At 71.3% G+C, this 54654-nt stretch carries 55 protein-coding genes and 1 tRNA gene (2 of these 56 running past the window's edge); 24 read left to right on the top strand and 32 right to left on the bottom strand.

Translation table 11 applies throughout. The features are described from left to right. On the top strand, nucleotides 1–83 hold the final stretch of the coding sequence (locus tag ACW9J6_RS23560; protein WP_457118953.1) for an LOG family protein. It extends 511 nt beyond the left edge of the window; 83 of the gene's 594 nt are visible here — the last part of the coding sequence; the start codon falls outside the window, past its left edge; its stop codon occupies nucleotides 81–83. A 383-nt stretch (nucleotides 84–466) separates the two neighbouring features. Here the strand turns inward: ACW9J6_RS23560 and cysS are convergent, their stop codons facing one another. Continuing rightward, nucleotides 467–1849 carry a cysteine--tRNA ligase gene (gene cysS / locus ACW9J6_RS23555; RefSeq protein WP_457118952.1) on the bottom strand — a complete coding sequence of 461 codons (1383 nt, stop codon included), beginning with the start codon at nucleotides 1847–1849 and terminating at the stop codon, nucleotides 467–469. A 347-nt stretch (nucleotides 1850–2196) separates the two neighbouring features. Here cysS and ACW9J6_RS23550 point away from each other — a divergent pair, with 347 nt between their 5' ends. After that, entirely contained in the window at nucleotides 2197–2532 is a 336-nt protein-coding gene (locus ACW9J6_RS23550) for a hypothetical protein (protein WP_457118951.1), read from the top strand. Between the two features lie 10 nt (nucleotides 2533–2542). Here the strand turns inward: ACW9J6_RS23550 and ACW9J6_RS23545 are convergent, their stop codons facing one another. Continuing rightward, the gene (locus ACW9J6_RS23545) at nucleotides 2543–3064 is read right to left on the bottom strand and encodes a CreA family protein (RefSeq protein ID WP_457118950.1); all 522 of its coding nucleotides are present in this window, start codon (nucleotides 3062–3064) and stop codon (nucleotides 2543–2545) included. Nucleotides 3065–3217: 153 nt separating this feature from the next. Here ACW9J6_RS23545 and ACW9J6_RS23540 point away from each other — a divergent pair, with 153 nt between their 5' ends. Together ACW9J6_RS23540 and ACW9J6_RS23535 are read left to right on the top strand one after the other, a co-directional pair. Continuing rightward, a complete protein-coding gene (locus ACW9J6_RS23540; RefSeq protein WP_457118949.1) occupies nucleotides 3218–4246 on the top strand; it encodes a DUF2865 domain-containing protein in 1029 nt (342 codons plus the stop codon). Nucleotides 4247–4358: 112 nt separating this feature from the next. Continuing rightward, nucleotides 4359–5561 (top strand): diguanylate cyclase, encoded by a 1203-nt coding sequence (locus tag ACW9J6_RS23535; protein ID WP_457118948.1) that lies wholly within the window; start codon nucleotides 4359–4361, stop codon nucleotides 5559–5561. Between the two features lie 104 nt (nucleotides 5562–5665). Here the strand turns inward: ACW9J6_RS23535 and ACW9J6_RS23530 are convergent, their stop codons facing one another. The 7 genes from ACW9J6_RS23530 to ACW9J6_RS23500 form a co-directional block, all read right to left on the bottom strand. Next, complete coding sequence (locus ACW9J6_RS23530) at nucleotides 5666–5914, bottom strand: hypothetical protein (protein WP_457118947.1); 249 nt, start codon at nucleotides 5912–5914, stop codon at nucleotides 5666–5668. 13 nt (nucleotides 5915–5927) lie between these two features. Beyond that, entirely contained in the window at nucleotides 5928–6131 is a 204-nt protein-coding gene (locus ACW9J6_RS23525) for a hypothetical protein (RefSeq protein ID WP_457118946.1), read from the bottom strand. Nucleotides 6132–6228: 97 nt separating this feature from the next. Continuing rightward, nucleotides 6229–8181, bottom strand: coding sequence for an SDR family NAD(P)-dependent oxidoreductase (locus tag ACW9J6_RS23520; protein ID WP_457118945.1), 1953 nt, complete (start codon nucleotides 8179–8181; stop codon nucleotides 6229–6231). Between the two features lie 40 nt (nucleotides 8182–8221). Further along, nucleotides 8222–9613, bottom strand: a complete 1392-nt coding sequence (locus ACW9J6_RS23515; RefSeq protein WP_457118944.1) for an amidase — start codon at nucleotides 9611–9613, stop codon at nucleotides 8222–8224. A 19-nt stretch (nucleotides 9614–9632) separates the two neighbouring features. After that, the gene (locus ACW9J6_RS23510; protein WP_457118943.1) at nucleotides 9633–9974 is read right to left on the bottom strand and encodes a hypothetical protein; all 342 of its coding nucleotides are present in this window, start codon (nucleotides 9972–9974) and stop codon (nucleotides 9633–9635) included. A gap of 14 nt (nucleotides 9975–9988) precedes the next feature. After that, entirely contained in the window at nucleotides 9989–10555 is a 567-nt protein-coding gene (locus ACW9J6_RS23505) for a Uma2 family endonuclease (RefSeq protein ID WP_457118942.1), read from the bottom strand. 122 nt (nucleotides 10556–10677) lie between these two features. Then, complete coding sequence (locus tag ACW9J6_RS23500; protein ID WP_457118941.1) at nucleotides 10678–12111, bottom strand: homospermidine synthase; 1434 nt, start codon at nucleotides 12109–12111, stop codon at nucleotides 10678–10680. A gap of 254 nt (nucleotides 12112–12365) precedes the next feature. Between ACW9J6_RS23500 and ACW9J6_RS23495 the strand changes: the two genes are divergently transcribed. Further along, the gene (locus ACW9J6_RS23495) at nucleotides 12366–12578 is read left to right on the top strand and encodes a hypothetical protein (RefSeq protein WP_457118940.1); all 213 of its coding nucleotides are present in this window, start codon (nucleotides 12366–12368) and stop codon (nucleotides 12576–12578) included. 78 nt (nucleotides 12579–12656) lie between these two features. Here the strand turns inward: ACW9J6_RS23495 and ACW9J6_RS23490 are convergent, their stop codons facing one another. Both ACW9J6_RS23490 and ACW9J6_RS23485 read right to left on the bottom strand, forming a co-directional pair. Further along, on the bottom strand, nucleotides 12657–13220 hold the full coding sequence (locus tag ACW9J6_RS23490; RefSeq protein ID WP_457118939.1) for a GNAT family N-acetyltransferase: 564 nt from the start codon (nucleotides 13218–13220) through the stop codon (nucleotides 12657–12659). Nucleotides 13221–13397: 177 nt separating this feature from the next. Further along, nucleotides 13398–14564 carry a type III PLP-dependent enzyme gene (locus tag ACW9J6_RS23485; protein ID WP_457118938.1) on the bottom strand — a complete coding sequence of 389 codons (1167 nt, stop codon included), beginning with the start codon at nucleotides 14562–14564 and terminating at the stop codon, nucleotides 13398–13400. 690 nt (nucleotides 14565–15254) lie between these two features. Here ACW9J6_RS23485 and ACW9J6_RS23480 point away from each other — a divergent pair. The 3 genes from ACW9J6_RS23480 to ACW9J6_RS23470 are packed head-to-tail and all read left to right on the top strand — an operon-like array spanning nucleotide 15255 to nucleotide 18354. Next, nucleotides 15255–16862 (top strand): glucan biosynthesis protein, encoded by a 1608-nt coding sequence (locus ACW9J6_RS23480; RefSeq protein ID WP_457118937.1) that lies wholly within the window; start codon nucleotides 15255–15257, stop codon nucleotides 16860–16862. Next, nucleotides 16835–17317 carry an N-acetyltransferase family protein gene (locus ACW9J6_RS23475; protein ID WP_457118990.1) on the top strand — a complete coding sequence of 161 codons (483 nt, stop codon included), beginning with the start codon at nucleotides 16835–16837 and terminating at the stop codon, nucleotides 17315–17317. The genes ACW9J6_RS23480 and ACW9J6_RS23475 overlap by 28 nt, the downstream gene beginning before the upstream one ends. 59 nt (nucleotides 17318–17376) lie before the next feature. Beyond that, on the top strand, nucleotides 17377–18354 hold the full coding sequence (locus ACW9J6_RS23470) for an NAD-dependent epimerase/dehydratase family protein (protein WP_457118936.1): 978 nt from the start codon (nucleotides 17377–17379) through the stop codon (nucleotides 18352–18354). A gap of 9 nt (nucleotides 18355–18363) precedes the next feature. On the opposite strand, the gene ACW9J6_RS23465 is transcribed toward ACW9J6_RS23470, so the two are convergent. From ACW9J6_RS23465 to ACW9J6_RS23445, 5 genes are all read right to left on the bottom strand, one after another. Further along, nucleotides 18364–18558 carry a hypothetical protein gene (locus tag ACW9J6_RS23465; protein ID WP_457118935.1) on the bottom strand — a complete coding sequence of 65 codons (195 nt, stop codon included), beginning with the start codon at nucleotides 18556–18558 and terminating at the stop codon, nucleotides 18364–18366. 11 nt (nucleotides 18559–18569) lie between these two features. Continuing rightward, entirely contained in the window at nucleotides 18570–19271 is a 702-nt protein-coding gene (locus tag ACW9J6_RS23460; protein WP_457118934.1) for a glutathione binding-like protein, read from the bottom strand. Nucleotides 19272–19377: 106 nt separating this feature from the next. After that, complete coding sequence (locus ACW9J6_RS23455; RefSeq protein ID WP_457118933.1) at nucleotides 19378–20016, bottom strand: acyl-homoserine-lactone synthase; 639 nt, start codon at nucleotides 20014–20016, stop codon at nucleotides 19378–19380. A 75-nt stretch (nucleotides 20017–20091) separates the two neighbouring features. Then, nucleotides 20092–20823, bottom strand: coding sequence for a LuxR family transcriptional regulator (locus ACW9J6_RS23450; protein WP_457118932.1), 732 nt, complete (start codon nucleotides 20821–20823; stop codon nucleotides 20092–20094). Nucleotides 20824–21141: 318 nt separating this feature from the next. Continuing rightward, nucleotides 21142–23625, bottom strand: coding sequence for a hypothetical protein (locus ACW9J6_RS23445; RefSeq protein WP_457118931.1), 2484 nt, complete (start codon nucleotides 23623–23625; stop codon nucleotides 21142–21144). A 340-nt stretch (nucleotides 23626–23965) separates the two neighbouring features. Between ACW9J6_RS23445 and ACW9J6_RS23440 the strand changes: the two genes are divergently transcribed. The 4 genes from ACW9J6_RS23440 (at nucleotide 23966) to ACW9J6_RS23425 (ending at nucleotide 26787) form a co-directional block, all read left to right on the top strand. Next, a complete protein-coding gene (locus ACW9J6_RS23440; RefSeq protein ID WP_457118930.1) occupies nucleotides 23966–25072 on the top strand; it encodes an FkbM family methyltransferase in 1107 nt (368 codons plus the stop codon). A gap of 113 nt (nucleotides 25073–25185) precedes the next feature. Continuing rightward, the gene (locus ACW9J6_RS23435; RefSeq protein WP_457118929.1) at nucleotides 25186–25545 is read left to right on the top strand and encodes a hypothetical protein; all 360 of its coding nucleotides are present in this window, start codon (nucleotides 25186–25188) and stop codon (nucleotides 25543–25545) included. Nucleotides 25546–26374: 829 nt separating this feature from the next. Next, a tRNA-Pro gene (locus ACW9J6_RS23430) sits at nucleotides 26375–26451 on the top strand. 27 nt (nucleotides 26452–26478) lie between these two features. Then, the gene (locus tag ACW9J6_RS23425) at nucleotides 26479–26787 is read left to right on the top strand and encodes an ETC complex I subunit (protein ID WP_457118928.1); all 309 of its coding nucleotides are present in this window, start codon (nucleotides 26479–26481) and stop codon (nucleotides 26785–26787) included. 154 nt (nucleotides 26788–26941) lie between these two features. On the opposite strand, the gene ACW9J6_RS23420 is transcribed toward ACW9J6_RS23425, so the two are convergent. The 4 genes from ACW9J6_RS23420 to ACW9J6_RS23405 form a co-directional block, all read right to left on the bottom strand. Beyond that, nucleotides 26942–28003 (bottom strand): spore photoproduct lyase family protein, encoded by a 1062-nt coding sequence (locus ACW9J6_RS23420; RefSeq protein WP_457118989.1) that lies wholly within the window; start codon nucleotides 28001–28003, stop codon nucleotides 26942–26944. A 70-nt stretch (nucleotides 28004–28073) separates the two neighbouring features. Next, nucleotides 28074–28799 carry an SHOCT domain-containing protein gene (locus ACW9J6_RS23415; protein WP_457118927.1) on the bottom strand — a complete coding sequence of 242 codons (726 nt, stop codon included), beginning with the start codon at nucleotides 28797–28799 and terminating at the stop codon, nucleotides 28074–28076. Nucleotides 28800–28842: 43 nt separating this feature from the next. Beyond that, nucleotides 28843–30072, bottom strand: coding sequence for a capsule biosynthesis protein (locus tag ACW9J6_RS23410; RefSeq protein WP_457118926.1), 1230 nt, complete (start codon nucleotides 30070–30072; stop codon nucleotides 28843–28845). 73 nt (nucleotides 30073–30145) lie between these two features. Beyond that, a complete protein-coding gene (locus ACW9J6_RS23405; protein ID WP_457118925.1) occupies nucleotides 30146–30799 on the bottom strand; it encodes an ABC transporter ATP-binding protein in 654 nt (217 codons plus the stop codon). Between the two features lie 225 nt (nucleotides 30800–31024). Between ACW9J6_RS23405 and efeU the strand changes: the two genes are divergently transcribed. Genes efeU through efeB form a run of 3 tightly spaced genes read left to right on the top strand, consistent with a single transcriptional unit; the run spans nucleotide 31025 to nucleotide 34237 of the window. Further along, nucleotides 31025–31852, top strand: coding sequence for an iron uptake transporter permease EfeU (gene efeU / locus ACW9J6_RS23400; protein WP_457118924.1), 828 nt, complete (start codon nucleotides 31025–31027; stop codon nucleotides 31850–31852). A gap of 20 nt (nucleotides 31853–31872) precedes the next feature. After that, on the top strand, nucleotides 31873–32988 hold the full coding sequence (gene efeO, locus ACW9J6_RS23395; RefSeq protein ID WP_457118923.1) for an iron uptake system protein EfeO: 1116 nt from the start codon (nucleotides 31873–31875) through the stop codon (nucleotides 32986–32988). 7 nt (nucleotides 32989–32995) lie between these two features. After that, complete coding sequence (efeB, locus tag ACW9J6_RS23390; protein WP_457118922.1) at nucleotides 32996–34237, top strand: iron uptake transporter deferrochelatase/peroxidase subunit; 1242 nt, start codon at nucleotides 32996–32998, stop codon at nucleotides 34235–34237. A gap of 503 nt (nucleotides 34238–34740) precedes the next feature. Here the strand turns inward: efeB and ACW9J6_RS23385 are convergent. Continuing rightward, nucleotides 34741–34920 (bottom strand): hypothetical protein, encoded by a 180-nt coding sequence (locus ACW9J6_RS23385; protein ID WP_457118921.1) that lies wholly within the window; start codon nucleotides 34918–34920, stop codon nucleotides 34741–34743. A 114-nt stretch (nucleotides 34921–35034) separates the two neighbouring features. Between ACW9J6_RS23385 and ACW9J6_RS23380 the strand changes: the two genes are divergently transcribed. The 4 genes from ACW9J6_RS23380 (at nucleotide 35035) to ACW9J6_RS23365 (ending at nucleotide 40574) form a co-directional block, all read left to right on the top strand. Beyond that, a complete protein-coding gene (locus ACW9J6_RS23380; RefSeq protein ID WP_457118920.1) occupies nucleotides 35035–35676 on the top strand; it encodes a TetR/AcrR family transcriptional regulator in 642 nt (213 codons plus the stop codon). Beyond that, nucleotides 35676–36887, top strand: a complete 1212-nt coding sequence (locus ACW9J6_RS23375) for an efflux RND transporter periplasmic adaptor subunit (protein WP_457118919.1) — start codon at nucleotides 35676–35678, stop codon at nucleotides 36885–36887. The genes ACW9J6_RS23380 and ACW9J6_RS23375 overlap by 1 nt, the downstream gene beginning before the upstream one ends. 20 nt (nucleotides 36888–36907) lie before the next feature. Then, nucleotides 36908–40030, top strand: coding sequence for an efflux RND transporter permease subunit (locus tag ACW9J6_RS23370; RefSeq protein ID WP_457118918.1), 3123 nt, complete (start codon nucleotides 36908–36910; stop codon nucleotides 40028–40030). A gap of 136 nt (nucleotides 40031–40166) precedes the next feature. Further along, on the top strand, nucleotides 40167–40574 hold the full coding sequence (locus ACW9J6_RS23365; protein WP_457118917.1) for a hypothetical protein: 408 nt from the start codon (nucleotides 40167–40169) through the stop codon (nucleotides 40572–40574). Nucleotides 40575–40779: 205 nt separating this feature from the next. Here the strand turns inward: ACW9J6_RS23365 and ACW9J6_RS23360 are convergent, their stop codons facing one another. From ACW9J6_RS23360 to ACW9J6_RS23350, 3 genes are all read right to left on the bottom strand, one after another. Further along, nucleotides 40780–41286: a GNAT family N-acetyltransferase gene (locus ACW9J6_RS23360; RefSeq protein ID WP_457118916.1), complete on the bottom strand. Its 507-nt coding sequence runs from the start codon at nucleotides 41284–41286 to the stop codon at nucleotides 40780–40782. After that, nucleotides 41283–41570 (bottom strand): type II toxin-antitoxin system TacA family antitoxin, encoded by a 288-nt coding sequence (locus ACW9J6_RS23355; RefSeq protein WP_457118915.1) that lies wholly within the window; start codon nucleotides 41568–41570, stop codon nucleotides 41283–41285. Before ACW9J6_RS23355 ends, ACW9J6_RS23360 begins: the two co-directional genes overlap by 4 nt. A gap of 116 nt (nucleotides 41571–41686) precedes the next feature. Then, nucleotides 41687–42478 (bottom strand): DUF3750 domain-containing protein, encoded by a 792-nt coding sequence (locus ACW9J6_RS23350; RefSeq protein WP_457118988.1) that lies wholly within the window; start codon nucleotides 42476–42478, stop codon nucleotides 41687–41689. A gap of 119 nt (nucleotides 42479–42597) precedes the next feature. Here ACW9J6_RS23350 and ACW9J6_RS23345 point away from each other — a divergent pair, with 119 nt between their 5' ends. Beyond that, on the top strand, nucleotides 42598–43140 hold the full coding sequence (locus ACW9J6_RS23345) for a DUF533 domain-containing protein (protein ID WP_457118914.1): 543 nt from the start codon (nucleotides 42598–42600) through the stop codon (nucleotides 43138–43140). A gap of 233 nt (nucleotides 43141–43373) precedes the next feature. Here ACW9J6_RS23345 and ACW9J6_RS23340 read toward each other — a convergent pair whose 3' ends face one another. After that, the gene (locus ACW9J6_RS23340; protein ID WP_457118913.1) at nucleotides 43374–43922 is read right to left on the bottom strand and encodes a sugar O-acetyltransferase; all 549 of its coding nucleotides are present in this window, start codon (nucleotides 43920–43922) and stop codon (nucleotides 43374–43376) included. Between the two features lie 128 nt (nucleotides 43923–44050). On the opposite strand from ACW9J6_RS23340, the gene purS reads away from it, so the two are divergent. Next, a complete protein-coding gene (gene purS, locus ACW9J6_RS23335; protein ID WP_457118912.1) occupies nucleotides 44051–44293 on the top strand; it encodes a phosphoribosylformylglycinamidine synthase subunit PurS in 243 nt (80 codons plus the stop codon). Then, the gene (purQ, locus tag ACW9J6_RS23330) at nucleotides 44290–44976 is read left to right on the top strand and encodes a phosphoribosylformylglycinamidine synthase subunit PurQ (protein WP_457118911.1); all 687 of its coding nucleotides are present in this window, start codon (nucleotides 44290–44292) and stop codon (nucleotides 44974–44976) included. Before purS ends, purQ begins: the two co-directional genes overlap by 4 nt. Before the next feature lie 291 nt (nucleotides 44977–45267). On the opposite strand, the gene ACW9J6_RS23325 is transcribed toward purQ, so the two are convergent. After that, a complete protein-coding gene (locus ACW9J6_RS23325; protein ID WP_457118910.1) occupies nucleotides 45268–47079 on the bottom strand; it encodes an IlvD/Edd family dehydratase in 1812 nt (603 codons plus the stop codon). A gap of 196 nt (nucleotides 47080–47275) precedes the next feature. Between ACW9J6_RS23325 and ACW9J6_RS23320 the strand changes: the two genes are divergently transcribed. Both ACW9J6_RS23320 and ACW9J6_RS23315 read left to right on the top strand, forming a co-directional pair. Continuing rightward, nucleotides 47276–47482 (top strand): hypothetical protein, encoded by a 207-nt coding sequence (locus ACW9J6_RS23320; RefSeq protein ID WP_457118909.1) that lies wholly within the window; start codon nucleotides 47276–47278, stop codon nucleotides 47480–47482. 11 nt (nucleotides 47483–47493) lie between these two features. Further along, nucleotides 47494–48672: a pyridoxal phosphate-dependent aminotransferase gene (locus ACW9J6_RS23315; protein WP_457118908.1), complete on the top strand. Its 1179-nt coding sequence runs from the start codon at nucleotides 47494–47496 to the stop codon at nucleotides 48670–48672. A gap of 241 nt (nucleotides 48673–48913) precedes the next feature. On the opposite strand, the gene ACW9J6_RS23310 is transcribed toward ACW9J6_RS23315, so the two are convergent. From ACW9J6_RS23310 to ACW9J6_RS23285, 6 genes are all read right to left on the bottom strand, one after another. Further along, nucleotides 48914–50053 carry an aminotransferase class I/II-fold pyridoxal phosphate-dependent enzyme gene (locus tag ACW9J6_RS23310; protein ID WP_457118907.1) on the bottom strand — a complete coding sequence of 380 codons (1140 nt, stop codon included), beginning with the start codon at nucleotides 50051–50053 and terminating at the stop codon, nucleotides 48914–48916. Then, nucleotides 50050–50739 (bottom strand): glycosyltransferase family 2 protein, encoded by a 690-nt coding sequence (locus tag ACW9J6_RS23305; protein ID WP_457118906.1) that lies wholly within the window; start codon nucleotides 50737–50739, stop codon nucleotides 50050–50052. The genes ACW9J6_RS23310 and ACW9J6_RS23305 overlap by 4 nt, the downstream gene beginning before the upstream one ends. Continuing rightward, the gene (locus tag ACW9J6_RS23300; RefSeq protein WP_457118905.1) at nucleotides 50736–51791 is read right to left on the bottom strand and encodes a radical SAM/SPASM domain-containing protein; all 1056 of its coding nucleotides are present in this window, start codon (nucleotides 51789–51791) and stop codon (nucleotides 50736–50738) included. Before ACW9J6_RS23300 ends, ACW9J6_RS23305 begins: the two co-directional genes overlap by 4 nt. After that, entirely contained in the window at nucleotides 51791–53128 is a 1338-nt protein-coding gene (locus ACW9J6_RS23295; RefSeq protein WP_457118904.1) for a glycosyltransferase 87 family protein, read from the bottom strand. The genes ACW9J6_RS23300 and ACW9J6_RS23295 overlap by 1 nt, the downstream gene beginning before the upstream one ends. Before the next feature lie 240 nt (nucleotides 53129–53368). After that, nucleotides 53369–54106, bottom strand: a complete 738-nt coding sequence (locus tag ACW9J6_RS23290; protein ID WP_457118903.1) for a TIGR04282 family arsenosugar biosynthesis glycosyltransferase — start codon at nucleotides 54104–54106, stop codon at nucleotides 53369–53371. Continuing rightward, a protein-coding gene (locus ACW9J6_RS23285; protein WP_457118902.1) for a molybdopterin-dependent oxidoreductase crosses the window boundary here: on the bottom strand, nucleotides 54103–54654 show its 3' portion. Its footprint extends 174 nt past the window's final position; the window shows 552 of its 726 coding nt (coding positions 175–726); its start codon lies off the right edge, out of view; its stop codon occupies nucleotides 54103–54105. The genes ACW9J6_RS23290 and ACW9J6_RS23285 overlap by 4 nt, the downstream gene beginning before the upstream one ends.

The raw sequence follows: 54654 nt of genomic DNA, 5'->3' as shown, positions 1-54654 counted from the left end.
CGGTGATCCCGATGCTCGAGGACGCGCTCCGGGCGCGGCCGGCCCGGCCGGAGGCGGAGGCGCTGATCGAGGAGCGGTTCTGAGGGGAGCGCGCGCCCGCCACGCTTCCCCGCAAGCGGCAGGGCTGTCCGGGAAAATGCGTGGCACTTCTCCCCTCTCCCGAGTGGGAGAGGGGTCGGGGGTGAGGGTGGCTCGGTCTCAGCAAGAAGACACAACCGTGCCGCTGGTTGCTCGACGGTTCAGTCCACTTGCTGAACCCGAGCCACCCTCACCCCTGCCCCTCTCCCACTCGGGAGAGGGGATCCCGCGTGAGCTGGACTGGCGGTGTCCGTTGTCGAAACATCATTTTTTCGGAGACAAGGCGTATTCGAAGGGGCCTTGGATTTGCCCCGGACAGCCATGGGCACGCCCGAACGTGTGAAGCCGCGAGCCCGCAGAGGGGGGAGGGTTCAGGCGCCCGCCGCCCTCACCCCTCCACCGTCCAGGTCGTCGTCCCGTCCTTGTTGTCCTTGAGCGTGACCCGCATCGCCGCGAGCGCGTCGCGCAGCCGGTCGGATTCCGCCCAGTTGCGCGCCGCGCGGGCGGCCTTGCGCTCGGCGATGAGCTGCTCGACCCGCCCGACATCCACGCCCGCGGCCGCCACCGCCGCCTCCCGCCGCGCCGAGAGGGTCGCCCCGAGCAGGCCCATCAGCCCGGCCCCGGCCTTGAGCGCCGCCGGATCCTGCAGCTGGTGCAGCTCGCCCAGGGCCGCCGGCGTGTTGAGGTCGTCGAGGAGCGCGTCGCGCACGCTCTCCGGCACGTCGGGCGCCGGGGCGACGTCGCCCACCGCCTCGCTCCAGCGCTCCAGGGTCCGGCTCGCCTCCTCCAGGGCGCGCAAAGTCCAGTCGATCGGCTGGCGGTAGTGGCTGCGCAGCATCGCGAGCCGCACCACCTCGCCCGGCCAGTCGGCCAGCACCTCGCGCAGGGTGACGAAGTTGCCGAGCGACTTCGACATCTTGTCGCCCTCGACCTGCAGGAAGCCGTTGTGCAGCCAGACATTGGCCATCACCGGCGTGCCGAAGCAGCAGCGCGACTGCGCCACCTCGTTCTCGTGGTGCGGGAAGACGAGGTCGATGCCGCCCGCGTGGATGTCGAAGGTCTCCCCGAGATGCGTCCACGACATCGCCGAGCACTCGATGTGCCAGCCCGGCCGCCCCGGCGCCGCGATCCCGCAGGGCGAGGGCCAGGACGGCTCGCCGGGCTTCGAGGGCTTCCAGAGCACGAAGTCGAGCGGCGAGCGCTTGTAGGGCGCCACGTCGACCCGCGCGCCGGCCTCCATCTCGTCGAGGGGCCGCTTCGAGAGGGCGCCGTAATCCGGCATCGAGGGCACGTCGAACAGGACGTGGTCCTCGGCCACGTAGGCGTGGCCCGACGCGACGAGCCGCGCGATCATCTCCGCCATCTCGCGGATGTGGTCGGTGGCCCGCGGCTCGACGAAGGCGGGGCGCTCCCCCGGCCGGTTCACGTCCTCGGGCATCAGCACGCCGAGCTTGCGCAGATCCGCGTGGAAGGCCGCGAGCGTGCCGTCCGTGAGCTCCCGGATCGAGATCCCCCGCTCGGCCGCCCGTGCGTTGATCTTGTCGTCCACGTCCGTGACGTTGCGGACGTAGGTGACCGCGCCGGGTCCGTAGAGGTGGCGCAGGAGCCGGAACAGCAGGTCGAAGACGATGATCGGCCGGCCATTGCCGATATGGGCCGCGTCGTAGACCGTCGGCCCGCAGGCGTAGACGCGCACGTTCGCCGGGTCGATCGGCGCGAACGGCTCCTTGGCCCGGGTGAGCGTGTTGTAGAGGCGCAACAACGGGGCCATGAAACACCTGCTCCCTCGGCCGGCGCGGGATTCCGGCCACGCTGTCCGGTCCGGCACGTAACATCTTGAGCCGCCGCGCATCCCGGGGTCCGAACCGCGCCCGGGGCGGGCCGGGGTGTCCGATCCGTTTCCGCGCGCTGTTGCAGCCGCGAGACGCCGCGGGCGGCCGAACCGGGTTAGCCCAATTCCGCGCGGTTTTCGAGCAGCCGGCGAAGGGACGGACCGCAAGCGGTCCAACCCCCTGAACCGGCGCCCGCTCCGGGGCCGCGCCTCGTCCGCGTAAAGGTTTTGTTTACCGACCCCTTCGAGTGTCGGTCCCCAAAGTCTCCGATCCGGAAGGCACCTCCATGCGTCGCTCCCTCGCCGTCCTCGGCCTCATCGGTCTCCTCGCGACCGCCGCCCCCGTCCGGGCGGCCGGAACGGACGGTGCGACGGCGCCCGGTGTGGAGAAGACCTTCCTGATCCCGTCGAGCGACGGCTACGGCGTCGCCGAGTGCCTCAGCGTCGGCAGCGGCGAGTGCGGCCAGGTGGTCGCCGACGCGTGGTGCGAGTCCCAGGGCTTCGCCAAGGCGGGCGGCTTCGGGGTCGCCGCGCAGGACGAGTACACGGGCGCGATCGACGCCCCGGCGGTCCCGGTGACCCGGCCGGCCGAGCGCCCGATCCGCATCACCTGCAAGGATTGAGGCCGCGCCTTCAGCCCTTCAGGAAGTCCCCGCATTTCGGCGGCGGCTCGGTGCCCCAGGGCATCAGCGGCACGGTCGAGGTCGAGTTCTTGGGCGAACCCTCGATCAGCTTGTCGGAATACACCATGTAGACCAGGGTGTTGCGCTTGGCGTCGCAGCCCCGGACGATCTGCATGCTCTTGAAGATCAGCGAGCGGCGCTCGCTGAACACGACCTCGCCCTGCGAGAGCTTGCGCTTGATCTGGACCGGTCCGACCTGCCGGCACGCCAGGGAGATGTCCGAGACCTGCTCGGCGAGGCCGAGCGTTCCCTTGATGCCGCCGCGCTCCGGCAGCGTGTAGTGGCAGGCCACGCCCGCAACGTCCGGATCGTCGATGCCGTAGACGACGAGCTTGTCGTTCGGCGTCAGCGGGCGCCACACCGTCGACTTGTCGAAGATCCGGTCGGGCTCCTGTGCCCGCGCGGCGCTCGCCAGACTTGCGATCGACGCGATCGCCAGGACCGCCAGCCTGAGACCCGGACGCCACACCATTCCTCGATCCCCTCGAAAAGACCGTTCCCGTATGTAGGATGGCTGTCGCCCGGCGGCCAGGGCGGGTAGAACAGCCAAGTCTCGCTGCGTCGGTGCGGGACGCCGCCGGTCCGCCGCCCTGCGGCCCCCCTGTCAGACCCTCGTCGGACCCCCATGACGCTGTCCCGCCTGCTCGCCCGGTGCCTCGCCGGGATCGTTGCCGCGGTCGCCCTCGTTCAGGGCGCCCGGGCCGAGCCGAACGCCGCCGCCTGCCAGCGCTTCCGTGCCGAGCTCGCCAATCTGCAGCGGGATTCCAGCCGCGGGCAGGTGGAGGAGATCCAGCGCCTCGTGGCCTACCGCAACTCGATCGGCTGCGAGGGCGGGCGCTTCCTGTTCTTCGACATGCGGCCCCCGCAATGCGCCCAGGTCGAGCAGCAGATCCGGGCGCTCAACGCCGGCTACGGGGCCGGCAACACCCAGGTGGCCCAGGCCCGCCGCGAGCAGCTCGTCGCCGCCGTGAAGGACGCCTGCACCGGGCTGCAGCAGCCCCAGAGGGTCGCGGACGGCCTCGCCCGCGGCGGCTCGCAGGTGATCTGCGTGCGGCTCTGCGACGGCGGCTACTTCCCGATGCCGAACCTGCCGGATGGTCGCGAGGGCGCCGACGAGATGTGCCACGCCCTCTGCCCCGGGACCGAGGCGGCGGCCTACTCGATGCCCCCGAACGATGCCGGCCTCAAGGACGCGGCCGCGGTCCAGACCCGGCGCGCCTACGCGGCCCTGCCGAACGCCTTCAAGTTCCAGAAGAGCTTCGTGCCGAACTGCTCCTGCCGGGGCGAGAACCAGACCTGGGCGCAGGCGCTGGTGAAGGCCGAGAGCATGCTGGTCCAGCACAAGGGCGACATCTTCGTCACCCCGGCCCAGGCCGAGGCGCTGTCGCGGCCGAAGGTCCGCCTGACGCTGGTCGGCCGCGCCGACCGGGCCGCCGCCACCATCGCGGCCTCCGCGGCGGCCCGCGCCGGCCTGGAGGAGCCGCCCGGCAGCGAGGCGCCCGCGGTGCCCAAGCCGGCCTCCGACGAGAAGCCGGCCGTGCGCGTGATCGCGCCGACGATCATCCCGGTGCCCTTGGCCGCCCGCGGCGAGGGGCTTCAGGCCGCGGCGCCCGCGGGCGGCGGGGCCGGACCGGCGCCCATCGCGACGCCTTAAGGCAAGGCCTCCGTCAATCGCATTTCGGCGACCGTCACATCGTCGAAGAACTGTTATAAAGGAATTTCGGCATAGTTCTGCGACGTGCTGATCACGGTGCGCGACGAGAGCGATGCAGATCGACCTCCACACCCTCTGGTACCTCACGGTCGGGACGCTGCTCGTCTCGGCCGCGCTGGTGCTGTGGGAGCGGCAGGCACATCCCCGGCGCGCGCGGGAACTGGCATGTCTCGGCGGCAGCTTGCTGGTCTTCGCCGCGGGCTGCGTCATCGGCCTGAACCGCGGCCTCTTGCCGGGTGCGAGCGGATCGGCCCTCACCAACCTCGTGATGGTGTCGGGTTACCTCACGGTGCTGCACGGCGCCGCCCGTTTCGACGGCCCGGGACGGCCCGGTTGGTCGGCGGCCGCGGTCGCCGCCCTCGCCCTCACCTGGGCCCTGATCGGCGTGCATTATCCGCAGGCGTTCTGGAACCACGTCGGCTCCCTCCCGATCGCGGTGATCTGCGGGCTTACCGCCCGGACGCTCCGGCGCAGCCCTGCGCTGCGGGGCCTGCGCTCGCTCCCGATCGCGGTCGCGATCTCGGCCGGGCACGGCCTGTTCTACCTGGCGCGCGGGGCGCTGGTGCCGGTGCTTGCCGGTCTGTATGGCGACGACCTCCTCGCCCTCGTCGCGCGGGTCACGATGTACGAGGCCGCGCTCTACGCGGTGGCCATGCCGATGGCGTTCCTGGCCCTGGTCCGGGAGGAGGCACAGGGCGACCTCCTCGCCCTGTCGCGCACCGACCACCTCACCGGCCTCGCCAATCGGCACGGGTTCTTCGCGCAGGCGGAGGCGGCCCTCGCCGCGCCGCAACAGGAGCCGCTGGCGCTCCTCGCCGCCGATCTCGACCACTTCAAGACGATCAACGACCACCACGGCCACGCCGTCGGCGACGCGGTGCTCGCCGCGTTCGCGGAGACAGCGCGGCGGGTTGCCGGGCCGGGGGCGATCGCCGGCCGGCTCGGCGGCGAGGAATTCGCCCTCCTCCTGCCCGGGCACGCGACCCGCGCCGCGCAGGGCGTGGCGGAGGCCCTCGCGCGCGGTTTCGCCGAGGAGGTCGGGCGCGTCGGCGCCGCCGGACTCGCGGCGACGGTCAGCATCGGGGTGGCCGAGCGGGACACCGGCCGGGAGGGCCTTGCGGACCTCCTGGCGCGCGCCGACCGGGCGCTCTACCGGGCGAAGGCACTCGGCCGGAACCGGGTCGAGGTCGCCGAGCCGGGCTTCCTGTGTAGGATCGAGGACGATCGGCCGCGCCTGCGCGAAGCGGGCTGCTGACGCGACCGCGTCGGCGGCGCCCCACTTCGCGCGTTCTCGGTGATCGCATCGTCCTCAGGCGAGCCGGTGACCACCTCGCGCGACGGTGCTCTCGCGTCGCGCGCCTACGGCGAGACGCCGAAGGCCCCGAACGCGGCGAAGTAATCGTCGCCCGCCGCCGTGTCCGGCCGCGGGGCGCCGGCGATCGCCGCCGCCTCCGAGCGAGGCGGGCTGGTCAGCATGGTGGCGACGAAAGCGGCGGCGGCGAGCGCGAAGGCGGCCGCGAACAATGTCAGCTTCGGGATGGTCGTCTCCTGACAGTGAGTGATCGTGACTGCTCTGCCGGCGCGCCGGTGAGCATCACGCAGCGCCACCCGTCCGGGCTCCCTACGGGTGGCAGAAGGCGACGTCGCCCATGGGGGTGGTCGCGCAGCCGCTTCGGAGCGGGAGCGCGCCGCCTTCGTTCGGGTTTCGGAAGATCCGGTTCGAGGCCAACGCGTCCAGCGACCCGGCGAGGGCGAGGGAGAAGACCAGGGCGCACAGGATCACGAGGGCGTCCTGGTCGAGGATCCACCGCGAGAGCGTCGTCATCCCCATCGCCTCCGTGTATGCGACGAACGTCGTACGACGTTGGGCGGATCCTCGGGCCGGCACATCCTCCGTTCGAAGGAGGCGGCGGGCTCCGCGGTCAGGTGCCGACGCGCGAGGGCGCGATCGCGGGCGGGAGGGCCGGCTCCGGCGCTCCCGGTCGGCGCGCGAAATCCGGCACCGCCTCGGCGAAGACCGCTTCGGCCGCCGCGCGGTCGTCCTCTGCCACCGCGGCGCGCAGGCGCGCCAGCCAGTTCTCGAGTTGCGCCCGGTCGGCGAAGATCGGCTTGGCCGCCATCACCCCCTCGATGCCGTCGAGGTTCACCATCGGCTCGTCGCGGGCGAACAGGATCTCGTTGAGGCGCTCGCCGGGCCGCGCGCCGGTCACCGCGACCTCGATGTCGGTCCCGGGCTCGAAGCCGGCGAGGCGGATCATCCGCTCGGCGAGGTCGCGGATGCGCACCGGCTGGCCCATCTTCAGCACGTAGACGGCGGCGCGCTGGTCGCCGGCCTGCGGGTCGCGGCCCTCGCGATCCGCGTGCGAGGCCGCGGTGAGCACGAGGTCGGCGGCTTCGCGCACGGTCATGAAGTAGCGCACCATGTCGGGATGCGTGACCGTCACCGGGCCGCCCCGGGCGATCTGCGCCTTGAACACCGGCACCACCGACCCGACCGAGCCCAGCACGTTGCCGAAGCGCACCGCCACGAGCCGCGCCGTGCCCCCCGCCGCGTCGAGGGCCTGGGCGTACATCTCGGCGAAGCGCTTGGTGACACCGAGCTGCGAGACCGGCTCGATCGCCTTGTCGGTGGAGATCATCACCAGTGCCCGGGCGCCCGCGGCGAGCGCCGCGTCGGCGACGTTCACCGAGCCGAAGACGTTGGTCTTGATCCCCTCGCTCCAGTCGCGCTCCAGGTAGGGCACCTGCTTGAGCGCGGCCGCGTGGAAGACCGCGTCGGGGCGGAAGTCGCGCAGCACCGCGAAGAGCCGCTCGCGGTCGCGGATGTCGGCGATGACCCCCGTCACCGCGGTCTCGCCCTCGGTGAGGGCCGGCCGCGTGAGGACCCCGTGCAGGGCGGGCTCCGAGTTCTCCAGGACGAGGAGCGACGCGGCGCCGAAGGCGACGGCGCGGGCGCAGATCTCCGAGCCGATCGAGCCGCCGCCGCCCGTCACCACGACGCGCTGGCCGGCGAGGAACCGCTCCAGCCGCGGGCGGTCGATCGGGACGGTCGGGCGCAGCAGCAGGTCCTCGATCTCGAGGGGCGCGAGTTCCGCGTCGCGCAAGCCCTCGCCGAGGCTCGCCACCCGGGCCAGCGGCAGGCCGAGCCGGCGGGCGCGGGCGAGGAGCGCGTCCGGATCGGCCTCGGGGACGAGGGCGCTCGGGGTCGCCACGAGGCGCCGCACCGGAACGCCGCGGGCGGCGAGGTCCGCCACCACCCGCTCCAGGTCGGTGAGGGCGCCGAGCACCGGCACGCCGCGCAGCTGCTCGCCCGTCTCCTCGGCCCGGGGCGAGAGGATGCCCTGGGGCGAGAGCTTCTTCACCGTCCCGGCCTCGATGGCGCGCAGCACCACCTCGATGTCGGCGCCGCGCCCGAGGAGCAGGGTCGGCGTCGTGGCGGCGCGGGCATGGCTCTGGCGCGAGCGGCTGTACTTCAGGTAGCGGAAGGCGAGGCGCGGTCCGCCGAGCAGGAAGAGCTGCAGGACGAAGTAGAGCCCGATCGCGATCTTGCCGAAGAAGTAGATCCCGAACAGGGAGGGCGAGACCAGGACGTAGTCGAGGAGCAGCAGCGACAGCGTCAGCACCGCCACCGCCCGGACCATGGCGGCGAGGTCGGGCAGCGAGGCGAAGCGCCACTTGGTGCGGTAGAGGCCGAAGGCGCGGTAGACCAGCCCCGCATAGGCCACGAAGGGCGGCAGCAGCACCGGCACGTGCGCGATCCGCTCCGCCAGCCGCTCCCCGTCGAAGCGGATCAGGAAGGTGAGGGTGACGGCGAGCGCCGTCGCCACGAGGTCGTGGGCGAGGATCGCCGTGCTCTTGAGGGTCGGTCTGCGCATGGGGAAGCCGGCGCGGGTATCGGCCCGGCTTCCCGTGGTGTCAACGCGCGGGGAAGGGCGGCAGGGGCGGGCGCAGCCTCTCGACCACCCGGGCGAGGCGCAGCACGCCGAGATCGTCGAAGCGATGCCCGACGATCTGCAGCCCGACCGGCAATCCCTCCGGCGTCATCCCGGCGGGCACCGAGATCGCCGGCTGCTCGGACATGTTGAAGGCCACCGTGAAGCCGATATGCTCGAAGGGGCGGCTCGGATCGTCCGTCGGAGAGGCGAGCTCCGCCGGGAAGGCCGGGACCGGCGCGACGGGCGCGATCAGGAAGTCGAAGGGGCGGATCGCGGCGAGCGCCGCGTCGCGGATCACCGCCATCTGGGTCAGGCCCGCGAAGACCGCGGCCCCGCTCACTCCTTCGGCGGCCTCCGCCCAGCGCCGGATGAAGGGCAGCACCGCCTCGCGCCGCTCAGGGCTGAGCGCGCCGATGTCGCTCCAGGCGCGCTGGCGCCAGAACGTGTCGAGCCCGTCCAGCATCGCCCGGGTGAGGAAGGGCGCCACCGGCTCGACCACGGCGCCGGCCCCTTCGAGGCGGGCGGCGGCCTCCTCGATCACCGCGCGCGATGCGGGATCGAGGGGCAGGCCGACGCCCGCGTCGAGGAGGAGGCCGAGCCGCAGGCCCTTCGGGTCGAGCCCGTCGAGGGCGAGCCAGTCGAGGGTGGCGGGGGGCAGGGCCGTGCCGTCGCGGTGGTCGGGGCGGCTGAGTTCGCGCATGGCGAGCGCCGCGTCGGCGACGCTGCGGGTCATCGGCCCGGCGCAGCGGCCGAAATAGGGCGGGTCCACCGGCACGCGCCCGTTGCTCGGCTTGAGCCCGACGATGCCGCACCAGCCGGCGGGCAGGCGGATCGAGCCGCCGATATCGGTGCCGAGATGCAGCGGCCCGTAGCCGGCCGCCGCGGCGGCGCCCGCGCCGGCCGAGGAGCCGCCCGGCGTCTTCGTCCGGTCCCAGGGGTTGCGGGACAGCGGGTGGATGCTGGAGAGGCCCGACGACAGCATGCCGTAATCCGGCATGGTGGTGCGGGCGAAGAGGAGCGCCCCGGCCTCGCGCAGGCGGGCGGCGGAGGGCGCGTCCTCGGCACTCGGGGGCGCGTCGCGGCGGGCGGCGGTGCCGAGAGGCATCGGCACGCCGCGGGTGGCGATGTTCTCCTTGATGGTGGCCGGCACGCCGTCGAGGGGGAGCGCCTCGCCGCGACGCCAGCGTTCCTCGGAGGCGCGGGCCGCCGCGCGGGCCTCGTCGTAGGTCGTCAGATAGAAGGCGCGCAGATCCGGCTCGCGCGCCTCCGCGCGCGCAATCACCGCCTCCAGCACCTCGACGGGGGAGAGGTCGCGCGCGGCGTAGAGGGTGAGGAGGTCGGTGGCGGTGAGGTCGGCCAGGGACTCGGTCATCGTGTCTCGCGGTTCGGTGTCATGCGCCCTCCCGGGCCGGCTTGCCGGCGAGCGCCACGTAGAAGCCGAGCCCGTCCTGGGCCGGCAGGGTCTGCAGCCGCTCGACCCAGCCGCGGCGCTTGGCCTCCAGCAGCAGCCGCCCGATCGGCTGGAACAGGGTCTCGCCGCCGCCCGGGACCGGCGCGTCGAGGCGCACCGCCACGGTCTTGCCCTTGGCGAAGCGGCTGCGTTCCAGCATGTCGGTGAGCGAGGCCTCCGCCTTCGCCCGGGCCGAGCCGCGCAGGTCGAGGACCGATTCGGCATCCGTCACGCCGAGGGTGCCGCGCAGCTTGTTGGCGTAGAATTCGTCGAAATGGGGCAAGGGCCGATCCGCGCTCAGGTGAAGATGCCGGCGTAGAGAGCCGCGACCGGCACGCGGCCGCCGAGATCCGGCAGGTCGATGGTGTCGTCGAGCCCGAGCACGCGCGGCGTCCAATCCGGGGCATTGCCGCGCGACCAGACCTCCACCCGCGGCTCGTCCGAATAGACGATCAGGAAGGTCCGCAGCGTCTGGAGCGACTGATAGAACGCGGCCTTGCGGCCGCGGTCGTTGTGCATGGTGGAGGGCGACAGCACCTCCGCCACCACCAGGGGATCGCGGGCGTAGCCGTCCGCCGAGAGCGGCCCGCAGCGCACCACGAGGTCGGGGATCGGCGCGAAGTCGTCCGCGAAATCGTTGCGCAGACCGAGCCCGGGCAGGGCGCGGCAGCCGAGCCGGTCGGCGAGCGGCCCGACCGCCCGGACCAGATTACTCACGATCTGCTGGTGGCGCTCGCTCGGCGGCGCCATCAGCACGGGCTCGCCGTCGAGGAGTTCCCAGCGCTCCGCGTCGGGGCGCGCCCGGATCATGGCGAGGAAGTCGGCGAACCGCATCCGCGGCTCGCGGCGCAGCGCGAGGGACATCGTGGCTCCCGTCCGTGACGCGATGCTAGCACCGGGCGGGGAAGCGCGACAGCCTGCGGCGGCCCTGCGACGATGCGCGAAGATTGGGCGCGGCGCCGCTTCTGGGCGCCGCGCCCCGCCGCTCAGCCGTGCACCAGCACGTTGCGGAACTGCCAGGGATCGCTCTCGTCGATGTCCTCGGGGAAGAGTCCGGGACGGTCGGAGAGCGGCGTCCAGTCCGTGTAGATCCCGACCACGGGGCCGAGATACGGCCTCTGGACCTCCAGGCAGCGGCGGAAATCGACCTCGTCGGCCTCGACGATGCCGGCCTGCGGGTTCTCCAGCGCCCAGACCATGCCGGCGAGCACGGCCGAGGTCACCTGCAGGCCGGTGGCGTTCTGGTAGGGGGCGATGCGCCGCGTCTCCTCGATGGAGAGCTGCGAGCCGAACCAGTAGGCGTTCTTCGCGTGGCCGTAGAGGAGCACGCCGAGCTCGTCGATGCCGTCGACGATCTCGTTCTCGTCGAGGATGTGGTGCTTCTCCTGGACCTGTCCGGCCTTGCCCCACATCTCGTGCAGCGACAGCACCGCGTCGTTGGCCGGGTGGTAGGCGTAGTGGCAGGTCGGCCGGTAGACCGGCTCGCCGTTCTCGCGCACCGTGTAGTAGTCGGCGATCGAGATCGCCTCGTTGTGGGTGACGAGGAAGCCGAACTGCGCCTGGGCGGTCGGCACCCAGGTGCGCACGCGGGTGTCGGCGCCCGGCTGCAGCAGGTAGATCGCGCAGCGCGAGCCCTTCTCCTGCTCGCGGGCGTTCTCCGGCATCCAGGTCTCGTGTGTGCCCCAGCCGAGTTCCGCCGGCTGGTTGCCCTCCGACACGAAGCCCTCGACGGACCAGGTGTTGACGAACACGCCCATGGGCTTGGGGTGCTTGGCGCGCTGGGTGTCGCGCTCCGCGATGTGGACGCCCTTGACGCCGAGCTCGCGCATCAGCGCGGCCCATTCCTCGCGGGTCTTCGGCTCCGGCGTGGTCGAGCCGGTGTCCTTGGCGATGTTGAGGAGCGCCTGCTTGACGAACCACGACACCATGCCGGGATTGGCGCCGCAGCAGGACACCGCGGTCGGCCCGCCCGGCGCGGCGCGGCGCGCCGCCAGGATGTTCTCGCGCAGGGCGTAGTTGGTGCGGTCGGCCTGGCTCTTCGACTTGTCGAAGTAGAAGCCGGCCCAGGGCTCGGCCACGGTGTCGATGTAGAGCGCGCCGAGTTCGCGGCAGAGCTCCAGGATGTCGCGCGAGGAGGTGTCGACCGACAGGTTCACGCAGAAGCCCTGGCCGCCGCCCTCGGTGAGAAGGGGCGTGAGCACGTCGCGGTAATTCTCGGCGGTGAGCGCCACCTGCTCGAAGCGCAGCCCGTGCTTCTCGGCGAGCGCGCGGTGCGCGTCGGAGGGTTCCACGACCGTGAAGCGCGTCTTGTCGTAGGTGAAGTGGCGCTCGATCAGGGGCAGGGTGCCCCGGCCGATCGATCCGAAGCCGATCATCACGATGGGGCCGCTGATGTGGCCATGGACGGGCCAGTCGGTCATGGGGATTGCCTCCGTTCTCGTGAGGGCGGGTGGTTAGCCGAACTCGGTGACGGGCCGGCGACGGGGTGATTGGCGGCTTCGTGCCGAAGGGTCAACCGCCGGCCGGGAGTTAAGGGAGCCTTGCCGGCGTCATGACCGCGCCGCATGGCTCCGCTGCGGCCGAGCCGCTAGGTGTGCGCTGCGGGAAGCCCCATATTGCGTTGCAACAAGACAAACGGAAACGCCCGCGCGCACAGCTCTTTCAGGAGTTTCCCATGCTCGCGGTACTGAGCCACGCTCTTCCCTCCCGCATCCCCACCGAGTCCGAGGCCGAGTCCGGCTTCTTCTCCCTCGTCACCCGGATCGTCCACGCCGTCCATGCCGAGCGCCTGCGCCGGCGCGACGAGGCGATCGGCAGCTTCATCGAGGCCCGCGGCGGCCGGGTGACCGACGATCTCGAGCGTCAGATCGGGCAGTTCTTCTGCTGATCCACGCGCGGTCCGAGACGCTTCAACCCCCTCCCCGAACAGGCGAGGGGGTTTTTGCGTGTCGGCGCGGGTGACGGCTCACGCCGCCAGCGCCATCGGCCGCGCGGCCTCGGCCGCCACCAAAGCGGCGAGGTCCGGCACCGGCACGGGCCGGCCGGTGGCCTGGACGAGGCCGGCCGCTCCCGCCAGCGCCCCCGGGACCAGTTCCAGCCCGAGGAAGCGCTCGCGGGCGTAGGGGCCCGGCAGCCAGAGGGCGCCCACCGCCTCGGGGGTGAAGCCGAAGCGGGCGTAGTAGGGCGCGTCCCCGACCAGGATCACGGCGCGGTGGCCGAGCGCCGTTGCCCGGGCGAGCGCGTCGCGCATCAGCGTGCCCCCGACGCCGAGGCCCTGCAGGCCGGGATCGACCGCAATCGGGCCGAGCATCAGGGCCGGGCGGCGCGGGCCGGCGGCCACGTTCCACAGGCGCACGCTGCCCACGAGGCGGCCGTCCAGCTCGGCCACCAGGGCGAGGCCCTCGGCCGGCAGGCGGTTCTCGCGCAGGCGCTCGCAGGTCTTGGCGAAGCGGGCCTCGCCGAAGCAGGTGTCGAGGAGCCGCTCGCGGGCGGCGATGTCGGTGGCGCGCTCGATGCGGATCTGAATCACGGCCGTAGCCTCCCGAAACTCGAAGGGAGAGAACAGCCCTCGCACCCGCGGCGCGCCTTGGCGCCCGCGGGCCGTCCGGGACCGGGGTGGGGTGCAGGACGCGGCCGGCCCGCCTCCGTCGGGGGAGGGGGCCGGCGCGAGTGGGGGCGGCGCCGCGGCGCCGCCGCACGCGATCGATCAGATCACGTAGGAGGCCAGCGGCGGGAAGCCGTTGAACGCCACCGCCGCGTAGGTGGTGGTGTAGGCCCCGGCTCCCTCGATCAGCACCTTGTCGCCGATGGAGAGCGACACGGGCAGCGGGTAGGGGGTCTTCTCGTAGAGCACGTCGGCCGAGTCGCAGGTCGGGCCGGCGAGCACGCAGGGGACCGTGCGGTCCTCGTCGTGCTCGGTGACGATGCGGTAGCGGATCGACTCGTCCATCGTCTCGGCGAGGCCGCCGAACTTGCCGATATCCAGGTAGACCCAGCGCACCTCGTCGGCGGCGTCGGACTTCTTCGAGACGAGGACGACCTCCGCCTCGATGATCCCGGCGTTGCCGACCATGCCGCGGCCCGGCTCGATGATCGTCTCCGGCATGCGGTTGCCGAAGTGCTTGGTGAGCGCCCGGAAGATCGCGCCGCCGTAGGATTCCACGCCCGGCACCTCCTTGAGGTACTTGGTCGGGAAGCCGCCGCCGAGGTTCACCATCGACAGGCCGATGCCCCGCTCCGCGCATTCGCGGAAGATCATCGCCGCCGAGGCCAGCGCCCCGTCCCAGGCCTCGGTGTTGCCCTGCTGCGAGCCGACGTGGAAGGACACGCCGTAGGCGCGCAGGCCCTGGCGGTGGGCGTGCTCCAGCACGTCGACCGCCATCTCGGGCACGCAGCCGAACTTGCGCGAGAGCGGCCACTCGGCGCCCGCGCCGTCGCAGAGGATGCGGCAGAACACCTGCACGTCCTGCGCGGCCACGCCGGCGGCCTCGGCCGCGCGGGCGATCTTCTCCACCTCGACCTGGCAGTCGACCGCGAAGAGGCGCACGCCGAGGGCGAGCGCGCGGGTGATGCAGCGCTCCTTCTTGATCGTGTTGCCGAAGGAGATGCGGTCCGCGGTGGCGCCGGCGGCGAGCGCCATCTGGATCTCCACCACCGAGGCGGTGTCGAAGCAGGATCCCAGCGACGCGAGCAGGCCCAGCACCTCCGGCGCCGGGTTCGCCTTGACGGCGTAGAACACGCGGGTGTCGGGCAGCGCGCGGGCGAAGGCCTCGTAGTTGTCGCGCACGACATCGAGGTCGAGGACCATCACCGGACCCTCGTCACGGCCCAGGTCACGGCGAGCGCGCAGGAAATCGCGGATGCGATCGGTCATGATCATCCCCCACCAAAGGCTCAAGGGGGCCCCGCGCGGGAACCCGATGTGAAGATCAGACGGCGCGAAGCCGTCCGGCGTCAGGGGGCGGTGCGACGCGACGCGGGCGGGCTGTGGAGACACGCCGTGCGTCGCGGGCGCAGAGCACCCGGAAGCTGCCTTGGATTGGAGCGGGATGACCCGATCCGCACATGGGGCAAGGAGAAACAAGCCTCTTCGGTGTCGACCTTTGGAGGGCCGACGAGACCAAAAAAGCCCGTTCGTCGTTGCTTTAAGCTGCGTCCCCCGTGGAGAGCGGGGTTCGCCGGTTTCGCCTCCGGCTGCCGGTTGTTGTCGGGGTCCGGTGTCGCCACCTGGATGCCGGCCGGAGGGATCCACCCTTTCGACCATCGATCCTTTAAGACCCCTGGCGGCTGTCCGGCCTCTTGTCCGGATGCCCACCAACCGGCACGCGGCCACAGGCACGTGCGAAATTGGGCAAGGCGGTAGATACGGAGGGCGGCCCCCCACGGCAAGGGTGAAATCGCGATTTTCCGCAGAAAATCCGTGGGGTGGCGGATCTGCCACGGGACCGGCGGCGCGGCGGGGCGGTTCCGGCACCGCACCCCTTCTCAAGGGGCCGCGAACCGGTCATTCACGCCCTCGCCGAGCTCCCGCCGGGGGGCTCGCCGAGGGGAGCAGACCACCGACATGACGATCGACCCATCGCGCCGCGCGCTGCTGGCGGGCCTGCTCGCCGGGGCCGCGCTCCCGCCCGCGGCCCGCGCCCAGGTCGGGCCGACCCAGCCGGGGCCGAGCGCGCTGCCCGCCGCGCCGCCCTCCGGGCCGACGCCGTTCCGCTTCGACGACGTGGTCCGCCGCGCCCGCGATCTCGCGGGGGCGCCCTTCGAGGCCGGCCTGCCCGCCCTGCCGGGTCCTCTCGCCGGGCTCGACTACGACGCGTGGCGCGACATCCGCTTCAAGCCCGACAAGGCCCTGCTCGGCGATCAGGGCGGTCCGTTCCGGCTTCAGCTCTTCCACCTCGGCTTCCTGTTCAAGCGGCCCGTCACCGTGAACGTGGTGCGCGACGGCGTGCCGACGCCGATTCCCTACCAGACCGGCCAGTTCGATTTCGGCCGCACCAAGCTCGACGGGCCGCTGCCGCTCAACCTCGGCTTCGCGGGCTTCCGCCTGCACTATCCCCTCAACAAGCCGACCGTGTTCGACGAACTGATCGCGTTCCTCGGCGCCAGCTACTTCCGCTTCCTCGGCCGCGATCAGCTCTACGGCCTCTCGGCCCGGGGCCTCGCCGTCAACGTGGAGGCGGAGGGCGGGCCCGAGGAGTTCCCGTTCTTCCGCGAGTTCTGGATCGAACTGCCCCCCAAGCACGCCGACCGGGCGGTGATCTACGGGCTCCTCGACAGCGCCGCCTGCACGGGCGCCTACCAGTTCCTGGTCTATCCGGGCGAGGAGACGGTGGTGGACGTGCGCGTCTCGCTGCATCCGCGCCGGGAGGTGGCCGGGATCGGGCTCGCGCCGCTGACCTCGATGTACTTCGTCGGGGAAAACGACCGCCACCACTCGGACGATTACCGGCCGGAACTGCACGATTCCGACGGGCTCCTGATGCAGTCGGGGAGCGGCGAATGGATCTGGCGGCCGCTGCGCAACCCGCAGGAGCGCTGGATCTCCTCCTTCCAGGACCGCGACCCGAAGGGCTTCGGCCTGATGCAGCGCGACCGGGTGTTCGAGAACTACCAGGACCTGGAGGCCTTCTACCACCGCCGCCCGAGCTACTGGGTCGAGCCGCAGGGGGCCTGGGGGGAGGGGAGCGTGCGCCTCGTCGAACTCCCCACGAGCAACGAGACCCACGACAACGTCGTCGCCTACTGGCAGCCGCGTCAGCCGCTCGCGGCGGGCCAGGCGATCGAACTCTCCTACCTGCTGCGGTCGCTCGGCGAGAGCGAGGGGCTGCATCCCGGCGCCCGGGTGGTGAACACCTACGTGGCGAGGTCCGCCGCGAGCGGGGCGCCCGCCGAGGCGCCGGACCCCCTGGCGCGCCGCTTCCTCATCGACTTCTCCGGCGGCGATCTCGCCTACTGGCTCGCGGAGCCGAAGGCGGTGGAGATCGTGCCCTCGACCACGCAGGGTCGGATCGTGGCGACCTCGCTCGTCCCGAACCTGCACGTGAAGGGCTTCCGGGCGGCGCTCGACGTGCGGCTCGACCATCCGGGCCAGTCGACGGACCTGCGGGCCTTCCTGCGGGCGAAGGGGCGCACGCTCTCGGAGACCTGGACCTATCCGTGGAACGCGGCGTGACCGCGCCCGTCACGATCCGCCCGGCCGTGCGGGCGGATCTCGACGCCCTCGTCGCCCTGGAGAAAGCCGCCTTCGCGAGCGACCGCGCCGAGCGGCGGGCGATCCGCCACGCCATCGCGTCGCCGACCATGTCGCTCCTCGTCGCCCTCGACCGCGAGGTGCTGGTCGGGGCCGCGACCCTGGAGCGGCGGCGCACCAGCCGGCGGGCGCGGCTGAGTTCCATCGCGGTGTCGCCGGCCCGCGCCGGGACCGGGCTCGGGCGCGTCCTGCTCGACGCGGCCGAGGCCGAGGCGCGCCGGCACGGCTGCACGCGGCTGCGGCTCGAGGTGCGGGAGGATAACGGGCCGGGCATCCGGCTCTACGAGCGGGCGGGCTACACCCGGTTCGAGACCGTGCCCGACTATTACGAGGATGGCACCACCGCCTGGCGCTACGAGAAGCCGCTGGCCCCGTGACCCGGGGATGACATAACGTCGCCCCGGGTCGAGCCAGCGGGACAGGGTCGGGGCGAACCATGCGCATCCTCCCCACCGGCTCCTCCGGCTGGCTCGGGCGCACGCTCGCCCCGCGCCTGCGCGCGGCGGGCCACGCGGTCACCGGCCTCGACGTGGCGCCCGGCCGCGAGACCGCGGTGGTCGGTTCGGTCTGCGACCGCGCCCTGGTCGCGCGGACGCTGGCGCGCGCGGGAATCGACGCGATCGTCCACGCGGGCGGCCTGCACAAGCCGGACATCGCCCGCGTCCCGCCGCAGGCCTTCGTCGACGTCAACGTGACCGGGACCCTGACCCTGCTCGAGGCCGCGGCGGCGGCCGGCCACGACCGCTTCGTCTTCACCTCGACCACCTCGCTGATGATCTCGGAGGCGATCCGGGCGGAGACGCACCGGGCCGCCCTCTGGCTCGACGAGGAGAGCGGCCCGCTCGAACCCCGCAACATCTACGGCGTCACCAAGCTCGCGGCCGAGGGGCTGTGCCGCCTCTACGCCCGCGAGCGCGGGCTCGCCTGCGTGGTGCTGCGCACCGGCCGCTTCTTTCCGGAGGAGGACGACAGCGACCGGGCGCTCCCGGGCCCGAACCTCAAGGCCAACGAGTTCCTGAACCGGCGCCTCACCGTCGAGGACGCCGCGCAGGCGCATCTCGCGGCCCTCGACCGCGCCCCGGGGCTCGGCTTCGGGCTCTACGTGATCAGCGCGCCGACGCCCTTCCGCCGGGAGGACGCGGCCGAGATCGGGACGGATGCCGCCCGCGCGGTGGCGCGGCTCTTCCCGGACGCGCCCGCCCTCTACGCGGCGCGGGGCTGGCGGCTGCCGGCCCGGATCGGGCGCGTCTACGATTCGGCCCGCGCGGAGCGGGATCTCGGCTTCCGCTGCCGCACCGATTTCGCGGCGATCCTGGCCGCCCTGCGCGAGGGCCGGAACCCGCCCGTCGCGCACGATCCGTCCTACGCCTCGCCCTGGGCCTCGGCCGGCGCGGGCTGCGGGGCGCCGGGCTGACGGCCCCGGTCACTCGCGCGGCACGAGGCGCCCCGCGACGGTCAGCACGAGGCAGACCGCGCCGAGGGCGAATTCCCAGCGGCGGATGTCGCCACCGATCGAGGCCACGACCGCCTGCCCGATCAGGACGATCCCGACGAGGGGCGGGCCGGCCGTCAGGGCGAGCCGCAGGGGCGTGCGCCAGGTGGTCGGCCGGTCCGCCATGCGCCGCGCCGTCAGCGCGCGGTGTTCGCGGCCGTCTGGCCGAACATGACCTTCTTGGCCTCCTCGGACATCGTCGGCTGCTGGTTGATCTCCGCGGCCCGGGCGTAGGCGGCCTTGGTGCCGGGACGCTCCGCGATGGCCGCGAACCAGCGCTTCAGGTGCGGGTGGTCGCCGAGGTTCTGGCGCTGGCGCTCGTGGGGCACGATCCACGGATAGATCGCCATGTCGGCGATGCTGTAATCCGGCCCGGCCACGAACTCCCGGTCGGCGAGGCGCCGGTCGAGCACGCCGTAGAGCCGGTTGGTCTCGTTCACGTAGCGGTTGATCGCGTAGGGGATCTGCTCGGGCGCGTACTGGACGAAGTGGTGGTTCTGGCCGGCCATCGGGCCGAGGCCGCCCATCTGCCAGAACAGCCACTGCAGCACCTCGGCCCGGCCGCGCAGGTCGGCCGGGACGAAGCGCCCGGTCTTCTCGGCGAGGTAGAGGAGGATCGCGCCCGACTCGAACAGCGAGACCGGCGCGCCGCCGCCCGCCGGCTCCCGATCGACGATCGCCGGGATGCGGTTGTTGGGCGCGATCTTCAGGAAGTCGGGCTGAAACTGCTCGCCCTTGCCGATGTTGACCGGGTGGATGGTGTAGGGGAGCCCGGCCTCCTCCAGGAACATCGTCACCTTGTGACCGTTCGGCGTGGTCCAGTAATAGAGGTCGATCATCGTGGGCTCCGAGCAGGCGCGCCTGAGGCGACGCCGCGGAGGTGGGGCGGCCCGCGGCCGAGATCAAGCCGCGGGCGGCCGGACGGGCCCGTGCGCTGCCCTTGCGTCAGGCCGCCGAGGCGCGGAAGGGCGCCGCTTCGGCGAGGAGGGGGCCGACGATGCCGCTCGTCGCGGCGATGCTGCTCCAGAGCTCCTGCGAGATCTCGAACAGGCCCGCATAGGTCATGACGCGGCCGATCCGGACCGGCGGGCCGAGCGTCTCGGCCGGGCAGCTGGCGGCGCGGAAGATCCGCGCCATGCGGGCGTCGTAGACGGAGACGATGTGGCTGAGCCCGGCCCGCTGGCCGACCTCGACCAGCCCGCAGAGCAGTTCCGTCGTCACCCGGTGGATGCGGGCCCCCGCGTCGGTGGCGAGGTCTGGATCCATGCAGAAGCGCGAACTCTCCCAGATGTTCGGGCTCTCGACGATCAGGCCGTCCGGCAGGAGCACCGGGAATACGTCGCGCAGCATGTTGGGCCCGGTCGTCGGCAGCAGCCGCACCGATCCTTCGAGCGCACCCGTCCACGGATTCACCGACATGATGTAGAGCGGATCGCAATCGTCGAAGATGTCGCGCTCGCGGCCGTTCTCGACCTTGACATCCCACTTTAATCTTTCGTGAAATACGCGGGCGCGCAGCACGAACATGTCGTCGATGAGCTTCTTGTAATCGGAGAGGTTGGCGGTTTCGACGATGTGAAGCATGCGATTTGCCTCCGGTTAACCGGTGGCAAATTATTCCGATGCTAATGTGGCGCGTACCCGGTGGAAACGCCGGGTTTACGACGGGATCAGGATCAGGTTGTGGTGGAGGGCTTTCGCGACCGCGTGCGTCACGTTGGCGGCATTGAGCTTCACGCGGGCCAGGTCGATGTAGAAGCGGACGGTCTTCTCCGAGATGCCGAGGATCTTGGCCGTCTCCCAATCGGTCTTGCCGCAGGCCTTCCACCGCAGGCAGTCCAGTTCGCGCGGGGACAGGTTGATCGGCGGAGGTTGCGGCCGGTGCGACCGCGTCGCGATGTTGTGGATGTAGTAGGCGATGGTCTGGAAGTCGCGGATCAGGTGGGGGGCGTCGCGGCTCCACTCGGCCGGGCTGGCGTTGCTGGTGATCGTGAACAGCGCGCGCTCGCCGGCGCGGCCCCGGACCGGGAAGGTCAGGCCGTTCCTCCCGACCCCGAACTCCGCCGCTTCCCCAAAGAACCGCTTGACGCGGCTCCCCGTCGTGTCGAGCTCGTTCCAGTTGACCGGCAGCAAAGAAGAAAATCCTGCTCTGAGGACCGGATCTATCGCAAAATACTTCTTCGAACGATAATGCTCGATCCACTCTTGAGAATAGGTCACGAACAGGCAGGGATCGCTGGTCGTTGCGTTGACGGCATTAAGCCCAAAATATGCGGCGCTCTTCAGATTATAAATCACGCAGATTTTATTCAGAAGCTCAGAAATGCCGGCGGCGTCCGTCTTCTCGATGAGCTCGATCACCTTGAAAAAGCAACCTTCCAGCTCAGACATGAAAACGGTCTCGCTGTGTTCGGGAGGCCGTCACGATAGGGTGAAAAGTTCGAAAATACAAGTAAGACGTGCAACTTACAACAGATGCTGAGAAATTCCACCTCCAGTTGTTGCGACAGTCTCTTTCATGTATATTGATAATCCATTTTTCCATGCTGGGTTGCTGGCGTCCTTGCGGCCCCGAGATCGCGTCCGGCACTGGGACGGTCCGCCGGCGGCGGCCGATCGGGGCCGGATCGCTCTCCGAGGCGCCGTCCCGCCGCGGCCCGGAACGATCGTCCCGCTGGACCGGCCCGTTCCCTCGCGAGGGCCGAACGCTCAGGTGAAGTGCCAGACCTGGGTGCCGGCGTAGCCGCTCAGCACCAGGCTGTCGCGTCCCGACCCGTCCACGTCCGCCAGCGCCCGCACCGTCGTGGCCGGGTCCCAGCCCTCCTGGTAGCCGAAATCCCCGATCGTCTTCGTCGGGTCCATCGTGAAGCTCAGGTGACCGGAAGCGTCCCGCGAGCCCAGCGCCACGAAGGTCGACGAGGCCCCGAACCCCACGATGTCGGGCGTCCCGTCCCCGTTCACGTCCCCCACCAGCCGCGGCGTCAGCGCGTTCGACCAGCCCTGGTTCGTGCCGAAATCCGCGATGGCGAGGTGCAGCGCCCCGAAGGGCTGCCCGCCGTGGCTCGCCGGGTCCTGCCCCTCGGCCACGAACACGCCCGCCGCCCCGAAGGCCAGGATGTCGTCGGTGCCCGTCACCGCGTCGTGCACGACGAGCCGCTGAGTATTCTGGTCGGTCCAGCCCTGCGCCCGGCCGAGGTCGGTGCTGCCGCCGAAGGTGGCGGTCTGGACCGGGCCCAGCGTGTACTGGTGGCTGGAGGGATCCTCCTGGCCGTAGGCGAAGACGGTGCCCTGCGGGCCCATGCCGATGAAGTCGGCGACGCCGTCGTGGTTGAGGTCGACGATGTTCCCGTCGCTGTCGAGGAAGGTGCGCACGTCCGTGAGTTGGTCCCAGCCGGCATTGTTGCCGACGCTCGCCGGCAGCACGGTGGCCTGGGAGGCGTCGGCGCCCGGGGCGAAGGCCTGGCCGCCGACTACGATGCCGTCGTTGCCGAAGCCCAGGATGGAGGCGTAGGCGTCGCTGGTGCTGGTCTTGAGGATCTGGAAGCCGTTGTGCGGGGTCCAGCCCTGCTGGGTGCCGAAGTTCGCGTAGAAGTGCGGGGCGCTGTCGTAGGTCGGCGTGGCGGTGGCGCCGCCGGCGGCATCGCCCTGAGCCGTCCGGCCGGTCGCGCTGTACCAGTACACGCCGGCATCGCCCTGGCCGTAGATGCTGGCGGCGACCCCGGCTCCGGTCACGGCGGCGCCGCGCTGGGCCTCGGCCGTGTAGCCCTGGTCGATGCCGAAATCCTGGATCACCGCCGCCGGACTGGCGAAGCTCGCTCCCGTCCGGCCCGCGGAACCGGGGATACCGGAGGCGACGAAGGTGGCGCCGGTCCCGAACGCCACGTAGTCGGCGCTGCCGTTGCCGTCGAGGTCCCTGAGCTGGCGAGGGGTGTTCGCGCCCTGCCAGCCCTGCGCCAGCCCGAAATCGTCGAGCGGTGCGGAGCCGCGGATCCCGCTCGGCCAGACGGTCCCGGACGGGGCGAGGCCCACTTGGTCCGCGCTGGTCAGGGTCGCGCCGGCGCCACCCGATTGCGCGGCGATCGCCGCGACGAGCGACGACCCGGGCTGCGTCGACAGCGTCGCCCAGCGCTCGCCCGGATTGAGCGCCATGCTCCAATTGTTGTACAGATGAGTCGCGCTCGACAGTCGATAGAAAACATTGTTCGTATGATAGTCACCATTTTGCTTAAAAAATGAATCGCCGTCGTTGAGATAGACTGCATTGTCGTGGAAATTCAGACTCCCCCGTCTGTACGTGTTGTCCATGAATACGTTCGCCATCGCGGAAGCGGTATTGTTCTGATTGGCGATCGTGTTGTGGCCGACATCCATGTTGGAGAATGTACTCGCGAAATTCCCACCACCGTTGTGGATGACGAGGAAATCGCCGCTGTTCAAGCTGACATTGTTGCTGATTGAGATGTTGCTCAGTGAGCTTGATATCCCGCCGGCTTCCAGGAATCCGACATTATTCTCGGCCCAATTGTCGTGGATGCTGATGTCCGACATGGTGCCGAACAGCTCGATAGCGCCGCCATCGTATCCGTAATCGTAGCTTCTGGCCCGCGCATTGACGATGCGCGTGTAAGAGACCTCGTTGCGGCTGTTGCCGATGACCACACCGACCGCGCCATAATCGTCATCGGGCACGTTCGCGGTGTTCTTGACCATGTTCAGGTCGTGGAAGTAGCTGTGCGTGACCAGGTTGTCGGTGCCGTTCAGCAGAACGCCCTCGCCCACGTTCGTGGCCTCGACGTTCCTGATCGTAACGCGGCTGGAACTGGCCTTGACGTTCACGCCCGCCTGAGCGGCCTGCGCGATCGCGAGGCCGTCGATCACGATGGACCGTGCGCCGTCGAGGAGGATGCCGTCGGAGTAGCCGCCGGCGGCGTTGCGGATGACCGGAGCCGGACCGGAGCCGTAGCGGGTGAAGGTGATGGGGGCGGCCTCGGTGCCCCGGGCGGAGATGACGAGGGCGCCGGTCCCCGGGGCATCGGCGGTGTAGGTGGTCCCGGCCTTGAACGCCACGGTGTCGCCGGGCTGCAGCCGGAGTCTCGCGACGGCCGCCAGGCTGGCCAGGGGCGCGTCGGCCGAGAGCCCGCTGTTCCCGTCGCTCGCGGCGGAGGAAGACCCATCAACGTAGTAAGTTGCCATCGCGGGTCGTCCGAACGGGCAAAGTGTCGTCCGTAGGGAACGCTCCCCAAGGAAAGGAATTCTTTCTTAGAGTGCGTCGGGCCGGCGAATCTTCGCGCGAGGAAAACGAACCGTTAACGGGGACGGCCGGCGGTGAGGTTTCGGATCATCCGCGAGGGAATGGTTGAGCGGGCGGGCGCCTCCGCCGGGTGCGCCGTCCCGCTGCTCCCGGGCCGCGCTCTCGGTCGCGCGGGGCAACCCCCGGATCCTTCGGCGATGGTCCGGGCCCGGTCGGCGCGGGACCGCGGCCGCCCGACCGCGTCTGCTTGCCGGAGCTTCGATCCAGCGTGATCTCGAACAGGTGCCGGTCTCGCTCCCGGCCGCGCCCGACGGCCGTTCGGCTGCCGCCGGCCGGATGGGAACCGGTGAGGGCAGGTCGAGGCCGGCGCGGGCGGTGCAGGCGACCGGCGTGTGCACTGCACGGCTGCCGGAATTGCAGGTTTTCTCCGACGCACTTAATCTCGAAAAATGGCTTTCATCACATGATCGCCGCGATGCACCGGTCTCTCGCTCGCAGATCGTGGTTGAAAAGAGGGGGAATGATACGATGCCTTTCTTTGATTTTATTGAAATCGGGACGTCAGATTTCGACACGATTGCTCAATCTTCTGGACATCATTCGAGAGGCCTCTCGATCGACCCTGTCTCGATTTATCTGGAAAAACTTCCACAGGGCGCGGACTGCGTAAAGTTGAACGCGGCAATTTCAGACTACGACGGCGAATTGTATGTCTATTATATTGAGCCGGAGGCCATCGCGGCGCACGGTCTGCCGGACTGGATCAGGGGATGTAGCTCGATCAACTCACTGCATCCGACAGCCTCTCGCGTCATCCGGGAGATGAAGGTCCCGAATGACATCGTCAAGAAGCGAAAAGTGCCCGTCTACACTCTGATGTCAGTGGTGAAAAAATACGGCATATCTGGAATTCACACGCTCAAAGTCGACACGGAGGGGCATGATTGTGTGATCATCAACAAATTTTTTGACGATTGTACGATAGATCTTTATCCGCACGATTTGTTTTTCGAACACAATATATTGAGTGACAACGATAAGGTCCACCGCCTGGTGGCGAGGCTTCTCATCGAGGGCTACGATATCGTCCGGGCCCAGATGGTCGAGACCGGCTCCGACATCCACCTGAAGCTGAATATCCGTCGACTCGCCAATCGCCATCGATTCACTGATGAAATAGCTGGATATTTCCTTTCGAAATACCCGGACGGCTACAATCCCGATGATCCTCCCCATGATAACACACTCGGTTCGGCGATGGACTATTGCAAGGCGACGAACAATGGTGGGGTCACGTACCAGTACGGCCGCTACGAGGTTCGTGAGGGACAATATCTGTTGAGGGATGCCGTCGTGGCGGATCTGAAATCGTGGGTCCTGCTGCCTTGACGACACGGCGATGCTCGCCCTGCGCCCCCCGGGCAGGATTCGACCGCCCGCGCTGCGGGACGGTCTGGTGCGCGTGATCGGGTCCGTTTCGTCGGGGCCGACTTCAGAAGATCATGGACGCCGCGCGCCGTCACGGCGGTCGGGACCGACCCTTCCCGGGCGAGGACGTCGCGGACGACCTGAAGCGCCGCGACGCGGAAGGGATGTCCTTCAGCGACCGCGAGGACGGGCCGCAGCGCACGGGCGGCCCGTCGATCGCCGGACTCAACCGGATGCTGCGGGATCAGTCCCGGGGTAGCGAAGAGATGACGAGGCGCCGCTTCGGCACTCAGGCGGGGCTTACGCATTCGACCGCGACCGGATCCGTGCACATCACCCTGGAGGACATGCCGGGCGTGAAGGCGCGGACCCGAACGGCGGGCCCCTTCCGAGAGACGCGCGTCTCTCACCGGGGGCAGATGGACGCCGCGTGAGCCGGGTCATAGCACGCGGCTCCGGCCATGCAGGGCACTCTCGCTCCGGCTCGCCCCTAGACTTGGTTAGACTTGCTTCTTCCGTAGAAAGTTGCTTGTATTAGAGCGCTTTCACGCGGAGGGGGTAGATGGCGATGCCTCGGTCCATGATCTGTGCGGCGATCATTCTTGCTTCGACTGCGATTTGCCCGCCGCTAGCAGAGGCGGCCTCATGCTCAGAACGGAACCAACAGTGTATCAAGTTCTGCAACGGAGCATCTTCCGGAGGGAGAACCGGCACGAACTGCCATTCGAAATGTGCTGACGCGAATGCGCAGTGCATGAAGGACGGATGCTACAACACTCCCATGCGAAGCGGCTGCGGATTCACAAAGTCATGAATCCCACCGCCAAGGGATCAAACGACTCCGCTCCGGCTGCGGAGGGTGCTGCGGATCTCGCGGCGGTGCTCGTCGCCGGCACGGGTTGGGCGCTGTCTGATGCGCAGAGGGGGAGGCGGCTGCCGTTGCGCGGCGATTGCGTGCTCAACGCCGCAGGCGGCATGGCCGCGTGCTTGATTGAGACGCCGACCCCGCCGGGGGGCTTGCCTTGTCGGTCGTCCTGCGGCGGCGCGTGGTGCTCCTCGTGGGCCGAGGTGAGAGCACCGCACCGTCCGCGTGGCCGGGCTCAGCCGATCGCGCGAACGGGCAGTGAACACCGGTCGGGAATTGGGTCGGGCGTTTTCGTCCCGACCGGTTCCCGACGTTGCGCTTGCGTTCCTGCGTGTGGCCCCTGTGCCGCTTGCGAGGCGGAGCCGGAACCGGTACAGCACCAAGCCGGTAGCCGGTCGCGGGGCGTAGCGCAGTCTGGTAGCGCATCTGGTTTGGGACCAGAGGGTCGCTGGTTCGAATCCGGCCGCCCCGACCATCGGCCCCTCTTCGGAATCGAGACGGCATGCCGAGCGCCCGCATCTACAAGCCCGCCAAGGATCCCTCGCAGTCGGGCCTGGCCCGGACGAAGCAGTGGGTGCTGGAATTCGACCAGACCGCGCCGCGGGAGACCGAGCCGCTGATGGGCTGGACCTCGTCCTCCGACATGCTCCAGCAGGTGCGCCTGGAATTCGACACCAGCGAGGAGGCTGTCGCCTACGCGACCCGCGAGGGCATCGCCTACCGGCTCGAGGAGCCGAAGCCCGCCCTCCGCAAGGGCCTCTCCTACGCGGACAATTTCAAGTTCAACCGCACCGCCCCCTGGACGCATTAGCGCCTGTCGCGCACGCGTAGCTCCCGGTTCAGCGCGGGACGCGCGGCAGCCTCGGAGACCCGGCGCGTCCGACGGACCGGATCGCGGTCCGGGCCGGGGCGCAAGTCTGACGCCGGTGCGCGGTTCGTCGTGAGCGACGCCCGCCCGGAGGGCGTCAGAACGCGTAGCGCACCCGGCAATACGGGAGTTCCTGCGCGAGCAGGGCGCGGAACCGCTCCAGCCAGCGGGCCTTCCAGCGGCCGCGGTAGCGCAGGTTCTCCTGCCCGCCCTCGGAGCGCTTCGTCTCCTGCAGGTCGGGGCGCCAGAGCAGATCCTCGGCCTTCGGGTGCCAGCGCAGGTTCACGGCGTGCAGCGCCGCGTTGTGGGTGAGGAAGATGATCTCCGCGGCGAGCTGGTCGCGCGAGGCGGGGCCGATCCCCGCGTCGAGGGCGCGGAACAGGGCCCGCCAGTCGGCCTCCCAGCCCTCGTAGAGGATGACCGGCGAGAAGTTCACGTGGACCTCGTAGCCGGCGCGCACGAAATCGTCGATCGCCGCGATCCGCTCCGCCACGGGCGAGGTGCGCACGTCCACCACCTTGGCGATCCGCTCCGGCATCAGCGAGACGCGGATCCGCGTGCGGCCTGCGGGCTCGTAGGCGAGGAGGTCGCGGTTCACGAACTTGGTGGCGAAGGAGCCCTTGGCGTTCGGCAGGCTGCGGAACAGGGCGACGAGGTCGCGCACGCCCCCGCCCACCAGCGCGTCGACCGAGAGGTCGCCGTTCTCGCCGATGTCGTAGACCCAGGAGTCCCGGTCGACCTGGTCGGGCGCCGGGAGGGGACCCTGGCGCCCGGCGTGCCGGGCGATCGCCCCGCCGATCGCCTCCGTGTTGGCGAAGAGCGTGATCGGGTTGGCGAAGCCCTTGCGGCGCGGCACGTAGCAGTAGGCGCAGGCCATGGCGCAGCCGTTCGAGGTCGAGGGCGCGATGAAGTGGGCGCTGCGCCCGTTCGGCCGCAGGGCGAGGCCCTTCTTGACCCCGAGGACCAGGGTGGAGCGCTTGATCCGGAGCCACTCCTGCGCCGAGCCCTCGTTCCCGTGCAGGGCCGGGATCGCCCAGTGCGACGCCACCGGGATGCGCCTCGCATCGGGGAAGCGCGCGAGGATCTCCCGGCCGCGCGCGAAGGCCTCGGCCTCCGGCTCCAGGTAGATCGTCTCGATGGAGAGCGGCGCGGAGGACAGGGCTCGGCTCGCGGAGGGGAGCGGGGACCCGTCCGATATGGGGAGCGGGCGCCCGGCCCGCAGCCCCGGCTCAGAGGCGCGCGAGCAATTCGCTCTTCTTGGCGGTGAACTCGGCCTCGGTCAGCACCCCCTTCCGGTGCAGCTCCGCGAGGCGCTCGATCAGGGCGATCGGGTCGCCGGCCGCGTCCGGGGCGGCGGAGACCGGCGCGGGGGCGGGCGCGATCACGGGCGCGGGCGGCGCGGGCGGGAGGCCGGGGGAGGCCGGCGGCGGCGCGGCCTCCGGGGCGGGCTCGCCGATCCGCGGCAGGTCCTCCAGCCGCACCGCGCCGTACTGGCTCGTGAACTGGACCGTGGCGCCGCCGCCCTGCTGCTGCGAGACGCCGCCGATGAGGTGGTCGCCGGTGTCGTAGACGCTGAGGCGCCCCGCTTGCTCGATCGCGAGCCGCCGCGTCCCGGGGAAGAAGGCGTAGCGCAGCCCGTTCTGCGCGCCGGCCGAGGCCGGGTGGCCGAATTCCGGCGGCCACCAGCCGCCCGCGCCCGCGCCGCGACTCATCGCCAGCGGCGCGAGGTCGGCGCAGAGATCCGCCACCCGCGCCCGCAGGCCGTTGTTGAACATGTCGCCGATCATGATCATCCCGCCGACGGACCACTGGCCCATGCCGCCGAGTTCCGGATGGTTGAACTGCGCCGCGGTGCCCCCGCCCTGCGCGAGGGCGTCGAGGAGGTGGCGGGCGGCGTCCTGGCTCACCCCGTGGCGGGCGGCGATGTCGGCGAGACCGGTCGGGGCGTCGGGCATGGCGGGTGTTCCTCAGGGCCGCGCGCGGCGAGCGGATTAGGCGTCAGGTCAGGATCTTGCGCAGGAAGATCGCGAGCGCGAAGGTGAGGGCCGAGCCCGCCACGACGCTGCCGATCCACAGGCCGCGCTGCGGGCGCTGCGGCGATTCCGACGCGACCGGCTCGACGACGACGCTGAGGAATTCCATCTGGCGGTCGAGCATCAGCCGCGCCCGGTCCCGGGCGGCGAGGGCGGCGGCGTAGAGTTTCTGGGTCGTCCTGCGCTCGGAATCGAGCGCCTCGTAGCGCGTGAGCGCGTCGGCGAGGATGCGACGCTGCTCCGGATCCGGCGTCGCCGCCTCGCGCTCCAGCCGCTGGATCGTGGCGTCGAGCTGCCCGATCTGGGCCTTGAGATCCTGGACGCTGCGGGAATCGTCCCGCAGGTCGCGCTGCAGCAGGGCGACCTTGACCGCGAGGCCGATGCGCTGCTCGCGCACCTGCGCCACCATCTTGACGTTGGCCTCGTTGGTCTTCTGCGCGTCGAGCACGCCGTCCCGGTTGCGCTGGTCGCGCACTGCGTCCTGGATCCGGGTCAGGCGCTCCTCGGTCTCCTTGAGGGCCCGCTCGCTCGCCGCGAGCGCGTCCCGGCGGGCCCGCACGGAGACGTCGTTCACCACGCGCTCGCTCTCGGCGAGGATCGCCCGGCTGATCGCCACCGCGTCCTGCGGGTCGAAGGCGTTGACCGAGAGGCTGATCACGCCCGAGGTCCCTTCCATCTTCGCCTCCACCCGCGAGCGCCAGTAGCGCACCAGCTTCTCGACCGGCCGCTTGGGGTCGAACCGCGAGATCCCGTCGATGGTCTCGCGGGAGAACATCTCCCGCAGGGGCAGCGCCCGCTCGACCGCCTCCACCATCGGCCGGCTCAGGATGTAGTCCGCCACCGCCAGGGTGTCCTGCGTGATCATCTCGCGGCTGAGACCCGTGGTCGTGCCGAGCCGGTCGCTGGCCGCCCCCTCGGCGGTCCCGAGGGCTGGGCGGATCGCGAAATGCGTCTCCGTGACGTAGCGGTCCGACAGGTACAACCCGAACAGCCCGATCGCGGCGAGCGATGGCAGGGCGAACAGGACCAGGAACAGGAGCGGCGTCACGAGGTCGCGCGGGAGGCGCCGGGTGCCGCGCCCGGCCGGCCGCGGGTCGCCGCCGCGCGACATCTGGCGCAGCGACTCCGCGATCAGCCGCGAGCGCTCGGCCGGTGCGAGCGGCTGGCCTGTCGGGTTGCGGGCGTCGACCGTCATGAGGGGATCCGGTTCTGGCGCGGGGCGCGCGGCCTGGCGCGGGGCGCGGGTGTCGGGGAGGGGAGCCGCCCCGCTACTGGTTCAGGCGCTGGTAGACCTCGATGGCGTCGTTCACGTCCTCGTAGATGACCGCGCGCCCGTTCGCCAGGACGATGCCCTCCGAACTGTACTGGCGGATCACGTCCATGTTGTGGGAGCACATGATGATGTCGGCATTCGCACGCCGCTTGCTCCACACCTCCTCGCAGCGCTGCTGGAAGCGCGCGTCGCCGACCGAGGTGATCTCGTCGATCAGGTAGGTGTCGAAGGGGATGGCCATGCTCATCCCGAAATTGAACCGCGACCCCATGCCCGAGGAGTAGGTGCGGATCGGGACGTTGATGTAGTCGCCGATCTCCGAGAAGTCGGCCACGAAGTCCAGCACCTTGCGCGGATCCTCGCCGTACACGCGGGCGATGAAGATCGCGTTCTCCTTGCCGGTCATGTTGGGGTGGAAGCCGCCCGCGAAGCCGAGCGGCCAGGACACCCGCGAGGTGCGCAGGATCCGGCCCTTGGTCAGGCCCTCCGACCCCGCCATCATGCGGATCATCGTGGACTTGCCCGCCCCGTTGATGCCGAGGATCCCGTAGCTCACGCCCGAGCGCAGGGTGAACGAGGCCCGGTCGAGGACGGTGCGGCGGTGACCGGCCGTCTTGTAGACCTTGGTGACGTTCTCGAAGCGGATCATGGCTCGGTGCGGGGAGGGCGGGAGCGCCGCCGCAAGGGCGCAGCGGCGCGAGGTCATAGGGGGCGAAAGCGGCGAATCTGAGAAGGTGGCCGCGGCCGGATCCGCTGCCCGAGGGGCCAGTTTGGATTTGTTATAACTAAGTTTCGCTTCCAATTGTCGGCTTCCCGCCGCGCCGGCGAGGGCGTACGAGCGCGCACCTCTCCTAACGGCCGCGGGTATCCGTACGTGCTCATCGCTTTCCTGATCATGCTGCGCGAGGGAATCGAGGCGGCGCTGATCGTCGGCATCATTGCCGGTTACCTCGCGCAGACTGGTCGCAGCGCCTGGATGCCGGCGATCTGGCTGGGCGTGGTGCTGGCCGCCGCCCTCTGCGTCGCGCTCGGCGTCGGCCTCACGCTGATCGGTGCGGAATTCCCCCAGAAGCAGCAGGAGATGGTCGAGGGCGCCATCGCGCTGCTGGCGGCCGGCATGCTCACCGGCATGGTCTTCTGGATGCGCAAGGCCGCCCGCTCCGTGAAGGCGGAGCTGCACGGCGCGGTCGACGCGGCGATGGACCGCGGCGCGTTCGGGCTCGTGCTGATGGCCTTCCTGGCGGTCGGGCGGGAGGGCCTCGAATCGGTGTTCTTCCTCCTCGCCACGGTGCAGCAGGATGTCGGCTGGGGCGTCCCCGCCGGGGCGGTGCTCGGCATCGCGCTCGCGGTGCTGGCCGGCTGGGGAATCGCCAAGGGCGGCGTGCGGCTCGACCTGCGCCGCTTCTTCCGCTGGACCGGGATCTTCATCCTGTTCGTCGCCGCCGGCCTGATCGCGAGCGCGCTGCGGGCCTTCCACGAGGCCGGCCTGTGGAATCACCTCCAGGCCACCGCCTTCGACCTCAGCGGCGTGCTCCCGTCCGACACGGTGCTCGGCACGCTGCTCACCGGCATCTTCGGCTACCAGGAGGCGCCCGCCTGGGGAGAGGTGCTGGCCTACCTCGCCTTCCTGATCCCGGGGCTGTGCCTGTTCCTGGTGCCCGCCCGCCCGCGAGCGGCCCGGCCCGAAACCCTCCCCGCCTGACTCCAGCCCGGAAGCCCGTCATGACGTCCCGCCGCCTCGCGTCCCTCGCGGCCATCCTCGCCCTGTCGGGGAGCGCGCTCGCGGACGCGCCCGGTCCCGTCGCCGTGACGGTGACGGACAAGGGCTGCGAGCCCGCCACCCTCACGGTGCCGGCCGGCAAGTCCGTCTTCCGCATCCGCAACCAGAGCAAGCGGGTGCTGGAATGGGAGATCCTCCAGGGCACGACGATCCTGGAGGAGCGCGAGAACATCGTCCCGGGCTTCGTGCAGTCGCTCTCTGCCACGCTCGAGCCCGGCAGCTACCAGATGACCTGCGGTCTTCTCAGCAACCCGAAGGGCACGCTCACCGTGCTCGCCGCCGCCGAGACCAAGCCCGCCGGCGCCCCGGACCCGATGGCGCTGGTCGGCCCGCTCGCCGCCTACAAGCACTACGTGGCCACCGAGGTCGATGCCTTCGTCGAGCGCACCCGCGCCTTCGCGGCCGCCGTGAAGGCCGGCCGCGTCGAGGAGGCCAAGGCCCTCTACGCCCCGGCCCGCCGCCACTACGAGCGGGTCGAGCCCGTCGCCTCGCTGTTCAACGACCTCGACAAGAGCATGGACGTGCGGGCGGACGATTTCGAGCGCAAGGAGGAGGATCCGGGCTTCATCGGCTTCCACCGCATCGAGAAGGGGCTCTGGGCCGACAGGAGCACCGAGGGGCTCGGCTCCCACGCGGACAAGCTGCTCGCCGACGCGGAGGAACTGCAGCGCCGCCTGCGCGACCTCACCATCCCGCCCGCCAAGATGGTCGGCGGCGCCGCGGGCCTGATCGAGGAGGTCGCGGCCACCAAGATCTCCGGCGAGGAGGACCGCTACAGCCGCAGCGACCTCTCCGACTTCCACGCCAACGTGGAAGGCTCGCGCAAGATCTTCGACCTGCTGCGCGCGCTCGTGGAGAAGCAGGATCCCGACCTCGTCGCCCGCACCGACAAGAACTTCGCCCGCGTCGACGCCCTGCTCGGCAAGTACCGGGCGGAGGACGGGACCTTCGCGCCCTACGACACGGTGAGCGACCGCGACCGGCTCGCGCTGAAGGCGCCGATCACGATGCTGGCCGAGGATCTCTCGACCCTGCGCGGCAAGCTCGGGCTCGACTGAGGCGACCATGACCGCTCCGACGACCTCTCGCCGCGGCCTCCTGCGGGGCCTCGCGGCCGGCACCGGCGCCGCCGCCCTCGCACCCGCCCCCGGCCGCGCCGCCGCGCTCGAGGAGGCGGACGGCACGCGCGACCGCGTGCCCTTCCGGGGCCTCCACCAGGCGGGCATCGTGACGCCGCAGCCGGCCTCCGCGCTTTTCGTCGCCTTCGACGTCCTGGCGCAGGACCGGGGCGAACTGGCGCGCCTGTTCCGGATCCTCACCGAGCGCTTCGCGCTCCTGACCGAGGGCGGCCGGGTGCCGGACCTCGATCCGCGGCTGCCCCCGGCGGATTCGGGCATCCTCGGCCCCGAGGTGCGGCCCGACAACCTGACGGCGACGCTCGCGGTCGGGGCAAGCCTGTTCGATGAGCGTTACGGGCTCGCGGGCGCGAAGCCCCGGCGCCTGCGCCCGATGGACCGCTTCCCGAACGATTCCCTCGACGGGAGGCTGTGCCACGGCGACCTGCTGCTGCAACTCTGCGCCAACAACGCCGACACGACGATCCACGCCCTGCGCGACGTGATCCGCACGACGCCGGGCCTGCTCGCCCTGCGCTGGAAGCGCGAGGGCTTCCTGCCGCCCTACGTGGTCAAGCGGGCCGGCACCGACACGGTTCGCAACATGCTGGGCTTCAAGGACGGCACCGCCAACCTGCAGGCGGACGACGCGGCCCTGATGCAGCGCCAGGTCTGGGTCGGCCCGCAGGACGGCGAGCCGGCCTGGGCGCAGAACGGTTCGTACCAGGTGATCCGCTTCGTGCGGAACCTCGTGGAACGCTGGGACCGCACGCCGCTCGGCGAGCAGGAGCGCATCATCGGCCGGCACAAGGACTCGGGGGCGCCGCTGGGCGAGACCCGCGAGCACGCGATCCCCGATTTCGCCTCCGACCCGAAGGGCGAGCGCACGCCCCTCGACGCGCATATCCGGCTCGCCAACCCGCGAACGCCCGAGACGGAGCGCAACCGGATCCTGCGGCGGGGCTACAATTACTCGGCCGGGATCACCGCCTCGGGCCAGCTCGACATGGGCCTGATCTTCGTGTCCTTCCAGCGCGACCTCGATGCCGGGTTCGTGACCGTGCAGAAGCGCCTGAACGGCGAGCCGCTGGAGGAGTACATCAAGCCGGTGGGGGGAGGGTACTTCTTCGCCCTGCCGGGCGTCACCCGGCCGGACGGGTATCTCGGCGAGGAACTGCTGGTCGGGGCGTGAGGGAGAGTCCGCCGGCCCGTCCCGGTGGCGAGAGGCCGGTACCATGCTGCGCCATCAAGGTGAGGCACAGGTTTCGCCTCTCCCGCGTGCGCACGGTTGTCCTTAGGGGAAATCGAAGGCCGCTTTTCGCGCGTTCTAGTCTCCGAAAAACGCTCCATTAACAACAAACTATGCCATTCCAGCTCGCGCGGGATCCCCTCTCCCGTGCGGGAGAGGGGTAGGGGTGAGGGTCCCGGACCGTGCCGTCATCAAGCGAAGACGGTCGTGCTGGCAGCGGGACACTTCAGAATTCTTGCTGAAACACCTGGACCCTCACCCCTGCCCCTCTCCCGCACGGGAGAGGGGTTCCCCGCGCCACACCCGGGGACCGTCGTGTGTCAACGTAAGTATCTCGCCTGTTTGTATTTTTCGCGTTCTGTGAATCCTCTAGCCCACTCGGGAGAGGGGAGACGTGTCTCGCCTTGTCCCCGGGCAGCTGTGCCGCGTGCGGAAAGAGGAGATGCTCACCCCAGGTTGAGCCGGTCCACCCGGGCGCCCGGTCCCCGCAGGGTCTCCGGCAGCGACGCATAGTCGCGGTAGCCGGCCTCGCGCGCCATGGCGTCGAGGGCGTGCTGCTCGTCCTGCGCGCAGCCGGTCCACAGCACCGCTCCGGTCGCCGCCTGCCTGATCTGGAAGATCGTCACGCTCAAACCTCCCTGGCGAGAGCCGCCGAGGGCACAACGCCGCGCCGCCGCCGCGGTTGCCGGATCCGCCGAGTCACGCTAGAGAATGAACGTTCATTCTCATCCGGACCCTCCGTGACGGCCGATCCGCTTCCCACCCGTATCGATCCCGCCGAGGAGCGGCGCGGCCGCATCCTGGACGCGGCGGAGCGCTGCTTCGTGCGCGGCGGCTTCCACCGCACCACCATGCAGGACGTGGCCGCCGAGGCCGGGATGAGCCCCGGCAATCTCTACCGCTACTTCCCGTCGAAGGACGCGATCGTGGCCGGCCTCGCCGAGCGCGATCGGGGGACGGTGGCGGTGGATTTCGCCGGGCTGCCCACGGGCGCCGACCTGATCGACGCCTTCATGGGCCTCGCCCGGCGCCACCTCGTCGACGAGCCCGTCGCCAAGGCGATCCTCTGCGTCGAGATGTGGTCGGAGGCGAGCCGCAACCCGGCCATGGCGGCGATCTGCCGGGATTTCGAGCGCGAGATGCGCCAGATGATCGCCGGCCTCCTGCGGAAAGCCGGCCACTCGGCCGAGGCCGCGGCGGCGCTCACCCAGATCCTGATGGTGATGGCCGACGGCGTCATCGTGCGCCGCGCCCTCCTGCCGGACTTCGATCCCGGCCCCATTCTCGACGCGATGGCCCGGCTCATCGAGGCCGCTGCGTCGGGACGATTCGATCCGACCGGGGCCGCGAGGCCCGCGACCGCCAGCCAGGACCAGCCGTGATGTCCCGTCTCCTCCGCGCCGGACCCCTCGCCGCTGCGCTCGCCCTCGTCCCACCCGTCGCCCGCGCGGCCGAGGCCGCACCGCAGGCCACCGCCGTCGAGGTGCCGGTGCCGGCCGTCACGGTCGTTGTCGCGGCCGAGCGGGAGATCGTCGAGCGCACCGTCGTCACCGGCACGCTGGTGCCCCGCGACGAGATCCTGGTCGCGCCCGAGATCGAGGGCTGCCGGATCACCGAACTCCTCGTGGAGGAGGGGGACCGGGTCGCCAAGGGCGCCGTGCTGGCGCGGCTGTCGCGCGAGATGATCGACACCCAGCTCGCCCAGAACGCCGCCGCCATCGCCCGCGCCGAGGCCGCCATCGACCAAGCGCGCAGCACCATCGTGCAGGCCGAGGCCGCGCAGGTGGAGGCGGCGCTGGCGCTGGAGCGCACCCGCACCCTGATGAAGACCGGCAATTCCACCGAGGTGCAGATGGAGCAGCGCACCTCCGCCGCCCGCTCGGCGGACGGGCGGCTCGCGGCGGCCCGCAACGGCCTCTCCATGGCCGAGGCGGAACTGCTCCAGGCCAAGGCGCAGCGCCGGGAACTCGACGTGAAGCTCGCCCGCACGGAGATCCGGGCGCCCGAGGGCGGCATCGTCAGCCGTCGCACGGCGCGGATCGGCGCCACCGCCACCGCGACCGGCGAGCCGCTGTTCCGCCTGATCGCCCGCGGGGAGATCGAACTCGAGGGCGAGGTCACCGAGACCGGCATGCCGCGCCTTCGCCCCGACGCGTCCGCCCGGCTCGACCTCGACACGCCGGACGGGCCGGTGGCCGTGCCCGGCCGGGTGCGCGCGGTCTATCCGGAGATCGACCGTTCGACGCGGATGGGCAAGGTGCGCATCCGCCTCCAGCCGGATCCGCGCCTGCGCATCGGCGCCTTCGCCCGCGGCAGCGTCGAGGTGGCGCGCCGCACCGGCGTCGCGGTGCCGGTCGCCTCGGTGGTCTACGGCAATGGCGGCGCCACGCTCCTCGTGGTGGCGAACGACCGGGTCGAGGCCCGCCAGGTCCGCACCGGCCTCTCGGCGGACGGCGTCATCGAGATCCGCGACGGCGTGCGGGCGGGCGACGCGGTCGTCGCCCGGGCCGGCAGCTTCCTGCGCGACGGGGACCGGGTCCGCCCGGTCTTCCCCGCCCAGCAGGCCAGCGCCGACGCGCTCCCCCGTCCCTGATCCGCCCGAGACCCGACCCGATGCGCCTCAACGTCTCCGCCTGGGCGATCCGCAAGCCGATCCCCTCGATCGTGCTGTTCCTGGTGCTGGGGCTGCTCGGGCTCGTCAGCTTCCGCGGCCTGCCGATCACCCGCTTCCCCAACATCGACGTGCCGATCGTCTCGGTGTCGATCAACCAGCCGGGCGCCGCGCCCTCGGAACTCCAGACCCAGGTGACGAAGTGGGTCGAGGACGCGGTGGCGGGGGTGAAGGGCGTCAAGCACATCACCTCGGCGATCACCGAGGGCAACTCGGCGACGACGGTGGAATTCCGCCTGGAGGTCAACACCGACCGCGCGGTGAACGACGTCAAGGACGCGATCGCCAAGATCCGCACGAACCTGCCAAGGACGATCGAGGAGCCGATCATCAACCGCGTCGAGATCGCGGGCCTGCCGATCATGGTCTACGGCGCCTCGGCGCCGGCCATGACGCCCGAGGATCTGTCCTGGTTCGTGGACGACGTGGTGGCGCGCCAGATCCAGGGGCTGCGCGGGGTCGGCGGCGTCGAGCGCCTGGGCGGCGTCGCCCGCGAGGTGCGCGTCACCCTCAAGCCCGACCGGCTGCTCTCGCTCGGCATCACGGCGGCCGACGTGAACCGGCAATTGCGCCTCACCAGCGCCGACATGGCGGGCGGCCGGGCGGAGCTCGGCGGGCAGGAGCAGTCGATCCGCACGCTCGCCGCCTCGGCGAGCCTCGACACGCTCGCCGCCACCTCGATCGTGCTGCCGGGCGGGCGCAAGGTGCGCCTCGACGACCTCGCGACGCTGTCCGACGGGGCCGAGGAGCCGCGCAGCTTCGCGCGCCTCAACGGCGAGCCGGTGGTGGCCTTCGCGATCTCGCGCGCCAACGGCGCCAGCGACGCCTCGGTCTCGGACCTCGTGGCGAAGAAGATCGACCAGCTCCGGGCCGCCTACCCGGACGTGCATTTCGACCTGATCGACACCTCGGTCACCAACACGATCGGCAACTACGAATCGGCCATGCACGGCCTGATCGAGGGCGCGGGGCTCGCCGTGCTGGTGGTGTTCCTGTTCCTGCGCGACTGGCGGGCGACGCTGATCGCCTCGGTGGCGCTGCCGCTCTCGGTCTTCCCGACCTTCTGGGCGATGAGCGCCATGGGCTTCTCGCTCAACGCGGTCAGCCTGCTGGCCATCACCCTCGTCACCGGCATCCTGGTCGACGACGCGATCGTGGAGATCGAGAACATCGTCCGGCACGTCCGGCTCGGCAAGTCGCCCTACCGGGCGGCGATCGAGGGCGCGGACGAGATCGGGCTCGCGGTCATCGCCATCACGGCGACCCTGGTGGCGATCTTCGCGCCCGTGAGCTTCATGGGCGGCATCGCCGGCCAGTACTTCAAGCAGTTCGGCCTCACCATCGCGGCGGCCGTGTTCATGTCGCTCCTCGTCGCGCGCCTCATCACCCCGATGATGGCGGCCTACTTCATGCGCGACCACGGCCACGCCGAGGAGGTGCCGGGCCCGGTGATGCGCACCTACACCCGCGTGGTGGCGTGGTCGGTGCGGCACAAATACGTGACGCTGGTGGTCGGCCTCGCGCTCTTCGCCGGGTCGATCCTGTCGACGAAGCTCCTGCCCGCGGGCTTCCTGCCCAAGGAGGACGCGGCGCGCACGCTCCTGGTGCTGGAACTGCCGCCCGGCGCCAAGCTCGACGACACGATCGCGGTGTCCGACCGGGTGGCGGGCAAGATCCGCGGCTTGCCCGAGGTGCGCTCGGTCTTCGTCGACGGCGGCCGCCAGCTCCCGGGCAAGAAGGAGATCCGCCTCGCCACGCTGACCATCAACCTGACGCCCAAGAACGCCCGCGCCCGCAAGCAGTCGGACGTGGAGGCGGCGATCATGGCGCTGCTGCGCGACGAGCCCGACATCCGCACCTGGTCCCTGCGCGACAGCGGCCAGCGCGACTTCACCCTGATCGTCGCCGGCCCCGACCTCGCTGTGGTCAAGGACGTGGCCGAGAAGATGCAGCGCGAGGTTGGGCAAGTGCCGAACCTCGTCAACGTGATGTCGACCGCGCCCCTCGACCGCACGGAGGTGCGGATCTACCCGAAACCCGCCGTGGCGGCGGATCTCGGCGTCTCGACGGACACCATCGCCGAGACCGTGCGGGTCGGCACGATCGGCGACATCGGGGCCAATCTCGCGAAGTTCAACGCCGCCGACCGCCAGATCCCGATCCGCGTGCAGCTGCCGATCGAGACCCGCGGCGACCTCCAGACCCTGGAGGCGCTGAAGGTGCCGACCAAGTCCGGGGCTGCGGTGCCGCTCACGGCGGTGGCCGATATCAGCCTCGGCCGCGGCCCGACCGCCATCGACCGCTACGACCGCGCCGTGCGGGTGGCGCTGGAGGCGAATCTCCAGGGCTCGGACGCGCTCGCCGAGGCGATCGCGCGGGCGATGGCGACGCCGACCGCCGCGCACCTGCCGCCCGGCGTGGAGCTGCGCCAGACCGGCGACGCCGAGGTGATGGGCGAGGTCTTCGAGGGCTTCGCCATGGCGATGGGCGCCGGCCTGATGATGGTGCTCGGCGTGCTGATCCTGCTCTTCGGCTCCTTCCTGCAGCCGCTCACCATCCTGTTCTCGCTGCCGCTCTCCATCGGCGGGGCGATCCTCGGTCTGCTGATCTTCAACCGGCCGATCTCGATGCCGGTGGTGATCGGGATCCTGATGCTGCTCGGGGTGGTGACGAAGAACGCCATCATGCTGGTCGACTTCGCCGTCGAGGAGATGGCCCGCGGCGTCGACCGGGCGACGGCGATCATCGATGCCGGCCGCAAGCGCGCCCGGCCGATCGTGATGACGACGATCGCGATGGCGGCCGGCATGGTCCCCTCCGCGATGGCGCTCGGCATCGGCGGCGAGTTCCGCTCGCCCATGGCGATCGCGGTGATCTCGGGCCTGATCGTCTCGACGCTGCTGTCGCTGCTGTTCGTGCCGGCGATCTTCGTGCTGATGGACGACCTCTCCCGGCTGTTCGGGCGCCTGCTCGGCCGCTTCGTCGGGGCGAGGGACGAGCCGGAGCCCGTGCCGCACCCGCTGCCGCACGTCTACGCGCCGCCGCCGCGGATCGCCGCGGAATAGGCGCGGCCTCCCGGCTGCGGACGCGGTGACAGCGCCGGACGGCTCCCCTAAGGTTCAGGCCTGGCTCAGATTGCCCATGGACAATGGAACCATGGCCCGCCCGCCGTGTTGCGGCGGCGGACGAGGAGGATGGATCATGAGGGGAGTGTTGTGCGCCGTGGCGGCCGTGGGGTTCGGCCTGATCGGCTCGCTGGGGGTGGCCTCGGCGCAGCCGTGGGGCGGTCCCGACGACGATGGCGGCTACCGGGAGCGGGTCCCGGGTTACGGTGAGCGCTACCGCGACCGTGAGTACCGGGAGCGCGACGATCGCGACCGCGGCTACCGGGAGCGCCGCCCCGATTACGGGTTCCGCGGCCGGGATCGGGACGATGATGACCGGCCCCGCCGCCCGCCCCGCGAGGAGCGGGAATTCGGCTTCAACGAGCAGGAATATCTGCGCTGCAATCCCGATGTCCGGCGGGCCGTCGAGAATGGACAGATGGAATCCGGCCTGACCCATTTCCGCGTCCACGGCCGCCGCGAGGGGCGCAAGCTCACCTGCTGACGATCGCGGTCGTTCGAGGAAGAGAGGGGGCGCTTCTCCCGTACCGCGAGTGGGATGGAGCGCACCCCTCGGCATCATCCCGGTCCGTCGAGCGAGACGCGAGGGCAGGGGCCGGCCGGTGCGGCTCGGGAGGAGCGCCACGCGTTCCGAGACGTCCACGCTCGGCGCCGTCGGCGGCAGGGCGGCGGTCGGCGCCGCCCGGATTTCAGGTCCCGATGACGGCGAGCGCCGTCGCCATGGGCAGGAAGAACCGCATGGGCAACTCGAGCAGCGGGATGAAGCCGTGATCGGTGTAGAAGGCGGCGGCCTTGTCATCGATCGCGTCGGCGAAGATCGCGTGACTGCCGATCGGCGCGGTGGCAACGGTCCGAACCGCGTCGAACAGAAGCGCTTCCCCCAGGCCCGACCCACGGAACGCCTCGTCCCGACCCAGCCAGCCGATCAGCACGGCCGGCACGGTCGGGTAGCGCGGCAACCTCCGGGCGAGATCTTCGGGGACCGAGGTCAGCGGCACACTGCAGGCCGACAGGGTGTAGAAGCCGGCAACCCGGCCGGTCGCGATCTCGCGCGCCACGAAGCAGGTGGCGTATTTGCGCTTCACGTCCTGGGAGACGGTCTGACGGAAATAGGCGTCCACCTTCGCGTGGCCGCACGTGAAGCCTGTCCGGTCGTGGGCCTTGGACAGCGGCTCGATCGCGAAGGGAGGCGTCACCGTGGATGGATCAGGGCCGCATGGCGCTTGGCCGCGCGCCTGAGCCGATCGCTGGGCTCGGGCGGATCGATCAGCGCCTGGGCGAAGCGGACCTGGTCGGCCCGCGCCATCCGCAAGATCTCCGCCTCCTCGACCACGCGCTTGGCGTCTTCGCCGGCCGTGGCCATGACGAAGCCGGTCAGGGTCATGCCGCGCAGCTCGGCCGCGCGCAGCATCATGTCGTAGACCTGCACAGGGATCCGCGCCTCCAGCCGTGCGGTCGCGGTATTCTTCCTCGCCGTCATGCGTCATCACCTCTGCGCGATCTGTACGGCAAATTGCCGGAGACATCAACGATTCGGGCGCCCCTCGGCTGCTTCCGTCCGCGCTGGCGCCCGGCGGCTCTCCGGACGACGGACGCTCAGCGGCTCGGGGTCGGGGCCACCAGGGTCTCGACGGCCCCGGCCGGGTCGAGGCCGATCCGGCCCCAGCCGGGGAGCTTGAGGGCCGGGCGGCGCAGGTCGAGGCCGAGCACTGCCCCGAGCACGTTGACCTCGATCCCCTCCACCCAGCCGAGCGTGAGGCCCGCGTAGCCGCGCAAGGACACCTGCACGCCGGTGCGGCTGGGCGTGAGGGCGAGGAGGCGTTCGGAGAAGTCCTTGCCGAGCGCCGTCGGCGGCAGGGCGGCGGCGAGCGCCGGCACCGCCCGCAGGACATGCGCCACGAAGGTGTTGGAGTTCGGCCCCGGCCAGGCGCTATAGCTGCCGGCCGCGCGGTACGGGTAGGTGGCGACCGCGGCGCGGATCCGCGGCACGGCCTGGGCGGCGGCCTCGCCGTCGAGGGCGAGCACCACCTGCGGCGGGTTGCCGAACCAGCGGCCGTCCGCCGGATAGGCGTCCTGGCGCACCGGCATGCCCCAGCCGACCACGTCGAAGCGGGTGTAGCGCGTGGCTCCCGCCTCCTTGACGACGATCCAGGTGTGGTGGGCGAAGATCCCCCGCCAGCGCCCGACCCGGGCGGCGTAGATGCGCACCACCGCGCCCGGCGCCGCGGCGGCCGGGGGCAGCAGGCGCGCGCTCGACCAGTCGGCCGTCGCCCAGTCGGGCGCGAGGTCGTCGCGTGACCACCACCACAGGGCGTGGGCGGCGAGGGGGACGAGGAACAGGAGGAGCAGCGCGAGGACGGCAAGGCGGAGGGCCGCGAGGAGGAGCATCCCGCCGAGATGGACGGACAAGAACGGCCGCGCAACCTGTGAGCGTCGCAGCGCCGCGGAGAAACTGCCGCGTGCCTGCGCGGTTGTCGGGTGCGAGACATGACGAGAGGGAGGTCGGCATGGCCGATGCGAGTGGATTGGTCGACGCCCTGGTGCGGTCCCGGCGAGGCGATGTCGGGAGCCTGGCCGCGGGCGCGGCGCTGGGCGGGCTCGCGCTGATCGCCGGCCTCGGCTACCGGGCCCTCAATCGATCGGCGCCGGCCGAGACGTCGGCCGAGGCGCCGGCGCGGCGGCCCTTCGCGGCCGGCGACGTCAGCGCCGACGAGGCGGACCTGTACCTGCGCGCCATGGCGGCGGCGACGGTGGCGGACGGGATCGTGGACGCCCGCGAGCGCGCCCGGCTCGACGCCGCCCTCGCCGAGGCCCGCCTCGACGAGACGGGCCGGCGGGCCTTCGAGGACCTGCTCCGCGATCCCCCGGATGCGGACGAGATCGCCGACCGGGTCTCGGATCCCGAGACGGCCGCCCGGGTCTACGCGGCGGCGCGCCTCGCCGTCGACGCCGATACGATGCAGGAGCGCGCGTTCCTGGCCCGCCTCGCCGAGGCCATGGACGTCCCGGCGGACGCGGTGGCGCGGATCGAGGCGGAAGCAGGGGGCTGATCCGCGGCAGCACCTGACTGCGCTTCCACCTTGCCCCCTTTTCCGAGCGCATGCAGCGTCAGCGGAATGCGACCCGGAAACCAGCGCAAGACTCCGCGAAGCGCCTGCTTTCAGCGACGGTGCCGCGATGTGGAGCCGCTTCGCGGCGAGTCCTTGCGCTGGTTCCCGGATCTCCTTCCGCTGACGCTTCAGTCGTCCGGGAGAGGGGGGCGGAACGGCAGGACGCCGTCGCCCTACCGCACGGCCCGCGCCGGATTCCCCACCACCGTCGCCCCCGCCGGCACGTCGCGGGTGACGACGCTGCCCGCGCCCACGATGGCGTCGTCCCCGATCGTCACGCCCGGCAGGATCAGCGCCCCGGCCCCGATCCAGCAATTCGCCCCGATCCGCACCGGCCGTCCGTTCTCCAGGCCGCTGCGGCGGATCTCCGGGTCGCGCGGGTGATCGGCGGCCAGGATCTGCACGCCGGGTGCGATCTGCGTCATCTCCCCGATCTCCACCGTCACGATGTCGAGGATCACGCAGTTGAAATTCAGGAAGACGTTGCGGCCGAGGCGGATGTTGTATCCGTAGTCGCAGTGGAAGGGCGGCCGGATCACCACGCCGTCCGCCACCGCGCCGAGATGCGCGCGCAGGAGCGCCAGCCGCTCCTCGGCGGGGAGCGCGATCGTGGCGTTGTAGCGGGCGAGCCAGGCCATAGTGCGGGCCGCGTCCGCCACCAGCTCCGGGTCGCCGGCATGGTAGAGGTTCCCCGCCAGCATCTTCTCCTTCTCGCTGCGCATCCGGACGCCTCCCTGACGTTGCGGGAGGCGACCCTCGCACGCCCCGGCGCCCCGGCCAACCCGCCGTTGCCTCCCTGCCGGATCCGCACTATCGGGTGGCCTGGAGCCCCGCTGCCGAAGGTCTGCCGATGAAAGCGCGCGTCACCGTCACCCTGAAGACCGGCGTCCTCGACCCGCAGGGCAAGGCGATCGAGGGGGCGCTGCGCTCGCTCGGCATCAGCGGCATCGCGGGCGTGCGCCAGGGCAAGTTCTTCGAGGTCGAGGTGGAGGGCAGCGACCCGGCCGCCGCCGAGGCGACCGTGCGCGCGGCCTGCGACAAGCTCCTCGCCAACACGGTGGTGGAGAACTACGCGGTCGAGATCGCCCGATGAAGGCCGCGGTCGTCGTCTTCCCGGGATCGAACCGCGAGGCGGACGTGATGCGTGCCCTGCGGCTCGCGGGCGCCGAGGTCGCGAAGGTCTGGCACGCGGACACCGAACTCCCCGCCGGCACCGATCTCGCGGTCCTGCCCGGCGGCTTCTCCTACGGCGACTACCTGCGCTGCGGCGCCATCGCGGGCCGCGCCCACGCCATGGACGCGGTGCGGGCGCACGCGGCCCGCGGCGGCCTCGTGCTCGGCATCTGCAACGGCTTCCAGATCCTGTGCGAGTCGGGGCTGCTCCCGGGCGTGCTGATGCGCAACGTCAACCGCCGCTTCATCTGCCACCGGCAGACCCTGCGGGTCGAGCGCACCGACACCGCCTTCACGCGCGCCTACGCGTCGCGGCAGGTCATCGACGTCTGCGTGGCCCACGGCGAAGGCAATTACTTCGCCGATCCGGAGACGATCGCCCGCATCGAGGGCGAGGGCCGGGTGGCCTTCCGCTACAGCGACGCGGCGGGCGACCTCACCGAGACGGCGAACCGTAATGGATCGTTGAATTCGATCGCCGGGATCTACTCCGAGACGCTCAACGTACTCGGGCTGATGCCGCACCCCGAGAACTTCGTCGAGGACCTGGTCGGCGGGACCGACGGGCGCGGGCTGTTCGAGAGCCTGGCCAAGGCGGCCTGACACCGATCGGGTCGGCTGACCGGGAGAGGAGGCGGCGACGCCCCTCATGCTGAGGTGCCGCCGCAGGCGGCCTCGAAGCACCCCTGAACGCTGATCCAAGCCCATTGCCCCTGGGCGTGCCGTTCCGGGTGCTTCGAGGCTCGCTCCGCTCGCACCTCAGCATGAGGTGTGTCGCGCTTTCCATGATCGTCCCGCCGACGAGCCCGCGTCAGAGATCTTCGCGATCGTCGGCTTTCTGCGCTACGCTCGACCCTCCCCCGCACAGGGGGGAGGGCCCCTCGATCGCCGCGCCTAGTGGTTGTCCCGCGGCGGGCCCATCGTCTGCGCCACCTTCTGGAAGGCGTCGGCGCCGCGCAGGATCATGCCGTCGGCGAGCTGCTCGACCATGGCCCGCTGGATCGCCTGCCAGGGCGTCTGGCTCGCCGGGTAGGGGTAGCCGCCGCGCGCCGTCAGGTCCTCCCGCCGCCGCGCCAGCTCCTCCTCGGGGAGCAGGATGTCCGCCCGCCGCGTGTTGAGGTCGATGCGCACCCGGTCGCCGTTCTGAAGGAGCGCCAGACCGCCCCCCGCCGCCGCCTCGGGCGAGGCGTTGAGGATCGAGGGCGTGCCCGAGGTCCCCGATTGCCGCCCGTCGCCGATGCAGGGCAGCGACAGCACCCCGCGCCGGATCAGGGCGCCCGGCGGCTGCATGTTCACCACCTCGGCGGCGCCCGGATAGCCGATCGGGCCCGCCCCGCGCATGATCAGGATCGTGGTCTCGTCGATGTCGAGCGACGGATCGTCGATACGGTGGTGGTAATCCTCCGGCCCGTCGAAGATCACGACCCGGCCCTCGAAAGCGTAGGGATCGTCCGGGTTGGCGAGGTAGCGGTCGTAGAATTCCCGGCTGATCACGCTCGTCTTCATGATCGCGGAATCGAACAGCGAGCCCTTGAGGTTGAGGAAGCCCGCCCGCTCGCGCAGGGGCTCGGCGAAGGGCTTGATCACCTCGCGGTCCCAGGTCCGGGCCTCGCGGCAATTCTCCCCGATGGTGCGGCCGTTGCAGGTGAGCGCGCCCTCGTGGATCTTGCCCGCCTCGATCAGCTCCGCCAGCACCGCCGGCAGCCCGCCGGCCCGGTAGTATTCCTCGCCGAGATAGGCCCCGGCCGGCTGCATGTTGACGAGGAGAGGAATGTCGTAGCCGACGCGCTCCCAGTCGTCGCAGGTCAGCGGCACGCCGATGTGGCGCGCGATGGCGTTGATGTGGATCGGCGCGTTGGTCGAGCCGCCGATGGCGGTGTTGGCCACGATGGCGTTCTCGAAGGCCTCGCGGGTGAGGATGTCGGAGGGCTTGAGGTCCTCCCAGACCATGTCGACGATGCGCTGGCCGGTGGCGTAGGCGGCCTGGCCGCGCTCGCGGTAGGGCGCCGGGATCGCCGACGAGCCCGGCAGCGCCATGCCGAGCGCTTCCGCCAGCGCGTTCATGGTCGAGGCGGTGCCCATCGTGTTACAATGGCCCGTCGAGGGGGCCGAGGAGGCCACGATGTCGAGGAATTGCTGGTAGTCGATGTCGCCGGCCGCGTGGCGCTCGCGGGCCTTCCACACGATGGTGCCCGAGCCGGTGCGCTCGCCGCGGCTCCAGCCGTTCAGCATCGGCCCGACATTGAGCGCGATCGCCGGGATGTTCACGGTCGCGGCCGCCATCAGGCAGGCCGGCATGGTCTTGTCGCAGCCGGTGAGCAGCACGACGCCGTCGAGGGGGTAGCCGTACAGCACCTCGACCAGCGACAGGTAGGCGAGGTTGCGGTCGAGGGCCGCGGTCGGGCGCTTGCCGGTCTCCTGGATCGGGTGGCAGGGGAACTCGAAGGCGACGCCCCCCGCCGCCGTGATGCCGTCGCGCACCCGCTTGGCGAGGTCCAGGTGGTGGCGGTTGCAGGGCGAGAGGTCGGAGCCCGTCTGCGCGATGCCGATCAGCGGCTTGCCGGCCTGCAGCTCGGTCTGGGTGAGGCCGTAATTGAGGTAGCGCTCCAGGTAGAGCGCCGTCATGCCCGGGTTGTCGGGATTGTCGAACCACAGCCGCGACCGCAGACGGCTCGGGTCGATCCGGGGGCGGAGCGTGGGGGCCATCGGGCGTTCCTCCTGTTGACGCGGTGGGGCCGGAGAGTGGACCCGGCCGGTGCGCGAAGGCAACCGACCTGGAGCCGTTCCAGCCTGAGCGTGACCGCGTCGTCGCAGGACCAAAGAATTCTCGCGCCGGGTGTCCCCTCCGCCGCGGCGTGGTGCTAAGACGCCGGCGCATTGTTTGAAGCCCGGGACCGGAATCATGTCCGAGAAGACCACCAACCCGTTGATCCCGATCGGCATCGTCGTGTCCCTGCCGGTTCTGGTCTGCCTGATCCTGATGCTGACCGACGAGGGCATCGAGCGCTCGCTCCTGTGGGCGGCGATCAAGGTCGGCATCGTCCTGATCCTGCTCGGCGGCGCCCTGTCCTACGGCGCGAGCCGGCTCGCCGCGAAGTCCGAGCGCTGAGCGCGCCGGCGATGCCGCATCTCGTCCCGGCCTTCGGGCGCATCGGCGAAGAGAACGCCTTCGCGGTCCTGGCGCGCGCCACGGCGCTCGCGCAGTCCGGGCGGGACGTAATCAACCTCGGCATCGGCCAGCCGGACATGCCGACCCCGCCCCACGTGGTCGAGGCGGCAGTCAAGGCCCTGCGCGACGGCCAGCACGGCTACACGCCGGCCACCGGCATCCTGCCGCTGCGCGAGGCGGTCGCGCGGGACATCCAGCGGCGCCTCGACGTGGCGGTCTCGCCCGACAGCGTGATGATCATGCCGGGCGGCAAGGTCACGATGTTCGCGGCGATCCTGATGTTCGGCGAGCCGGGGGCGGAGATCCTCTACCCGGATCCGGGCTTCCCGATCTACCGCTCGATGATCGAGTTCACGGGCGCGACCCCGGTGCCGATCCCGATCCGCGAGGAGAACGGCTTCGCCTTCTCGGCGGAGGAGACCCTGGCGCTGATCACCCCGCGCACGCGGCTGGTGATCCTGAACTCGCCCGCGAACCCCACGGGCGGCGTGACGCCGAAGGCCGAGATCGACCGGCTGGTCGCCGGCCTCGCCGCGCATCCCGAGGTCGCCGTGCTCTCGGACGAGATCTACGGCACGATGACCTACGACGGCGAGCGGCACCACACGCTGCTCGCCTATCCCGAATTGCGCGACCGGCTGATCTACCTCGACGGCGCCTCCAAGACCTACGCGATGACGGGCTGGCGGCTCGGCTGGTCGGTCTGGCCGGCGCCCTTCTACGAGGCGGCGCGCAAGCTCGCGGTGAATTCCTTCTCCTGCGTCAACGCGGCGACACAATGGGCCGGCATCGCCGCCCTCGACGGGCCGCAGGACGCGGTCGCCGCCATGATGGCGGAGTTCGACCGGCGCCGCCTGCTCGTGGTCGAGGGGCTGAACCGGCTGCCGGGGGTCTCCTGCATCACGCCGAAGGGGGCGTTCTACGCCTTCCCGAATATCGGCCGCACCGGCTGGAAGGCCAAGGCGCTGGCCTCGGCGCTGCTGGAGGAGGCGGGCGTCGCGGTGATCGGCGGGCCGGATTTCGGCATCCACGGCGAGGGCTACATCCGGCTCTCCTACGCCAACTCGGCCGAGAACATCGCCCGGGCGCTCGAGCGGATGGGCGACTTCCTGGAGACAAACCGGCGCTGACGGGGTGGTAGGACCCGCACCCACCTCTCCCCCTTTTCCGGGCGCATGCAGCGACAGCGGAATGCGACCCGGAAACCAGCGCAAGACTCCGCGAAGCGGCTGCTTTTCAATGCCGTTGCTGGAATTCGGAGCCGCTTCGCGGCGATTCATCATCTGGTTTCCGGATCTCCTTCCGCTGGCGCTGCAGTCGTCCGGAAAAGGGTGGTGAGCGAGAGTGAAAATCTCGCCTCGTGCCGCACGCTTATCGGGATAACGCCCCCGCCCGCTGCTCCTCCAGATGCCCGTCGAGCGCGTCCAGCGCCGGCCCGACCCGCGCATGGCCGAGGCCGATGCGCAGGCGGTCGGCCGGGGGCGGCGCGAGGGCCGAGCGCCACAGCGTCGAGGGCAGTACGAGGCAGCCGCGCCTTGCAAGGTCGGTGGCGAAGCCCTCCGCCCCGTCCGGGCCGCGATAGCGCGGGAACGCGAAGGCGAGGTTGCGCGAGCCGTCCTCGCCGAGGCGGCCTCCGTGGCGGATCATGAGCGCGTCGAGGCGCCGCCGGTTGGCCCGCCCGATCTCCCGCGTGCGCGCCAGGATCCGGTCCCGGTGGCGCAGGGCGATGTGGGCCAGCACCTCGCTCGTCGCCGAGAGGCAGCTCGACAGGGTGCTCTTCGCCGCCAGCGCGCGGTCGCGCACGGCCGGATCGCGGCAGGCGAGCCAGCCGACCCGCAGGCCCGGCAGCCCGAACCCCTTCGACAGCCCGTCCACCGACACGCCGCGCTCGTAGAGCTCCACCAGAGCGGGCGGGACCGGGCCCGCGGCGGTCTGGCGGTAGACCTCGTCGTTGACGAGCCAGAGGCCGCGCGCCCGGCAGATCCGCACCAGCGCGTCGAGAGCCTCGCCACTCAGGGCGGCGCCCGTGGGGCTGTTGGGGAAATTCGTCAGGATCAGCTTCGTGTTCGGGCGCAGCGCCGCCTCCACCCGGTCGAGGTCGAGGCTCCAGCCGCCATCCGCCTCGCGCAGCGCCACGCCCGTCGCCGCGCAGAGCGCCGTCGCGGCCTGCTCGGAGGGCTGGTAGATCGGCAGCACGACGACGGCGTGGTCCTGCGGCGCCAGCAGCGCCCGCAGCGCGCAGGTCAGCGCCTCCTGCGCGCCCGCGCAGGCCAGAACCGCCTCCGCCCCGAGCCCCGAATAGCCCTCCGCGATGGCGGCCCGCAGCCAGGGGGCGCCGCGCGGCTCCGCGTAGCCGAGATCGAGGGCGTCCCAGCGCCGCCGGTCCTCGTCGTCCGCCAGGGCGAGGAGGTGCGACACCGGCAGGCTCTCCGAATCGGAGGCGGCGAGGTCGTGCGTCGCGGTCGCCGACCAGCGGTCCAGGAAGGCGGCGAGCGGGAAGGTCGCGCTCATCGCTGCGGCGCGGTCCCGGCCGCCACGCGCAGGAACGTCGAGACGATCCGGCTGCCCGCCCGCAGGGTGCCGGTGAGCGAGCCCGCCACCTTCGAATCTCCGCCCGCGCGGCAGCGGTAGGGCAGGGGCACCTCGGCGACGCGCAGGCCCGCCCGGGCGGCCCGCATCTGCATCTCGATGTTCCAGCCGTAGGTCATCTCGCGCAGGGCGAGCCGCTCCAGGACCGCCCGGTCGATCGCCCGGAAGGCGCACATGTCCGTGTAGCGCACCCCGTAGAGCGCCCCCATCGCCCGACCCGCGAGGCGCCCGGCCAGCACCTGGTGCCAGAGCATCGATCCCGGCTCGCGCTCCCCGAGGGTGCGGGAGGCGAGCACGAGGTCCCTCTCGCCCCGCAGCACCGGGCCGGCGATCTCCGCGACGAGGTCGCCGCGGTCCGCCCCGTCCCCGTCCAGGAACACGATGACGCGGCTCTCGCGCCGCGCCGCCGCCGCCCCGGCCGCGCAGGCCCGGCCGTAGCCGCGCCCGGCCGCGATCACCCGCGCCCCGGCGGCCTCGGCGACCGCGCGGGTGTCGTCGCGGCTGCCGCCATCCGCCACGATGAGGTCGCCCGCGAAGGCGCGGGGGATCTCGCGCAGCACGGCTCCGATCGTCGCCCCCTCGTCGAGGGTCGGGATGACGACGCTCACAGGCTCCATCGCAGCCCGCAATTCTGGCAGGGGGCCGGAGGGGCGTCGGAGAGGAGGGCCGCGCGGAAGTCCCGGTAGGCCTCCCCGTTCCAGATCTCCCGCAGGGTGGACTGCGTCGCGTCGCCGAGCGTGTAGCGGTCGTAGCCGCGCACCGAGAAGGGCGCGATGCAGCAGGGCAGGGCGCGGCCATGCGCGGTGAAGTACATCAGCGACCAGGGCCGGCGGCAGGTCGACCAGGGCTGGTCCTCGGCCTGCCGCTTGAGGCTGAGGCCGGGCTCGGTGGCGCCCGAGGCGTCGAGCGCCACGCCGAGCTCCGCCCCGAGCGCCTGCGCGGCCGCGATGGCGGCGCGCTCCTCCTCGCGGGTGCTCTCGAACAGCGAGAGGTCGGCCCGCGCCATGCCGTAGCCGGCCTCGTCGAAGACGAGGCGCTGCAGGTGCACCTCCCGCACGCCCATCCGGGCGGCGAGGCGCACGAAGGCCGGGAGCTGGTCGATCGTCTCCTTGAGGCCGGTGAGCCAGAGGGAGACCCGCGGCGTCGCGGCCCCGACCTGGCGCTGATGCGCCACGAACTTGCCGACGTCGCGCACGATGCGGTCGAAGAAGTCCTTGCCGCGGACCCGCCGATAGGCGGCGCGGTCGGCGGCATCGAGGGAAACGCGCAGCTCGTCGAGGCCGGTGTCGATCAGCTCCTGGAAGCGCTTGGGCTGCATCAGGGTGCCGTTCGTGTTGAACAGGACGTAGATGCCCCGGTCCGTGAGGTGGCGGATCATCCGCGGCAGGTCCGTCACCAGCATCGGCTCGCCGACGCCGTGCAGCACCACCCGGGCCACGTTCGGCACCTGGTCGACGATGCGGGTGAACAAGTCCCAGCTCATGTCGGCCGGGGGTTCCAGGGTCTCGAAGGTGCGCGGACAGGTCTCGCAGAGGAGATTGCAGCGGTTCGTCACCTCCAGGTAGAGGCAGACCGGCGGCGTGGCCGCCACGGTCTCGCGCGCCTCGCCGATCGCCTCGAAGTAGCGGCGCGGATCCTGGATCGGGGCGGGTGCCGGCATCAGGAGGCTCCTCTCGGATGGACGGCGAGCGGCGCGGGCCGGCTCCGCCACAGGGCGCGGAGCGCCAGCGCCAGCGCCGGCCCATAGACGAGGCCGGGCCAGACGAAGCGCTCGTTGAAGGGGTCGATGAAGAACAGGACCGGGGCGGCCGAGAGCCAGACCACGGCCGGAATCGGGGCGACGGTCGCCGGGAGCGCGAGCCACGCGTAGTACCAGGCGTAGTGCGGGCTGGCCGCGGCGGTGGCGACGGCCGCGAGCAGGCCCGCGTCCCGGCAGAGCGTGACCGCGTCGGGCGGGGCGGGGCGCCGCGTCGCGACGACGATCGAGAGCGCCGCGAAGCCCAGCGCGACGGCGGTCGCGTAGATGGCGGCGGACGCGGCCGGCAGCGGCGCGAGGCGCGACAGGCCGGCGAGCAGCCAGAAGCCCTGCCCGGTGTCGAAGCCCTCCTCGGTCCCGTAGGCGGGCAGGAAGCCCAGCACCTGCCGGCCCGCCGCGAGGTAGGGCAGGTAGAGGAGGACGAGCGTGGCGGCGCCCGCGAGCGCCGGCCGCCAGAACCGCCCGCCGCGCAGGAAGGCCGGCGCCACCACGACCGGCAGGAACTTCACCAGCGTCGCCGCGGCGAGGAGCGCTCCGGCGAGGCCGGGGCGGTGCCGGGACCGGGCGAGGAGCGCGAGCGCGAGGAGGCCGACCGCGAGCGCGTCCACGTGACCGTCGAGGGCGAAGGACCACAGGACGAGGGGGTTCCAGGCGTAGATGAGCACCCGGGTCGCCGGCCGCCCGGCCTGCGCGAGGAGGCGCAGCAGGCAGAGCACCGCGACGGCCTCGCAGAGCAGCATTGCCGCCTTCATGCCGGTGACGCTGGCGGTGACCTGCCCCACCGCCGCGAAGAAGACCTGCGCGGCGGGCGGGTAGATCGTGTGGGCATAGTCGGCCCGGTTGATGAGCGGGAAGATGGCCGGGTCGCGCAGCGGCGCGAGGACCGGGTCGGCCGGCACGAAGCGGTAGGGATTGACGCCCTGGGCCTGGACCTGCCCGTCCCAGACGTAGCGGTAGATGTCGCTCGACAGGAAGGGCGGGGCGGGCAGCAGGAGGAGGCGGAGCAGCAGGGCGATGCCGGCCACGAGCCAGATCGCGCGGGGCGGCAGGAGCTCGCGCAGGACGATCCGCACGGCGAGGAGGTAGGCGCCGACCGAGACGGCGAGCAGCGCGACGAGCAGGTTGGCGCGCAGCGGCGTCCCCACCGTGTCGGCGCCCGGGACGTGGAGCGACAGGGCGCCGAGGGTGAGCGCGACGAGGAGACCGGCCAGGAGGGCGAGGCGGGGGAGCGGGGCGGTCACGGGCGGTTCCCGCGGGGTGGGACGCGCCGTGGCGGATCGCTCCTGGGTCGCGCTCCGTTCCTCATGCTGAGGTGCCGCCGAAGGCGGCCTCGAAGCACCCCGGAACGGTGATCGGCGAGCCCGTGTCTTGGATGCGCGGCCAGGGGTGCTTCGAGGCCGCCTCGCGGCGGCACCTCAGCATGAGGGGCGGAGTGTCCTCCAGACCTCGGCATGCTGACCAAAGATGCGCCCATCCCCCCGTCACGCGACCGCCTCCGGCCGCAGCACCGCGTCGTCGATCTCCCGCAGCACGGCCCGCGTCGCGTCCGCCGCATCGCCCTCACGGTCGGCCCGCAGCCGCGCCAGGGAGGCCGCATCGTCGACGTCGTACCATCCCGGCAATTCGAACAGGTCGAGGCCGATCCCGCGAGCCCGCGCCCGCGTCGCGGCGGCCACGCTCGCGGTGCTCCAGGCGATGTCCGCGAACAGCGCCGCGTGCCGCGCCTTCAAGCCGAGGAAGTAGTAGCCGCCGTCGTCGCAGGCCCCGAACACCGCCCGGTCGCCCGGTGCGAGCAGGAGCCGCGCCGCGCCCGCCAGCCACGCCGCGGGCAGCGTCGGGCAGTCGGAACTCAGAACGCCCACGGCCGCGTGGCCATGCGCCAGCATCCCGTCGACGGCGTGGAGCAGGCAGCGCCCGAACCCCTCGACGCCCGCCGGCATCGGCGGCGAGCCGTCCGCCAGCACGAGCACCGTGCCCGGGGCGAGCCGGGCCCGCAGGAGCTCCTCCGTCCCGGCCGGCGCGTAGGCGGCGTAGGGGACGATCGGCGCGAGCGCGGCGGCCCGTGCCAGCATCCGCGTCGTGTCGCGCAGGAAGGCCGCCGAGAGGGCGGCGGCCTCCTCCGGCGCGAGCGGCGGGCACAGGCGGGTCTTCGAGCGGCCGGCCTGCGGCGCCTTGGCCATCACCCCGATGGCGCAGGTGCCGGAGCGCGCCCCGCTCACAGCCCGCTGAACCAGTTGTAGCCCCGGTCCGGCCAGTAGCCCCGCGGCTGCTTGTCGGTCACGTAGACGGTCTGCACGAATTTCGGGTTCTTGAAGCCGAGTTTCGTCGGGACCCGGAGCTTGAACGGGAAGCCGTGGCGGGCCGGCAATTCCTCACCGTGCAGCCGGAAGGCCATCAGCGTCTGCGGGTGGAGTGCCGTCGGCATATCCAGGCCCTCGTAGTAGCCGTCCGCGCATTCGAAGCCGACGTATCGGGCGGTGGTGTCGGCCCCGATCTTCTCCAGGAAGTGGCGCAACGGCGTGCCGCTCCACTGCCCGATCATGCTCCAGCCCTCGACACAGACGTGCCGGGTCACCTGTGTGACTTGGGGCAGACCGTGCAGCGCGTCCACGGTCCAGGGCCGCTTGTCGGCGATGCGGCCCGCCAGAGTCAGACGATAGGTCGCAGGGTCCAGGCGCGGCGCGTCCTGCGGCCCGTACCAGGCGTTGTAGCGGAAGTCCTTCACCGCCTCGGATTCCGGGAAGGTCGGCGCCAGGCGGTCGGGTCC

This window comes from Methylobacterium sp. JK268 (genome assembly GCF_054052225.1).
This window is presented reverse-complemented; position numbering and strand designations above follow the sequence as displayed.

Coding starts and splice junctions, on each gene's coding strand:
- cysS (WP_457118952.1), bottom strand. CDS start 1,849: ATGGCCCCGTTGTTGCGCCTCTACAACACGCTCACCCGGGCCAAGGAG.
- ACW9J6_RS23550 (WP_457118951.1), top strand. CDS start 2,197: ATGCGTCGCTCCCTCGCCGTCCTCGGCCTCATCGGTCTCCTCGCGACC.
- ACW9J6_RS23545 (WP_457118950.1), bottom strand. CDS start 3,064: ATGGTGTGGCGTCCGGGTCTCAGGCTGGCGGTCCTGGCGATCGCGTCG.
- ACW9J6_RS23540 (WP_457118949.1), top strand. CDS start 3,218: ATGACGCTGTCCCGCCTGCTCGCCCGGTGCCTCGCCGGGATCGTTGCC.
- ACW9J6_RS23535 (WP_457118948.1), top strand. CDS start 4,359: ATGCAGATCGACCTCCACACCCTCTGGTACCTCACGGTCGGGACGCTG.
- ACW9J6_RS23525 (WP_457118946.1), bottom strand. CDS start 6,131: ATGACGACGCTCTCGCGGTGGATCCTCGACCAGGACGCCCTCGTGATC.
- ACW9J6_RS23520 (WP_457118945.1), bottom strand. CDS start 8,181: ATGCGCAGACCGACCCTCAAGAGCACGGCGATCCTCGCCCACGACCTC.
- ACW9J6_RS23515 (WP_457118944.1), bottom strand. CDS start 9,613: ATGACCGAGTCCCTGGCCGACCTCACCGCCACCGACCTCCTCACCCTC.
- ACW9J6_RS23505 (WP_457118942.1), bottom strand. CDS start 10,555: ATGTCCCTCGCGCTGCGCCGCGAGCCGCGGATGCGGTTCGCCGACTTC.
- ACW9J6_RS23500 (WP_457118941.1), bottom strand. CDS start 12,111: ATGACCGACTGGCCCGTCCATGGCCACATCAGCGGCCCCATCGTGATG.
- ACW9J6_RS23495 (WP_457118940.1), top strand. CDS start 12,366: ATGCTCGCGGTACTGAGCCACGCTCTTCCCTCCCGCATCCCCACCGAG.
- ACW9J6_RS23485 (WP_457118938.1), bottom strand. CDS start 14,564: ATGACCGATCGCATCCGCGATTTCCTGCGCGCTCGCCGTGACCTGGGC.
- ACW9J6_RS23480 (WP_457118937.1), top strand. CDS start 15,255: ATGACGATCGACCCATCGCGCCGCGCGCTGCTGGCGGGCCTGCTCGCC.
- ACW9J6_RS23470 (WP_457118936.1), top strand. CDS start 17,377: ATGCGCATCCTCCCCACCGGCTCCTCCGGCTGGCTCGGGCGCACGCTC.
- ACW9J6_RS23465 (WP_457118935.1), bottom strand. CDS start 18,558: ATGGCGGACCGGCCGACCACCTGGCGCACGCCCCTGCGGCTCGCCCTG.
- ACW9J6_RS23460 (WP_457118934.1), bottom strand. CDS start 19,271: ATGATCGACCTCTATTACTGGACCACGCCGAACGGTCACAAGGTGACG.
- ACW9J6_RS23455 (WP_457118933.1), bottom strand. CDS start 20,016: ATGCTTCACATCGTCGAAACCGCCAACCTCTCCGATTACAAGAAGCTC.
- ACW9J6_RS23450 (WP_457118932.1), bottom strand. CDS start 20,823: ATGTCTGAGCTGGAAGGTTGCTTTTTCAAGGTGATCGAGCTCATCGAG.
- ACW9J6_RS23445 (WP_457118931.1), bottom strand. CDS start 23,625: ATGGCAACTTACTACGTTGATGGGTCTTCCTCCGCCGCGAGCGACGGG.
- ACW9J6_RS23435 (WP_457118929.1), top strand. CDS start 25,186: ATGGACGCCGCGCGCCGTCACGGCGGTCGGGACCGACCCTTCCCGGGC.
- ACW9J6_RS23425 (WP_457118928.1), top strand. CDS start 26,479: ATGCCGAGCGCCCGCATCTACAAGCCCGCCAAGGATCCCTCGCAGTCG.
- ACW9J6_RS23415 (WP_457118927.1), bottom strand. CDS start 28,799: ATGCCCGACGCCCCGACCGGTCTCGCCGACATCGCCGCCCGCCACGGG.
- ACW9J6_RS23410 (WP_457118926.1), bottom strand. CDS start 30,072: ATGACGGTCGACGCCCGCAACCCGACAGGCCAGCCGCTCGCACCGGCC.
- ACW9J6_RS23405 (WP_457118925.1), bottom strand. CDS start 30,799: ATGATCCGCTTCGAGAACGTCACCAAGGTCTACAAGACGGCCGGTCAC.
- efeO (WP_457118923.1), top strand. CDS start 31,873: ATGACGTCCCGCCGCCTCGCGTCCCTCGCGGCCATCCTCGCCCTGTCG.
- efeB (WP_457118922.1), top strand. CDS start 32,996: ATGACCGCTCCGACGACCTCTCGCCGCGGCCTCCTGCGGGGCCTCGCG.
- ACW9J6_RS23375 (WP_457118919.1), top strand. CDS start 35,676: ATGTCCCGTCTCCTCCGCGCCGGACCCCTCGCCGCTGCGCTCGCCCTC.
- ACW9J6_RS23370 (WP_457118918.1), top strand. CDS start 36,908: ATGCGCCTCAACGTCTCCGCCTGGGCGATCCGCAAGCCGATCCCCTCG.
- ACW9J6_RS23365 (WP_457118917.1), top strand. CDS start 40,167: ATGAGGGGAGTGTTGTGCGCCGTGGCGGCCGTGGGGTTCGGCCTGATC.
- ACW9J6_RS23355 (WP_457118915.1), bottom strand. CDS start 41,570: ATGACGGCGAGGAAGAATACCGCGACCGCACGGCTGGAGGCGCGGATC.
- ACW9J6_RS23350 (WP_457118988.1), bottom strand. CDS start 42,478: ATGCTCCTCCTCGCGGCCCTCCGCCTTGCCGTCCTCGCGCTGCTCCTC.
- ACW9J6_RS23345 (WP_457118914.1), top strand. CDS start 42,598: ATGGCCGATGCGAGTGGATTGGTCGACGCCCTGGTGCGGTCCCGGCGA.
- ACW9J6_RS23340 (WP_457118913.1), bottom strand. CDS start 43,922: ATGCGCAGCGAGAAGGAGAAGATGCTGGCGGGGAACCTCTACCATGCC.
- purS (WP_457118912.1), top strand. CDS start 44,051: ATGAAAGCGCGCGTCACCGTCACCCTGAAGACCGGCGTCCTCGACCCG.
- purQ (WP_457118911.1), top strand. CDS start 44,290: ATGAAGGCCGCGGTCGTCGTCTTCCCGGGATCGAACCGCGAGGCGGAC.
- ACW9J6_RS23325 (WP_457118910.1), bottom strand. CDS start 47,079: ATGGCCCCCACGCTCCGCCCCCGGATCGACCCGAGCCGTCTGCGGTCG.
- ACW9J6_RS23320 (WP_457118909.1), top strand. CDS start 47,276: ATGTCCGAGAAGACCACCAACCCGTTGATCCCGATCGGCATCGTCGTG.
- ACW9J6_RS23315 (WP_457118908.1), top strand. CDS start 47,494: ATGCCGCATCTCGTCCCGGCCTTCGGGCGCATCGGCGAAGAGAACGCC.
- ACW9J6_RS23310 (WP_457118907.1), bottom strand. CDS start 50,053: ATGAGCGCGACCTTCCCGCTCGCCGCCTTCCTGGACCGCTGGTCGGCG.
- ACW9J6_RS23300 (WP_457118905.1), bottom strand. CDS start 51,791: ATGCCGGCACCCGCCCCGATCCAGGATCCGCGCCGCTACTTCGAGGCG.